Here is a 48,486-nt window from a genome sequence, read left to right as displayed (position 1 = left end):
TGACCGCCACAGATGGCGCAGGCAATACAGAAACTTGTACTTTCAGTGTCATTCCAGCTGACAACACGAAACCTACGATCGCATGTCCTTCGGATCAGAATGTGAGTTTCGATACGAGCTGTGAGTACACATTGTTGGATTACACGACTATGGCAACCGCCGCTGACAATTGCGGAACTGCTACGATCACACAATCCCCAGCCGTTGGGACAGTGATCACTGCGAGCCAAGTCATTACACTGACCGCCACAGATGGCGCAGGCAACACAGAGACTTGTACCTTCAACGTGCTCCCAGCCGACAACACGAAACCTACGATCACATGTCCTTCGGATCAAAACGTGAGTTTCGACACGAACTGTGAGTATACGCTGCTCGATTACACGACTATGGCAACTGCCACTGACAATTGCGGAACTGCTACGATCACACAATCCCCAGCAGTAGGTACAGTGATTACTGCGAACCAGGTGGTCACACTGACGGCTACAGATGGCGCAGGCAACACAGAGACTTGCACGTTTAGTGTGATCCCAGCTGATAACACCAAACCTACGATCACATGTCCTTCGGATGTGGAAAGTTGTGAGGAGATTATAACTTTCGAGGAGCCTACTGCTACTGATAATTGTCAAGTGTTATCGGTTACTCAAACGGCTGGTATAGCGAGTGGGGAGGTTTTTCCTGTAGGAGTGACGACCAATGAGTATATCGTTACCGATGCGAGTGGAAACACTTCTACTTGTGCTTTCACTGTCACAAGGCATCCTGTTGTCAAGGTAGATGCAGGAGCTGATGTTACGATTAATGCTGGTTTCTTTCACCGCCTAGTCTCTAGTGCAGCTGAAGCGACGCTATTCGAATGGTCACCTTCCGAAGGCTTGGATGATCCTTTTGATTTGACCACTGTCGCTCAACCTACGCGAACGACTACTTACACGCTATTGGCGACCAGTGACACAGGGTGCTCGGCTAGCGATGAGATCACCATCACGGTGAATGAACAAATAGAAGTCAATAATTTCATGAGTCCGAACTCAGATGGGAAGAATGATTTTTGGGAGATCAAAGGCAATTGGCTACTAGACGGTTGTTATGTAACGATCTATAACAGTAGGGGGGTGGTGCTATTTGAATCCTCTGGTTACAACAACGACTGGGATGGAACGGATCATGGTAAGTCCTTGCCACAGGGCGTCTACTACTATACGATCTCTTGCCCTGATAAAAACACGCAAAAAGGGAAGATAACATTGATGAAATAAATAGGTGATGAATAGAAGTAAACCTTAAGTGCCTAGTCTTTTATGATGGACTAGGTGCTGAGGTCTACCTCTTTTAGCCATTTTAAAAACGGCGTGTTTGAATTTTGTTACAGTGCTATTTTGAGAGGAGGCAACTGACAGCTTAGAAAAGCAATACTCCATACTTGTTCTTATCTTTTATGTCTGAACTAATCCGTATTGAATTCCAGTTAAGTTGTGCTATGTCGGGGACACTGTATAAATTTGGAGTCTCATTTTAGAAAAACACAGAGAATGACTGGAGATCAATTGAAGGAATTAACGGCCCGAGTGACAGCACTTCGGGGCTATCTTTGACTATGATGTCAAAGTAAAAGAAGTAGAGGAAGAAGAGACGATTACTATGCAGGCGGATTTTTGGAATGATCCCAAAGAAGCCGAAGGGATCCTCAAACAAATCAAAGCTAAAAAAGTCTGGACAGATGGATATGAAAGCGTCAATACACTGAAAGAAGATGTAGAGACGCTTTATGAGTTTTATGAAGCCGATGAGGTAGAGATGTCCGAAGTAGACGCGGCGTACAAAAAGGCAATCACTGCATTAGAGGATCTCGAATTTAAGCGTATGCTGAGTGGAGAGGAAGATCAACTCGGGGCAGTGATGGAGATTAACCCAGGTGCTGGCGGAACTGAGAGTCAAGATTGGGCAGAGATTATCCATAGGATGTATATCATGTGGGGAGAGAAAAATGGGTTCAAAGTCCGACAACTCAACTACCAAGCCGGTGAAACGGCTGGGCTTAAATCGGCGACCATCGAGTTTGATGGGCAGTTTGGCTATGGCTATTTGAAATCTGAAATTGGCGTACATCGTCTGGTGCGAATCTCACCTTTTGATTCGGGGGGGAGACGTCATACTTCTTTCGTATCGGTGTATGTGTATCCTATCGTTGATGACTCTATCGAGATAGAAATCAACCCAGGAGATATAGAGTTTCATACCTCACGATCAGGTGGGGCTGGTGGTCAGAATGTCAACAAAGTCGAGACGAAAGTACAGCTGACGCATAAGCCGTCAGGAATCGTGATCGTCTGTCAAATCGAACGTTCGCAACTGGCCAACAAGGAGCACGCAATGCGTATGCTCAAGTCACAGCTTTATCAAAAAGAGGTTGAGAAGCGAAACGCCAAGAGAGACGAGATAGAAAGTACCAAGATGAAGATCGATTTTGGTAGTCAGATCCGAAACTACGTTCTACATCCCTACAAACTGATCAAAGATGCACGAACGGGCGTAGAAAGAACAGACGTGCAAAACGTGCTAGATGGGGATTTAAATGACTATATTAAAGCTTTCTTAATGGAACAAACTGCTAGTTCGGAGGCAGAGTAAAACTTCAGTATATGAAATTTGCAGCAATAGATATCGGATCCAATGGTGTGCGTTTTCAGGTGACCAATGTGATTCGGTATGGTGACGAGACCACATTCAAGCGTTTACATTTTATGCGTTTCCCACTCAGGTTGGGAGCGGATGTGTTCGAGGGACATCATACGCTCAGTGAGGAGACGATGGAGCGTTTTGTGAAGTTGATGACCGCATATAAAGCTATCGTAGATTTATATAACGTTGATGAGTGTTTTGCCTGTGCGACTTCTGCGATGCGGGAGGCAAAAAATGGCAAGGAACTCATCCAGCGTGTGAAGGATGCCTGTGGTTTGGAGATTAAAATTATCTCTGGTGCCATGGAAGCGGACATGATCAACAAGGTCATCGCGTTTCACCTCACCGACAAAAATAACGTGCATATCGATGTGGGTGGAGGTAGTACCGAACTGATCCTTTACCAGAAAAAGGAAAAAGTTGCTGCAAAATCATTTAACCTCGGGTCTGTTCGATCACTCAAGACTGCTGAGAAGAAGGATATGTGGGACAAGATGAACAAGTGGGTCAAAGATCACTTGCCAGATCATGAAGATATCGTCGCGCTAGGTACAGGAGGTAACATTAAAAAGCTCTCCGAACTGATCAATGGCGTCAAGGGGGGAGTCGTACAGCTCGATCAACTCATCGCCATGCGAACCAAACTCCTAAATATGGACTATGAGGAGCGAATGAATAAATTGAAGTTGAATGCCGATAGAGCGGATGTGATTATTCCTGCGTCGAGCATTTATATCAATGCCATGCAGCAGGCAGGGGCCACCGAAATCATCGTACCCAATGTGGGACTAAAGGATGGGATCATGACTTATTTATATGAGAAGAATGTCTCTAAAATGGGTAAGTTCCAATACAACAACTAATCATGAAAAGGCTTAAAGTTCAACTGCAACGATCGCGGGACTTTATGAATACGGACATCTGGAAGTCTACTGATGAGGTAGGATTCGTCGCGTTTAGAAATAAGGTACTACGCATCATCATGATCGTGATAGCCGAAATCAAAAAGGACAACATTGCGATTAAGGCGTCTGCCACGACTTATCTCAGTCTGTTGTCTATCGTTCCCTTGATGGCGATTGTACTCGGTGTGTCCAAAGGCTTTGGGCTGGAGGGCGTGATCGAGGAGGAGTTGGATCGTTTGTTCCTCGGGCAGGATGTGGTCAAGGAGGCCATATTAGGTTTTGCACAGGAGATGCTCAACAATACCAAAGGAGGCGTGATCGTCGGCGTTTCCGTCATCGTTTTGTTCTTTACGGTCATGAGACTGCTGCATAACCTAGAGGAGGTGTTTAATGATATATGGGGCAAGCAGCGATCTAGAAATTTGATTCGGAAGTTTACGGACTATCTGGCTCTACTGATTTTTGCTCCGATACTGGTGATTCTTTCTGGTGGCGTTACCATTTTTATAGAGAATAAAATTAGGTCTTTTAGTCGAATCAGTGAGTTGGAGGATCTGCTCACGCCAGTTGCAGCATTCTTTGTGCAGTTGTCTCCATTTGTGTTGATATGGCTATTGTTTACACTGATCTATATCATCATGCCCAATGTCAAGGTAACCTTCAAGAGTGGGGTCATAGCAGGTATGATTGCAGGGACACTGTTCCAGTTAGCGCAGTGGGGTTTTATCAATTTCTCTTTCTTGATGGGTGGTTATGGTGCAGTGTACGGAGGTTTGGCCGTATTGCCCGTCTTTTTCTTTTTTACGCAGCTTAGTTGGACGATTGTCTTTATAGGAGGAGAGTTATCTTATGCGATACAAAATGAGAAGGAGTTTATTCCAGAGGAAAGAAAGATACAGTTTAGCTATTCGGAAAAAAGAAAAATAGCCATTACCGTCATGATGGCCATTGTTAAGGCATTTGAGTCGGGTGAACCACCCTATACCAAAATGCTATTATGTAAGAAATTAGAAATTCCACACCGCTTTATCTCCAATGCCGTCAACCGACTGGTCAACGCTGGGATGCTAACCAAAAGCCTACATGACGAGGAGTCTCATCATGTGTACTTGCCTTCTAGAGATATCAATAAGATCGATATCGACTATGTCATCAATCGACTGGAGAATGTAGGAGTCGAAGGGCTCTACGATCAGAAGATCAGCGAAGTAGGAGTGGTCGAGGAGTACATGAAGAAACTCAAAGAAGAACAACGTAAATCCAAAAATAATAAGCTGCTCAAGGATCTGTAACAGTCTAAAAGTCGCAACCTGTCTGTCATTTCTAGTAGGATATGTGTGGCTTTTGAATCTAAGTACTAACTTTGCGCCGCAATCAATAAAACTAAATTTTATGGCAAACCCCTGGCATGATGTCCGAATAGGACAAGGAGCACCAGAAGTGGTAACAGGTATCGTAGAAATACCAACGAATACTAGAGCAAAATACGAATTAGATAAGGAGAGTGGTCTGTTGATGTTAGATAGAGTATTGTACTCTTCGATCAACTATCCGGCCAATTATGGGTTCATCCCACGTACATACTGTGACGATGGTGATCCACTAGATATCTTGATCATGTCTCAGATCGAAGTGGTGCCGATGTGTATCGTACAGGCCAATGTGATCGGTGTGATGAGAATGCTCGACGAAGGAGAGGCTGATGACAAGATCATCGCAGTAGCGTCTAATGACATGAGTGTCAATCACTACAGTGATATTTCAGAGTTGCCCCCACACTTTGTGAAAGAGCTAAGAAGCTTCTTCGAAGATTATAAAAAACTGGAAAATAAATCGGTACAAGTGGAAGAGTTCCAAAACAAGGAAGTAGCGATGCAAATCGTCAATCAAAGTATCGAGGATTATCAGGCAAAGTTTGGCTGAACTTAATCTAGCCTTTTGAAATTCCAAGAAAAGTGGAACACTGATACCAGTGTTCCACTTTTTGTTTTCCCCTCTACACGAGCAGATACCGTCACGGATTCTGTGCTTTTTTTGGCTTGTTCTACTCCTGCGAGCATTTTTTGTGCATCGGCACAGGTGAAGTAGATTCTTTCTTTGGCCTGTTTTAGGAACTCCGCCTTATTCTCCACAATGATAGTTAGTATTTTAGGCTTTACACCTTGTGTAGCGGTCAGTGCGAGTACACCTGTCGACAGTTCTGCTGCCATTCCTTGTACTGCAAAATACATAGATCCAAATGGGTTTTGGTTGAGCCAGCGGTGCTTGACTGTGGTCACCGCTTGGTCTTCGTTGATTTCGATGACTTTCATGCCGCTGAGCCAGCCCATGGGGAGTTTGGCGATGAGGAATAGCCTGAGTTTCCAAGAACTCGTAAACTGCCTGCTAAACTTTCGCTGGCGATCTGTGAATGAGAGTCGGGGCGTGTTGTTCATAGGATCAATATAAGCAAATCAGAGGATACTCCTGTAGCCCTGATATGGCTTTAGTCATTGGTTTTGTCAAACATGCCTGCATGGACCTTTCCTTGTAGGATTTTGTGAGAGCCTTGTCCCAGTTTTTTGGATATTTTCATGGCGTTGGCTTCTGAGATATTGATTTTTTTGAGTCGTTCGTTTTTAACGAGCATCACTTCTCCAGATAGTGGGCTAGGTGCTCCGGGTAAAAACACGGCGCTAAGGTCATCATCGATTCGATCCATCAAAAAACCAATCTGCCAAGCCTCTTCCATGTCGACGAGTACTACTTCGTTTCGTTTGTCAGATTCTAGCCCTGCGAGGGTTTCGGTCATGCCTTTGATCAATGAATAGCCCGGTATGACGGACTGGAGTTTTTGTTCTAGCCAGTTTTTTCGTTTGTTGATGCGTCGAGATTTGGCTAGCAGTCCTGCCAAGAAGCAAAGCAATAGGAGCAGAAAGAAAGCCAGTATGCGGTTGAGCGTGATGCCTCCGATGTGTTCTATAGGGATGAAGTCCGAGATAGGGGAGACCAATGTGCGGAAGATGACTAGTGCTTTTTCGAATAAGAAGATCAGGACACCAAAGGGAACGATCAACAAGAAACCACCGATCACTGTGGTTTTTACAAATTCTAAAATGTCTTTGATGAGTTGTTTCATTTTTAAAGGCTAGCTACTTTTTTTCTATAGGTTTGTACTATGTGTCAAAGTTTCCTTTGATGTTTATTGGTGAAGATAATGTTTCGGGTTCTAAATAGCCAAAACTACCCTGTGACCTATGAGGATGGGAGGGAGTGCCATTCGGAGATTGAAGACTAACGTGTTAGTAGAGGAGTTTATGACTACTATCCAATCGACTAGATTTTGTTTTATATGGTGACATAGCTTGGGTGTTTACCATTATCTGTAGCGAAAGAATGGTGCAGAATATTGCATATGCTGTTGCCGATCATAAAATGAGTTGGCTACTTGTCTGTTTTTGTTGCAAATTCAGACCTATGACGGTCGAGTAATCCTATTGATCAAACGGCTAAAATAAGCTACACTCAGACGCAGACGACTCCCATACCAGCTAAACATCTCACCGTCCACGAGTAGCACTTGGCTATCTGGCAACAAGGTTTGAATACGCTCAGCATGCTGGTCGCCAAAAGGAAAAGGCTCAGAAGAGAGCATCACTACTTCAGGTCTCAACGCAACGATCTCCTCGTCCGTCAAGATAGGGTAGCGATTAGCGGTCACGACATTCTCGTATCCACAGCGCTGCAACATATCATCTATAAAAGTATCACGGCCAACAGTCATCCATGGATTTTGCCAGATGAGGTAGAGTACACGCTGTAACTTGGTCTGAGGGAGAGACTGGAAAGAGGTTTGAATCTCATCTGCCAACGATACTGCACGTGACAGACTCCCTGTAGCTTCGCCAACAGTTCGAATCATCTCAAGCGCCTCCGACAGATCATTGATATCACTCACCCAGACAGGGTAGTGTGGTATCAAGGTTTCCACATCTTCTCTCGTATTTTCTTCCTTATTGGCTAAGATGAGATCAGGGGCTAGTGACGCAATTACATCATGCTTGAGCTGTTTTGTACCTCCTATTCGCGTTTTGGTCTTCCTCCACGATTCAGGGTGTATACAAAATTTCGTAATTCCCACCACCCGATCTCCCACCCCGAGATCATATAGCAACTCCGTCAGCGAAGGTACTAGGCTGATAATCCGCTGAGGCAATTCAGGAAGGGTTACAGTTCGATCTAATTGATCTTTGTATTGAGGCATGGAGAAGTTAAGTATATTTTGTGCTCTATAAGTTATCACTTGACGTAAGTGAAATAGACAAGCATAAATAGAGAAATCACCTTTTTCAATACAAAACATACTGTCAGAACAGTCCTTAATTTTATATCATCCTAAGAAACCACTCAAGGTAAAGCTTAAATCTTCTTGAAAAACGAATCGACGAATTCAACTTTGTTGAAGACCTGGAGGTCATCGATTCCTTCACCTACTCCTATGTATTTAACAGGGATTTTGAATTGATCTGAGATTCCGATAACTACTCCACCTTTGGCAGTGCCATCGAGTTTTGTGATCGCTAGCGCGCTCACATCAGTAGCTTTAGTAAACTCCTGAGCCTGTATAAAAGCATTTTGGCCTGTACTCCCATCTAATACAAGCATGATTTCATGTGGTGCTTCTGGTACGAACTTCTGAATCACCTTTTTAATCTTTGTCAGCTCATTCATCAGATTGACTTTGGTATGTAGCCTACCCGCTGTATCGATGATCACGATATCCACCTGCTCATCCACAGCACGCTTCACTGCGTCGAATGCTACTGCAGATGGGTCTGTATTCATCCCATGAGACACGACTGGCACGCCAACTCGATCACCCCACAGGATCAACTGATCGACAGCTGCTGCACGAAAAGTATCCGCAGCACCTAGGATCACACTTTTACCCGCTTTCTTAAATTGAGCCGAGAGCTTTCCTATCGTCGTAGTTTTTCCCACACCATTGACCCCTACCACTAGAAGTACATAAGGCTTCTTGTCCGTAGGTAGCGAAAAGTCTGTGCCATCCGTAGTATTATTTTCTTCAAGTAACCCTGCGATCTCCTCCCTCAAAATCACATTGAGCTGATCCGTATTCAGATATTTATCTTTGGCTACACGTGCTTCGATACGTTCGATGATTTTGACTGTAGTATCCACACCTACATCTGAGGTGATGAGCACCTCTTCTAGTTCATCTAATACGTCATCATCGACGCTTGATCGCCCTGCGACAGCTTTTCCAAGTTTGTTAAAGAAACTTTCCTTTGATTTCTCCAAGCCCTTGTCTAGGCTTTCCTTTTTGTCCTTAGAAAATATTTTGAATAAACTCATGATGGATATATTAATCGGGTCTGATCAAAAATAAACGGAATATTGCAAACAAAGGTCATGACGAGATACATCAAACTCACATTTGAAGCAAATACATGATTTTTCATCAAAAATCCGAAAACAAAAAAAGTCTCCTGAATCAACAGGAGACTTCCATTCTAATATTTTAGAATCGTTTATTTAGAAGAGAGTACTTCTTTTACTCTATCTTCTGTCACGATCTCTTCACGGAAAGAATAAGCACCAGTCTTAGTCTTTACAGCTTTGATCACTTTGGCGAATTTTACTCCGTCCTTTTTCTTCAGCGTTGCAACTACCTTCTTAGCCATCGTTATTTAATTTCCTTGTGAACAGTATATTTCTTCAAAACAGCGTTGAATTTTTTCAACTCCATTCTATCAGGAGTGTTCTTCCTGTTTTTCGTAGTGATGTACCTAGAAGTACCCGGCTGACCACTTTGTTTGTGCTCCGTGCATTCTAATATTACTTGTACTCTATTACCTTTCTTAGCCATCTTAATCTAATATTATAGTACGATGTTACCTTTATCTTGGGCCTTTTTCAATACAGCAGATATTCCGTGCTTATTGATGGTCTTCAATGCAGTAGAAGATACTTTCAAAGTTACCCACTTATCCTCTTCAGGGATATAAAATCTCTTCTTGAAAAGATTTGGAAGGAACTTTCTCTTCGTTCTGTTATTCGCATGGGAAACGTTGTTTCCTGTTCTTGGCCTCTTACCAGTTATTTGACAAACTCTTGACATGATTTCTCGTCTTTTATCGATCCTGAAAAAAATCGGAGTGCAAATATAGGTTTCTTTTTAGAAAAACCATAGTCATAACGTAAAAAGTCACGGGTTTTTGCACCTAATTTCAATTCTAAATTTTCCTTGCTTTATATCCTTCTTTCTCCAAGATTTGAACCACCTTGTCTCGGAGATCGCCTTGGATGATGATCTCTCGATCTTTCACATTGCCTCCTACCCCACATTTTGACTTGACCAGTTTGCCCAGTTCTTTGAGATCTCCAGTCATCCCCACGAATCCTGTAACTAAGGTCACTTGCTTTCCCCCCCTGTTCTTTTTGTCCAACAGGACTCTCAATTGTTGATCTTGCTTGGCCAATGTCTCTTCCTCTAGTTCTTCGTTTTCAGTATAATCAAAGCTATCCTCGGTAGAATAAACAACGCCGATTCGATTCTTGAAATTATTTTTCTTCGCCATATTAGATTGTATTGAAGAGTGCAAAGAAAACAATAATGAACCGAGTGTACGCCTTGCCCTCGGAAAAATGCGCTTAATTCGTGAATAAAATGTGATTCATCGTATATACCACGTACGACTATTCTTTTATGACTCCACATGGTTAAAAGGTTATCTCTGATAAATACCTGAGCATCCTTTTCAACTAAAAAGGTGAAAATACTTGATACTAAACTACAGCTAGTAGTGCTTTCATTTTACAACAATACTTCCTCGTCAGAGCATAAAAGTGTCGTTAAAATGCAGGGTTTGCACTGGACTGGTTACGGTAGTAGCATTGTGTAAAAGATATTGGATCAGATGTTTCGATTCACGAGGGATCAATCATATCTTGTATGGATAAAGCAGTGGTGATATATCATTTGCTATCTATGAGAAAATAAAGACTAGCGTACATCTTCTATGAAAAAAGAAATTGGTTTAGTAGCAGACGATGGGTGGCTCAAGCCCTACGAAGCAGATATTATACAAAGATATGACTTTTATCGCAATCGTCTAGAGAAGATAGAGAAAGGCCATGGTTCACTAGAGTCTTTTGCATCGGGCGATAGCTACTATGGGTTCAATTATGACAAGAAGGCCAAAGGCTGGTGGTATCGCGAGTGGGCACCAGCTGCAGATGGGCTTGCGCTGATCGGTGATTTCAACGACTGGGATGCTGAACTCCACCCATTGACGCAAGATGAACATGGTACTTGGGGGGTGTTTGTAGCGGATCATTCCGAACACCCACTGATGCATGAATCCCTGCTCAAGGTCAAGGTGCAAAATGGTTTTCAAGACCGAGACAGACTGCCTGCATATATCAAGCGGGCAGTGCAAGATGAGAAAACCTATGATTTCAAAGGGCAGATATGGGCTCCCAAGAAAAAATTTAAATGGTCCGACAAGAAATTTAGCCCAAAGGCTATTACTAACCCTGTCATCTACGAATGTCATATCGGAATGGCGCAAGAGAAAGAAGGCGTAGGAACTTACGTCGAGTTTGCCGATGAAGTGCTCCCACGTGTCGCCAAGCTCGGGTACAACTGTCTGCAAATGATGGCGATCCAAGAGCATCCATATTATGGGTCATTTGGGTATCACGTGTCCAATTTCTTTGCTCCTACGTCACGTTTTGGGACTCCAGAAGATCTAAAATACCTGATAGATAAAGCACACGGTCTAGGAATAGCAGTTATCATGGATGCTGTCTATTCACATGCAGTGAAGAACATTGCTGAGGGACTCAATGATTTCGACGGGTCGGATAACCAGTATTTCCATAAGGGAGGTAGAGGTTACCATACGGGGTGGGACTCCAAGCTCTTTGACTATTCTCGCACCGAAGTATTACAGTTTTTACTATCCAGTGTACGGTATTGGATCGAAGAGTTTCATTTTGATGGTTTTCGATTCGACGGAGTGACGTCTATGCTTTATCATCACCATGGAGAGGGAGTGGCTTTTGATCACTATGACAAGTACTTCAAGGATATGGTGGATTGGGACGCTATCTGTTTTTTGCAACTCGCCAATACGCTAACCCATGAGCTGAAACCAGGCGCGATCAATATCGCTGAGGACATGAGTGGCATGCCAGGTATGTGTCGATCTGTAGAAGATGGTGGAATAGGTTTTGACTACAGACTGGGAATGGGTATTCCTGACTATTGGATCAAAACCCTGAAACACAAAGCAGACGAGGAGTGGGATATATACGAGATGTGGGATGTGCTCAACAATCGCCGCTACAAAGAAAAAACAATCGCCTATGCCGAGTCGCATGACCAGGCTTTGGTAGGAGACAAGACTTTAGCTTTTTGGCTGATGGATAAGGAGATGTACTGGCACATGTCCAAGGGAGATGCGAATCCCGTGATAGATCGTGGGATGGCACTGCACAAGATGCTTAGGCTTTTTACAGGAGCATTAGGTGGCGAAGGGTATTTGACCTTTATAGGGAATGAATTTGGCCATCCCGAGTGGATAGATTTTCCTCGTGAAGGTAATGGCTGGAGTTATAAATATGCTCGTAGACAGTGGTCTCTGGTCGATAATGAACAATTGAAATATCAACAGCTCAATGATTTTGATGGAGCTATGATTCATTTGCTCAAAAGGTATCAAGTATTGTCCGCTCAGCCTGCACAGCAGCTCAATATGGATGGAACCAATCAGGTCATCGTTTTTGAACGCAATAATTTGATCTTCGTTTTCAATTTTAGCACGTCTAGTTCTGTGGCTGACTATCAATTTTTTATCAATCAGACAGGGACTTTTCAGATCGTACTGGATAGTGATGACACTGCGTTTGGTGGACATGCGAGGTGTGATGCCAGTGTGTTTCATACTACTGTAGAAGTGGAAGGGAGGCCGCAGCTGAGTCTGTACACTCCATGTAGATCCGTGCAGGTATATGCTAAGTCAGATCAATAGTTAAATCGTGGAGTTAAGTTTTTTGAAAACAACTAGAACATCTATAACATGGCAAACAATAAGCTTTTAGTCGATGAGCGTCAGGCCGATTTGGGGAAATTCATGGTTGGGCGATTGCTGCCCTTTCGTAAAAAAAGACAAGTAGGCCCATTTACTTTTATAGATCACATGGGACCCGCCCAAATGGGCAATGGTATTTATATAGATGTAGACCAGCATCCGCATATTGGGCTGAGTACATTGACCTATCTTTTCGAAGGATCGATAGAGCATAGTGATAGCGTAGGTAGTAAGCAGATAATTGGCCCAGGGGATGTGGGATTCATGACAGCTGGACGTGGCGTGACGCATACCGAACGGACACCTCAGAGTGAAAGAGGTACAGGTATAATAACAATGCACGGTTATCAGATTTGGGTCGCCTTACCTAAGGATAAGGAGGAAATGGAACCACGTTTCGATTTCTACCCTAGTACAGAACTACCAAAGTGGAAATCTGGAGGACTTACTTTTAAATTAGCTGCAGGCAACGCTTTTGGGAAATCCGCTCCCCTGCAAGGCTATTCGCCGTTATTTATGGTGGACATATATGCAGAGGAGGCTACTAAGCTAGACCTACGAGATCAACTGGTCGGTGAAGTAGCGTTTGTGATTGTAAAAGGATCAATCACAGACCAAGATGAAAAAGTGGAGGCAGGCCAAATGCTGATCAGCAAGACCAACGAGGCATGCGAGATAAGTCTAGAAAAAGACACTCAACTTTTGTTGTTTGGTGGAGAGCCCTTGCCAGAAGAACGCTACCTATTATGGAATTTTGTATCTCATAGTAAAGAAAGATTGCATCAAGCGAAGGCGGATTGGAAGAGTATGGTATTTCCTAAAGTAGCGAATGATGATAGCTACATTCCATTCCCTGGAGAATAAGCGGTACTGCTAGATCATCAGGGCTGGCACGGATCATAAACTACAGCTAGCAGGGGATGGCGTTCAGTGGAAGGTAAAAGTATTTTTACTTCATGGGTATATCTTCTTACTTAGGATTTTCTAATCCTTCGATTCGTGTTTATTTAGTAGACGACCACCTTATGATGTTGGATGGTGTGTCCAAATTGATAGGTGAACTTGATGGTTATGAGGTGGTAGGTAGAGCCACGGAGATGGTAGCAGCGATTGTTGATCTCCGCGTGACGGATGTGGATTTGCTGGTTACAGATTTTCAATTGCCCGACGGAGACGGCTTGGCACTGATCCGACGTGTCAAAAAGCATAAGCCCAACCTTAAAGTGATTATGCTAAGTATGTACGATGAAGCACATCTGGTCAAGGAAATCTTAAAAGAAGGAGTAGATGCCTATGTGCTCAAACGCGACTCACATCATGAGTTGGTTCATGCGCTTTCGGAAGTCAGAGCAGGTAAGAAATATATGAGCGACGATATCAATCGTATGATATTGCTTTCGCTCCACGAAGATAGGGAGCCCAAAAGCCTGACAGACCGAGAACGTGAGATTCTACGGTTGGTAGCGCAGGAGTACACCAACAAGATGATAGCAGAAGCCTTATTCATCAGTGAACGAACAGTCGAGACCCATCGCAAAAATATCTTCCGAAAGACCCGAACAAGTTCTTTGGTAGGGCTGATCAAATACGCTTATTCCAATAATCTTATTTAGTTCATTATCGATTCAGAAAGCAGTTTGATGAAATAAATAGCTACGCAATTCGGGAAGAAAGCCCCTGCTAATCGTCTCCCCAAAACGGCTGTTCAGCGATTTTTTTTTATCGTTCGGATTAAATTGAGTTTTTTCATCATATAAACTTATATCTCATGCCGTTAGTTGTTGCCTTGATAGGGATCGCTGTATTGCTCCTGTTGATTATTGTTTTTCGTCTCAATGCTTTTATATCCTTTGTGATTGTCTCCCTCGTCGTAGGGTTAGGGCAAGGTATGCCACTCGATCAAGTCGCCTCTTCCATTCAGGCTGGGATAGGAAATACGCTCGGGTTTTTAATTATCATTTTGGGATTTGGAGCCATGCTGGGCAAACTGGTAGCTGATAGTGGTGCAGCACAGCGTATTACGACTTCTTTGGTTGACTTGTTTGGTGTCAAAAATATCCAATGGGCGCTTGTACTGACAGGGTTTATCGTCGGGATTCCGATGTTTTATTCTGTTGGTTTTGTGATTTTGGTACCGTTGGTATTTGCTGTAGCGCAGACCACTCGTTTGCCATTATTGTATGTAGGGCTGCCGATGTTGGCCTCACTCTCTGTGACCCATGGCTACCTGCCACCGCACCCTGCACCTTCTGCTATTGCGGTTATGTTTGATGCTGATTTGGGGCTGACATTGATCTATGGAGTGGTCGCAGCTATCCCAGCCATCATCTTGGCTGGCCCTTTGTTCTCTCGTACCTTGAAGCGTATCAACCCTACACCTCCCAAAGATATTTTTGACCTGACACCTATTCCAGAAGAAGAACTACCAAGTCTATGGATCAGTATTGTGACGGCACTTTTTCCTTTGGTTTTGATTGGCTCATCAGCTGTACTTCAGCTTTTGTTACCTGAAGGCAATACGCTTCGATTGATCTCCTCCTACTGGGGCAATCCACTGTTAGCGATGTTGCTGTCTGTCCTAGTAGCAATCTATACGCTAGGGATACAGAGAGGGAAATCAATGGATGATGTAATGAAATCCCTCGTTCAAGCGGTCTCTGGTATCACGATGATCCTGTTGATCATCGGGGGAGCAGGTGCATTGAAGCAGACATTGACCGATAGTGGTGTGAGCGAGTATATCGGTGAAATTCTCAAAGGCTCCTCTTTGTCTCCATTACTACTGGCGTGGTGTATCGCTGCGGCGATTCGGGTGAGCGTAGGTTCGGCTACAGTGGCAGGACTGACCACTGCTGGGATCATTCTACCTATACTGAGTACTACTACGGTCTCGGGAGAGCTGATGGTGCTCGCCATCGGGTCTGGCAGCTTAATGTTTTCGCATGTCAATGACAGTGGCTTTTGGATGTTCAAAGAATATTTTAACCTCACGATGAAAGAAACCCTCTCAACCTGGACTGTAATGGAGACGATTGTTTCTGTGACGGGGTTGGTTAGTGTCTTGATTTTACAGAATTTTATATAGATGGATTTAAAACAAAGAATAGAAGAGATGGGCTTGGTTTTGCCTCCCGCTCCACCACCTGGTGGTGTATATGTCCCACTAGTGATCGTAGACAAAATGCTCTATGTGTCGGGTCACGGCCCTTGTCTGACAGACGGGACGTTGATCAAAGGAAAAGTAGGGAGTGCGCTGGATAAAGATGCAGCCAAAGAAGCGGCACGGCAAGTAGGACTCACGATGTTGGCTACCTTGATCGAACATCTCGACCCTGCCTATCGCATCAAGCGTACGATCAAGGTATTGGGGATGGTCAACAGCGAACCGGATTTCTTTGACCAACCTTATGTGATGAACGGCTTTAGCGAACTCATGGCAGAGGTATTTGGTCGTGCCAATGGGCTGGGTGCGCGAAGTGCAGTGGGTATGATTTTGCCCGGTAATATCCCCGTAGAGGTAGAGGCGATTTTTGAATTAGAATGAACGAAAATATGCAGTGGTATCAGATCACCAATGAAGAGGCGTGTAGCTCCCCTGCACTGGTAGTGTATCTCGATCGGATCAAAGCCAATATAGCGAAGATGATTCAGATCGCTGGAGGTACGCACCGACTGAGACCTCATGTCAAAACCCACAAAATGGCTGAAGTAGTGAAACTTCAGCTCGATATGGAGATTACCCAATTCAAGTGCGCGACTTTGTCAGAACTAGAGATGTGTCTAGGGGCAGGTACTCCGGATGTCTTACTAGCTTACTCGCTGACAGGACCTAATGTCAGCCGTTATTTTGACTTAGTGGATCAATACCCAGAGGCAAGTCTCTCTACCATTGTTGACAATGAGACTAGCTTCAAAGGGCTTGCCGAAGAGGCTGCTCTTCGCCAGAGTCCAATCAGACTTTATTTAGATATCAACAATGGAATGAACCGAACGGGTATTGTGCCTGGTCCTGGCGCAGAGGCACTGTATCAATTGATGTATGATCATTCATTTGTAGAGCCGATGGGGTTTCATGTGTATGATGGGCACATCCACGAGACCGAGCTGGGATTACGGACGGATGCATGTCATCGAGATTTTGAACCTGTCTTGCAGATGAAACAAGCACTAGAGCGGTCGGGGTATTTGGTTCCGAACATCGTTGCTGGTGGTACTCCCACTTTTCCTATTCATGCTGTTCATACAGATCGCATACTTAGCCCTGGGACACCTTTGCTGTGGGATGGGGGCTATGACAAGGCCTTTCCTGATTTAGATTTTTTACCTGCTGCGGTTTTGTTGTCTAGGGTAGTGAGTCGACCGCTTGTCGATCGGTGCTGTTTGGATTTGGGACACAAAGCAGTTGCCTCTGAAATGGTGCACCCACGTATTTACTTATTAGGGCAAACTCCTCATGAGACACTCATGCACAGCGAAGAGCATTTGGTATTGACAGATCCAGAATGTAGTATGACTATAGGGCAAGCTGTCTATGCGATCCCAACGCATATCTGCCCTACGGTGGCATTACATGATCAGGTTTATATAGTAGAGAACAATAGCGTCATCGGACAGTGGGCTGTGACTGCTCGGTCGAGATGGAATACGTTATAGCTATTTGATTCCTCACATTAGAAATACAGATAAGTAACTGGCTCAAACAAAAAAACAATCTCAGATGAAGAAGCAATCTTTAATATTTGATGCACATCTAGACCTATCGATGAACGCCATGGAGTGGAATCGTGATCTTCGATGGACGGTAGAGGAGATCAGAAAAAGCGAGCATGGAATGACCGATAAGCCCGACCGTGGGCGAGGAACTGTTTCTTTTCCAGAGATGAGAAAAGGAAATGTGGGACTCTGTGTGGCTACTCAGATCGCTCGCTATGTCAAACCAAAAAGTACCCTGCCAGGGTGGAACTCGTCAGAACAAGCCTGGTCACAAACTCAGGGACAACTGGCATGGTACAAAGCTATGGAAGAATCAGGCGAGATGGTACAAATCAAAGACTTGGCAGGGCTAGAGGCTCATCTGAACCTGTGGGAAGCGCCTGATGATAGAACTCCCATTGGTTATATTCTAAGTTTAGAAGGAGCAGATTCTATTTGCACCATAGACCACTTGGAGCGCGCCTATGCTCAGGGTCTCCGTGCTATTGGACCAGCGCATTATGGCCCAGGTACCTATGCACAAGGTACAGATGCTACGGGAGGATTAGGAGAGAAAGGCCGTGCTTTGATCAAAGAAATCGATCGTCTAGGGATGATATTGGATGCGACACATCTTTGTGATGACAGCTTTTGGGAGGTCATGGATAACTTTAGTGGCCATGTATGGGCGAGTCATAACAACTGCCGTTCGCTCGTTCCTCACAATCGCCAGTTCTCGGATGAGCAACTCAAGGAACTCATCAGCCGTGGAGCTGTCATCGGCGCAGCATTGGATGCTTGGATGATGGTGCCTGACTGGAAACGTGGAGTCTCCACCCCTGTGGAAATGAATGTTAGTTTGGAAACGATGGTGGATCACATCGATCATATCTGTCAGTTGGCAGGGAGTGCTCAGCATGTAGCTATAGGGACTGATCTGGACGGTGCCTTCGGTACAGAGCAAGGGCCAAAGGATCTTGACACCATAGCCGATCTGCAAAAAATGCCTAGCATTTTGCAGTCTAGAGGGTATACGGAGACGGATATTAATGGCATCCTGAGCCAAAATTGGATTGATTTTCTAAGGAAAGCATGGGCTTAGTGCTGCTCCGTTTCATATCAGCTATGAGTTGATAGCATAGGGTGATTCGGACAAATCTTCTGTAGAGATGAAATACCACCGAGGTATGGCTACAGTAAAGGTATTGCCCCTACGCCCAGACTGCGTGTCTAAGTCTAGAGACCCGATGATGAAGGCTACCCTAGATTGGATGTTTTTCCACCCATAACCTTTTCCACTAATGAGTAATTTTTGGTCAAACCCCATTCCGTTATCTTCTATCATGAGGAGGACTTCTTCTTCATCTTGGATGATCTGTAGGGTGATGTTTTTTGCATCCGAGTATTTGATGATGTTGTTGATCCACTCTTGTGCAATGCGGTAGAGTGCGACCGATTTTTCATGAGCGGGAAAGTTCTCTCCACCGTGTATTAGGACTTCTATTTGCAAATCACCAATGGAGTTGACACGCAGAGCGAACTCCTGTAGTGCATTGACCAAACCATGTGCTGTGAGAGACTGAGGCATGAGGTCGAAGCAAATATTTTTAAGCTCCTTGTACATGTCTCCAAGAATATCGTTGCACAGTTCATAGGTTTTGGTGCGCTCGGAGTATTCAATATTGGGAGCTTTTTGTAATCGATCTATAGACAAGTTCATGACCGATATGAGTTGCCCCATGTTGTCATGCAGGTCTTTGGCAAAGCGACTTCTTTCTTGCTCTTGGCTATTGAGTGCTGCGGTGATTTGATCTTTTTTGGCTTTGTTTTCCGTTTCAGACAGCCTCGCTTGTTCTTTTAGTTTGGACTTCTTTTTTTGTTGCCAGACAATGAATAGGATGAGGAGGGTTCCTCCGGTCAGTATGATCAGTAAATAGCGGTTGGTTTTGAGCTGAGCATTTTTGATTTCAAGTTCTGCCTTTTGTAGTGCGATCTCTTGTTCCTTTTCTTTCACTTTAAACTTGGTCTCCAGTGCTGCAATTTGGTTCGACTTTTCGGAGTTGAGGAGGCTGTCTGATAGCGCCATGATTTGTTTCATGGTTTGTAGCGCAGCACTTGGATTGTTTAGGTTCTCTTGGGCTATTGCTAAAAGCTCAAGAGCATCTTTCATCGTCGGCCGTAGCTGAAATCTCTCGGTGATCTCGATGGCTTCACGAGCATATGCCGCTGCGGTGCGGTAGTCTCCTAGATCTACAGATACACTGGAGAGATTGACCAAAGCACTCGTCAGTCCCTCATCATCCTCGACCTGTTTACTAAGCTTCGCTGATTCGTGAAAGTAGTCTTTAGCCCTTTCGTAGTTCTTTAGCGCTTGATAGGTCATCCCTAGATTAGAATAGGAAATCGATAGCGAACTCCAATCCTGATGCTTTTCAAATATGGCGATCGATTGATTCAGTTCCGCGATAGATTGGTCATAGTGCTGTAGGTGGTAGCTCAGTCCTCCTATGGTTTGCAGCGACTGACCGATCAACGTACTGTCTCCGATTTGGTAGCGGATAGCAAATGCCTTTTGGGCATATTCCATGCTGGTCTTGTATTCGTGCATATCGAGGTAGACCAGAGCAATGTTGTGAATGGGGTTGGACTGGGCATACAGATTGTCACCGAATTCAGCTTCTGAGAGGGATCGATGAAATGCATGAACCGCATCGTCGTAGTTGCCGATGCGTTGGTTGATGAGTCCGAGCAGGTTGTAGATGCTTGCTTGTCCATAGTGGTTTTCGACGGACTCATATTTGGCTAATGCTTGTTGGCTTTGATCTATGGCTAAGGGGTAGTCATTGATCAGATAGTTGATCATGGCTTTGTAGTAGATCACATCAGCTGTGATTTTAGGGGATACATTTTGGGCCAGTATCGCGGCAGAGTCGAGATACAGCATGCTTTTTCTCGGATCTGAGTATTTCAATTGCCATGCTTCACCTTGCAGAGATTTGATGGTAATGGAATCCTGTTGTTGTGTGGGAGAGAGTGATTTGGGTTGTGCGAATACAAGCTGCGGTGCAAGTGAGACACATGTCAGTAGTAGTATCGTTAGGTTTTTCATCTGAATGCGAATAGAAACTTAATGATAGTAAGAATCTATTAAAACGGGCATTGTCTCTACCAGAATGAATAAGGGATCCTAAAAGCAAGCCCCCCGAAACAACGGATGCTTCAGGGGGCTATAGTCAGTCACTAACTAGACTGATAAACCTAAACCATTTTCAATTGCTTTTTCGCCGTACACTTTAGGTCTAAAATGTACGGCGAAATGCTGGTTTCAGATCTATCAGCATTATGCGAGAATTGGTTAATTAGATAGGTAATTAGTGAAGTCTATGTTGCCATAGTTACAGTTTGAGTTGTTTTCTGGTCGGAGTACCATGAGGAATACGTGATCTTCATATACACTATTGTCGACAAATAGATATTCTCCTCCGTCTTCGTTGAGCTCCATACCGTCATTAGACTCTTCGTTGTTCATCGGGTGCCATGTGCTGCGGATTCTGTCTGAGTGATCTTCTAGGCTAATTGCAGGTCCTAAAACTTCAATATTAGGAAAGTACAGTTCTAGGCAGTTATTGCCACCTGCCTCTGTCAGAAAAGTTAGGAATGAACATTTGAGTTGTGCAGTGGCGAGGTGAGGGAATACATCCTCTGCTGGATCTGGATTGGCGACAGGTGGAACCACTCGAATCGAGATCACTTCCTCTTTCTCTATATATGTGGTGTCATAGATGACTTCATAATTGTACGTTTTGAATTGCTCATAGAGCTCTTCCTGAAAAGGGTTCATATTGTTTGTACTCACGGAGATGAGGTCTGTCAGATCAAAGTGATCAGATTCAGAGGTTATCATGACTTCTTTGAAATAGTCTCTGGCAGGTTCATCGTCGATGATACTGCGTGTGATCAGAAAGCTGGTCATGTACATGAACTCTTGTGAAATTTCATTGAGTTCTGTTTCGCTAGTGTACTCTTCTAGTGACGGACTATTGATGGTTTGGTTGAGTACAGGATCGATCAATTGATCTCCGCATGAGAATTGCATCCCTGCGGCGATTAGTAGGATAAATGGGTATATTTTCATGGTTTTTGATTTTAAGTCAGGCTAAGGTAGGCGATGACGATTTATTAAAGTCTGTAGATTCATATATGAAGCGAATGGATTCAAATTCGCTAAGAGTCGACTAGAAAAGTCTTTTTAGTATAGCATCTTTTCGCCTAGATGCTACGGGTACTTCCTCTCCATTTTTTAAGACTAGGCATCCTTCGTTGGTGTATTTGGTCACGTAAGAAGTGTTGACGACATAGGATTGATGACATCTTAAGAAAACTGCCTTATTGAGCAGGGACTCTACTAGTTTTAGTGGTTTGGAGATCATGATTTTCTCCTTTGTGGTGTTGAAAGTCGTATAGTTTCCATCCGATTTGCAAAAGATAATGTCCTCTAAATACACTACGTGATGTGCCTCTAGTGTTCTCAGTACGATTTTGTTTTGATGGTTGCCATTGTAGAACTGATTGGCGACATCTACAGCGTCGTGGATACTATCATCATTTTTGAAAGCTTTGATGGCGCGGTTGACGGCATTGCTAAACTCCTCGTCATCGATGGGTTTGAGCAAGTAATCCAACGCACCTATACGTATCGCCTTGATGGCTTGGTCATTGAACCCTGTGATGAAAATAAGTTGAAAATTCACCTCTTCTAATCGCTCTATCACTTCGAATCCCGTACCACCTATGATATCAATATCCAAAAACACCAGATCAGGCTCATGGATATTAATCTTAGTAAGCGCCTCTGCAACACTGGGCGCCTCGTCTATTACATGGATGTCTTGCGAAAATTGATCTGCGAGTCTATCTTTTATTTGATCACGGACATGCTTCTCGTCATCTATAATAAGGGCTTTGATCATGCTGTCAACAGTTTAAAAGGAATCTTTAATTTAATGATTGTTCCATGGTCATCTGGATTGCCTTCCTGCTTGTTGAGGATGGAAACACCATGACCTGTCATTTTTCTCAAAAAAGTATCAATTAGCTGGACTGAAGAATCGGGACGGAGGGCTTTGATATCAAACCCATGACCATTGTCCTCTATCGTACATTGTACTGATTGCTCTTCTAACGTTAGCATCACGGAAATCATACCTTTTTCTTCTATTTCTTTGAAGGCATGCGCAATGGCATTCTCGACGAAGGGCTGGAGCAACATCGGTGGGATAGTGATTTCGGCATCTTCGGGTATGTCATTGATGATCTCATACTCGAACCGATCCGCAAATCTAAACTGCTGCATGTCGAGGTAATCTTCGAGCAACTGCACCTCATCTTCTATTAAGACATAGTCTTTGGTCGAGTTCTCGAACAGTGCACGTAGAATTCGCGAAAACTTGACGATGTAACGGGAAGATACCTCTGCGTTTTTGTTGATTTCGCTTTTGATGAGGTTGAGACTGTTGAAAGCGAAATGTGGATTCATCTGCGAACGGAGCAGTCGCTGGTGGAGGAGAAAGTTTTGTTTTTCCATCCTGAACCTTCGCTGTCTGTAGTAGAATACGATCAATGTAGTGGCTAGGATAGCACCGAGCAATAGTGTCAGTAGGAGGTATTGGTTGCGTTGAAAACTGATGTTCTCAATCTCCACAATTCTTTTGGCAGCTTCTAACTCTTTTTCTTTGGCAAATGAGTTTTTGAGTTCGATCAGTTCGCTATTGATGCGGTTTTCATAATTGCCCTCCTGGTAGCTAAAGATGGAGTCCAACTGGCTAGAGACCTGCTGGGGTGATTCTCCTTTCCTAATAGCGATTTCCAGCCTTTTCTTGAGTGCCTCTTTTTGATTTTGGTAGTGGGCGTCATCTATACCATACCAAAACACCGAATCGATGTAGAGACTACTCAGGTCCAGCTGATCCAGCTCGTAGTAGGCGTGGGATAGGTTGAGATAGTTGTTGATCAAGGCTGAGGTTTTAACATTGGCAGGTAGTAGATCGATGTAGTAGGCTGCTTTGTGAAACGTCTGTAGCGCGTCGCTATATAGGTGATTTTCAAACTGTATAGCGCCTAAATTGCCATAGTACTGATAGTTGATGTTAGGACTCAGTTGCGTTAAGTCTATGTTGATTTCGCTCAGGGTATTGAGTGCTAGGTCGAGATCCTGCTGTCCAAAGTAGATGCTAGCCCTGCTGATTTTGCTCACCATCATGTTAGCTGTATCATGCGCCTGCTCGAACATGTCATAGGCAAGGGCATTGGCGGACAGGGATTGGTCATGCTTTTCCATGCTCGTGTACACGCGCTGGATATAGTTGTAGGCGAGGGCTTTGCTTTTGTAATCCTGCTCCCCGAGCATACTGATCATTTTCTCCGCAGTACCTAGCCCGTTGAGGAAGTCGTTTTGAAGATAGTAGGCATTCATAAGTGCCCGATAGTAGAAGGCACTTCTCTCGGATAGGTGAGGTTCCTCTGCATAATCTGTCGCTCTGCGTAGCTCGTGGATCGCAGAATCTACCTCGCCCAGACGGTACAAGTATCGAAACTGGACATAGCGATATTGACGTTTGAGCGAATCAGGGATGTCCATCTCGATGATGCTGGACAGCTGTAGCGCAAAGTACTGCAAGGAATCATGTTCTAGCCCTGTTTTGAGCTTGTTATTGTAATGGGTTGGTAGGTCGCTGACTTGGGCAGTGTTCTCTACAGTCTTGTGATGAGAGCAGCTCACGAAAGTGACGAATAGGGTTAGGTAAAACCAATTTGTCATAAGTAATAAATGCTGACTCGAAAATAACGAATACCTACCACAAAAGTCGGAGGAAGCGCAAATACCTCTGGGGAAAGAAAGTGAATGAAGTAGCTTAGCGCTAAGCAACCGTACTGCATAGCAACTGGGCGCATTGTCTTCACTACATAGAGGGCAGAGCCATCTTGATGCTTTTATAGTTTTCTATCAGCCTGAGTTAGATTTTGAATACCCCTTCAAGGGCTTTTTTGAAGGATTTAGTATGTGATTCGTTTTGTCTATGACTTGAAAAGAGAATCTTTGAGGATCACCCTGTATATCTGGGGGAGAGATAGTAGATCACTTCGTGATTCAAGATTCATTGTTCGAAATTCGTTATTGTTTTTTTTATAAAATAATCACCTATCGAAGCTCAAGAGCCTTCTTTATGAATCGAACTCAGGTTGTCACTATTCCATCTCTCTCAGGATTTGTTTGATCTGATCGAGCTTTTCGAGAGGCATCTTGCGCAGCTCCGCCACTGTCAGCCCATTCTCACTGGGTCGGTCTAGCTCCGTTATTGGATGATTAGGCGCAAGAGATGTCTCCGCACTATCCCAAGCCATCAGATCGTTCGGTGTGCAGTGCAGCGCTATACATAACTGCTGGAGCTGATACATCTTGATACCCACGGCCTTGTCGGCGAGCATGCGGTGCACCACATTGTGACTCAGTCCTAGCTTTCTCAAATAATTATATGGTTTCGGGATGCCACGGATGTGCATCAATCGTGATATCTGAAGTGTCAGCATCGTTGTGTTGGTTTGGTCTTACAATAAAGTTAAGTAGAAATTACAGAATACTCAAAATTGGAAACGAATCATTGTCAGTTAGTTAACTAGTAGTGAGCTTATATTATTTATATATGACACTAAATGATTTTTTGCTGAGACAGACTTATTTTATACTGGTATTGAATCATTTGATAATGGGGATATGTCATTTTGTATGTGGTAGATGTTATATTCTATTGAGATAATGTTATTTACTATTACTCTTATATTAATAACTGATTGGTGTTTGTCTAATTATTATGCGCTTATGAGATTATTTCAGTACCTTTTGAAGACTATTTAGCATCGGTAAAAGGCTACTAGTTCCATTTCGTCTAGATCGATAGTGACCTGAGAACCATCTGTTATGGATAATGTTATTTTGTAGAGGATGTCGTTTTGCTCATGTATTCAAACTTATCGGGAGGTAGATTGCTTTGTTTCTTGAAGGAGAAATCTTAAGTTGTGTCGTGAACTGCAATTGTCTACTTCCCCCCTGATATGAGAATATCAATCACCTGTGTTTTCTTATCTGGCAGGCATACTCTCAAGAGGAAGATGTACTGGTAGCAGACAGTCTTCGGGCACAAAGAGATGTCCTTGATTTCGTTTTTAAGAAGAATCGAGATAGCCTCAATGCATCAGGAAGTCAGGATAGCAAGCGTGTTTTCTTTTCGTTGATGCCCTTGTCATCAGGTAGTGGTGGGCCTAATATTTCGATTTCGGTGGTCAATGCTTCTTTTCATTTAGGGGATCCCGAGACGACTAATTTTTCTAATATAACGCTCTACCCTAGCACGAATTTTAGTTCCTATTTTCATATCAAAGTCACTTCTAACCTTTGGCTAGAGGGCAACATTTGGAACATTCCTGGAAAACTAGAGTTGATCCAAGAGGCTCAAGATAATTATGTGCTGGGAGGAGGCACAGATGAGGATAGTTTGTTTGTAATAAAATATAAGCTAAGTCGGGCGTATATGTCTTTGGGCAAGCGTCTGGTCAAGTATGTATATGTTGGAGGTGGGTATGCGCTGGACTACTATTATGACATCTATGAGGACAGTGGGGATGTTGTCCGGCAGACGGATTTTGGACGCTATCAGTATGGGACGGGTTCGACGAGTATAGCATCTGGGCTTACATTCGATGTATTCGTAGATAGTCGCATTAATCCTATCAACTCGTTCAATGGTGTGTTTTCGAAAGGGACCTTGCGAATCAATCCCACCTGGTTAGGCAGTGATGACCTGTCTTATTCAGTTTATATGGATACACGGAGGTACATCAATTTTAGTGAGGAGAAACATCGTGTATTGGCACTTTGGGGGTTGTACTGGGCGTCTTGGGGTAATGTGCCTTACCTTGATATGCCGGCTAGTGGGTTAGACTTATATGGCTGGACGGGGCGTGGCTATCCACGGGCTCGTTTTAGGGGGCGACAACTGCTCTATACTGAGGCGGAGTTTAGGTTTGATATTACCAAGGATGGGTTGCTGGGGGGCGTAGTGTTTACCAATTGTCAAAGTGTAATGGAGCAAGAGAGTAGGCGGTTTGAGTACCTCAACCCAGCTGTGGGTACGGGTTTACGCTTAAAATTCAACAAATTCTCTGACTCGAACTTGACATTTGATGTAGCCTACGGTGAAGGCTTCAACTGGTATATGGGATTGAATGAGGTTTTTTAGCAACAGTAACAGTACTAGGTCAGGAGGTCTACACCTCCTGACCTAGTACTGTTTAGTTGATCTTCTGAAAATCTTTGACACCTGAAAATTTAGGTTCGATGACCCATTCTCCTTTTGTGTTGATATAGCCCCAGAGATCTCCTTTTTTGACTGCTGCGAAACCATTGTAGAAAGAACGTGCTCCATCGTACTGCGGTTCGATAGCCCATTGACCTGAGACATCAAAGAAACCAAATTTGTCATTTTTCCTACCGAGTGCTAATCCATCACTGAAGTCTTCCCATTTTTCTGTATCGTTGATTCTGATGATTTCTCCAGACTTATTGGTGTATCCCCATTGGTCGTTGCGTTTGATTCTGGCTAGTCCACTCGATGGATCAAATTCTTTGGCACTTTGGAACTGAGGCTCGATGACCCATTGGCCTGATGTATCGATAAAACCTATGAGGCCACTGGTTCCTCTGGCCCATGCGAGTCCATCGCTAAAGTAACCTACACTGCCGAACTGAGCCTTGATGGCTACAGTGCCGTCTGCGTTGATAAATCCCCAAGTTTTGTCTTCTAACCTGTATGGAGCCAAGCCATCTCCTTCGAAAGGGTCGAGATCGATTAGGCCGGGAATGTCAACTTTGGTTTCGCTGCCCGATATGTCTAGGATAAAGAACTTGTCATCTTTTCTGGCTATGGCTTTATCGTTGGTGAACACCGATACTTTGTCGTACTGTGGAGTGATTACGGTTTTGCCCTCTGTGTCTAGATATCCCCATTTTCCATCGTCGTTGATTGCCAATAGTCCATTTGAATAGCCTTTCATACCGAACCCAAAAAGTTCAACTACTCTGTACTCTTTGATTTCAGAAGGAATAATTTCTCCTTGGATATTAATGATTTTGAAATTGGGCTTCTCGTAGTACAGTGCCAGACCCTCTTCGGAGAATTCGACGCAGCGTTTCGAGATGGGTTTAATAATCATTTCGCCATTACTGGTGGTGTAGCCCCATGTTTTAGAACCGTCGGGTTTGACGAGTGCGATATAGGTTTGAGCAAAGGACTGGACTGCCAGTAAGAGGACGATACTCAGAGATAATACTCGTTTCATTGTAGGTGGTATTTAGGTTTTTGTTTGTGAGAATGGTACAATTTAATAGTTGTATCATCCATTTTGTACTGACAAGAATAAGAAATAATTGCTAAGTCGCAAAATCCTATGGATGCGTGTCTGCTTCTTTTCTTAATGCCTCCATATCTGCCATGATCTCATCTAGTTTTTGGAGCAGTCGTCCGTAGACGATCTTGAGGTCCAAGGTATAGATTTTGCCACCTAGAACGAACATAACAGCACATATCACAGCGAGACCTGCCCAGAAAACTGTAGGGATACCATAGGTTAGGTGTAGAGTAGGAAAGGAGTCTAGTAGCTTTTGGGTGAGTTTTATCCCCATGGTCTGCCCATTAAAATCCAAGAACCACATGCCAGCGATCATCGATAGGAAGATCATGGGATAGAGTATGCGGGACAGTTGCGCATTGATATGGATTTGCTTTTGCATCCAGTTGTGAAACGAAAGGAGGTATTCGTAACTGTTGGTACTCTTGTCCAGATCACCGAGCGATTGGCTCAGGCGGTAGTTGATGAATACCGTGAGGTTGATTATAATGAAAAATGGGACGCCCATATAGGGCATGTGCAAGGCAAAACTCACCGGTAGCATAATCGCCGATAGGATGACTAGACCCCATAGGTTGAGCTTGAACATGCGCTTAAATTTTTCTACAATGTCTTGAGACTTTTGGTTGTAGAGATTGTTGAGCTTGGGAGCGATGAGTGCTTGGCTATCCACAAAACCATTTTTCCAGATTGTTTCAATTGACTTTTCCATCTAATAAGATTTTTAAACGTTCTTTGATTCGATTGATTCGTACGCCTATGTTGTTGGCGTTGGTGCCGATGATGTCGGCGATTTCTTGGTAGGATTTTTCCTCCAAGTAGAGTAAGATCACCGCTCGATCTACTTCTGAGAGTTGGCGTATGGCATCATAGAGCGCATTGAGAGACTCGTCTGCAAAAGCCCGACTGTCCTCTGTGACAATGTCTGGCAGCGTATCTGATGCGAAGTATTGCCCATTCTTCTTTTTTTTCTTGAGTAGGGTGAGGCACACATTGAGCGAAATGCGATAGACCCAAGTCGACCATTCAGACTGTGCTTTGAAGTTGTCCCTGCTGCGCCAAATCTGTAGAGAGACTTCTTGGTAATAGTCTTCGAAATCTTCTTGCGTATTGGTATAAGCTCGACATATCTTAATGATGATCGCCGCAAAGGGTAAAATGGACGAAGTGTAAAAATCGCTACTCATTCAAGTTTTTCTTGTTTAGTGGCTATGTCAATGGAAACTTACAGCTATGCTCAAAAAATATATAGTCATCGTTAGGATTAGTTTTAAAGGGGTGGGGTGAAATGTTGTACTTTGGGATAGTTTTAATAAACTGTGGTAATATCAGAGAGCTGGAGTAAATACGATAAATGAGGTGGAATATCTACATAGGGCTTGTGGCCAGTATGGTGTTTTCGTTCAATAGTCTGGGACAATCAATAGATGTCATGATTGAGCGAGCGGATTCTTGTGCTAGGCTTGCTGACTATGATTGTGCGGTTAGTCAGTATGAAGAGGTACTGTCATATCACGATGATGTCTCAGGTACTGTTTTCGTCCAAATCAATAATAAAATAGCCGATTTGCTCTATAAGCAAGGGGACTTCCAAAAGGCATACACGACCTATCAGACAGCCTTAAGGCGAGCTGAGGAAGATAGCATGATGCACGAAAAAGCTACTGCTCTAGAGGGGATGTCACATATCCTGTGGCGCTATGGAGACAATGTGAAATCTATCCATTCGGCCATGGAGAGCATAGGGATTTATAAAGCCTTGATAGATACAGCATCATTGATTAGTTCGTCTCACATACTAGCAGGCATCTATGTCAGTATTGGCGAATTGGACAAGGCAGAGGATATTTATCAATCCACATTGCATATGGCGAAAGCTAGCTATGATTCGGTTGGGCTAGCAAGTTGTTATGAGTATATAGGTATTGTGCGTTTTTTTGAGGAGCGATATGACCAGGCCATACATTTTTATATGAAGTCACTTTCTATGAATCTTCAGATCGGAAATGAATTGGATGCGGGTGTTACCTATGCCAATATAGGAGAGGTTTATAACTACATGGAATCCTATGATAAGGCGCTGACGTATTTTGAGAAGTCAGAAGAAATCCTTCAGGCACATCAATTTAATTCAGGGCTCATATTTGTCCATTATAGTGCGGGAGTGAGCTATACCCAGTTGGGCGAATATGAGCAGGCGATGGATCATTTTCAAAAAAGTTTAGACCTGGTTAGGTTCACGCATGAGACACGTGAAAAGCCTGAAATTCTGAGACTGATAGCGGAATGCTATGCGAAACAGGGTAAGTATGCGCTGGCTTATCAATATCACGAACGGTATGCAGAGACTGATGACTCGTTGGCTCAGGTCAATCGAAACCTAGAATTACTGGATGTGATGGGGCGCTATGATTTGGAGGAAAAAGAAAAACTCAATGAAGTACTGACACAGGAAAATGTATTGAGAGGGCGAGAACTGGCCGATAAGGAAACCATCATCGCACAGCAGTATCTTTTTGGTGCTGTATTGATGGCGTTATTGTTGGTTGCGTTTGTGTTGGCATACAAGCTGTACAGAAATAAGGAGCTATTGGCAGAGGCTGATAGAACCAAGAATAAGTTGTTTGGATTCGTAGCGCATGACCTGAAAGCACCAGTGGCCAATATTCAGATGCTAGTCGATATGTTGCAGGACGAATTAGAAGAGGATAGCAAGGAAGCGCACGGTCTGGTTGTAGATATAAATAACGCGTCACATTCGGTGAGTATGCTACTCAATGATTTGTTGTCTTGGTCGATCGCACAGCAGCGCGGGTTTGCTTTCAACCCTAAGTCCGTCCAGCTCAAAGGTGCTGTGGAGCATTGTGTAGACCTTTTTAATAATCAGCTAGCATATAAATCGCTGAAAGTAGACAATCAGGTGCAGGAGGATGTTTTGGTATGGATGGACGAAAATGCACTTTTAGCCATTATACGCAATTTGATATCCAATGCAGTCAAATTTTCATCCACAGGTGGTTGTATCACGATAGCAGGAGCAGTGTCGGATCAGTCAGGTCATGTACTTTTTAGTATTCAAGATGACGGGGTAGGAATGACTCCCGAGCAACTCAATAAAATCTTATTTACGTCGACATTCACGACGCAACGAGGGACAGCCAATGAGAAGGGGAGCGGAATGGGGCTCAATCTCGTCAAGGAATTTGTCGAGAAATCTAATGGCGAACTGAATATTGCTAGTCAAGTAGAGGTAGGGACTAAAATAACGATCGTATTGAAGGCTGGAGAATAATGAATCGACGAGATGTCGATTCATTATTTATAGTATTTCTTATTTCCCTAAATCCCGGAGCATACCAAAGTGTCCTGCTACTGCCGAGCGGAAACTTGGAAAGCTATAGTAGGGCAGATCATATTCGCTGGTGGTCTGTTGCACGATTTTAGCAATAGCGGGATAGTGTACATGACACACATCAGGGAAGAGATGATGCTCGATTTGGAAGTTTAGCCCCCCTACGAACCAAGTCAGAATTTTGTTTTTCATCCCATAGTTAGAGGTCGTCAGGATCTGATGTGATGCCCAGCAGGTATCTAGGTTTTCACTTTCAGCCTTGACGAAGCTGGCGTTAGGAACCACATGTGCGGTCTGAAAAATCAGTGCTAACATGATGCCTGTCACCGCATGAGATACGATGATCATCACGATAGTAGTTCCTACAGGGATATCAATCATAAGGACGGGAAGTACTAGAAACACGACATAGTACATGAGTTTTCGGAAGAAAATTCCTGCAAACTCCTTTCTGAATTCAGCTCCTTTTTTGATGAGTCCCATTTGGCGATATTCAAAAGCCTTCACGAAATCTTTGGTTGTGATCCACTCCAGTAGTGGTACACAGTAGAATATCGGCGCATAGATGTGCTGAAATCTGTGAAACCACCGCTTGGGCTGATGCTCAGAGAACCTGAAGAAGAACCTAGGTAGAATGTCCTCATCGGTATCCTCAATGTTGGTATAGGTGTGGTGTATGACGTTGTGCTGGATCTTCCAGATCAATCTATCTACACCAACCAAAGCAGCCGAGAAGGCGACAATGCTATTGTAACTTTTATTCTTAGAATAGGCGCCGTGTATAGAATCGTGCATCACAGCCGTACCTATAAAGGCCTTGCCTAACCCCATGATCACCCAGAGAGACATCAGGATGTATAGGTTCGTAATGCCTGCGAATATGAGGATAAAGAATGGCGTGAGATAGAGCGAGAACAATGCGATCGATTTGATCACCATGTGTCTGTTTGCATCTTTTTCTAGATTGTTTTCTTTGAAGTAGGTATTTACTCTTTTTCTAAGAACACTCCAGAAATCGTTTTCTTCTTTGCTTTTAAATTTATAATTAATCATATGATTTTGGCACATTCAGTAGGTTAGTGAACTGATGTGATTTTAGTATTAAAACGTTAGAGAATAGGGTGGGAGGCTGGCGTTTTTTCGTTTCCCTATACTTAGCAACGCAAGAATACTGAATTAATTTGAAGCCATCAAATGATAAATATTCATAGAGGTTACATAGTTGATTGATATTCAGTAGTTAAAGCGTGATTTAACACACTTTAACTGCTCAAAATCATGAAAATAGCTGCTACAGTGGTCATCAGAATGACGAACCATCTGAAATACTGATCTGAGATTTTCTTGATGATTTTAATTCCTACAAGGGCTCCTATAGCAATGAATGGAATAAGGATGAGATCTAAAAGAAAGGAATGCCATGTGATGGTCTCCCAGACCCAGATATGAAAAGGAACTTTGAATATGTTGACACAGATAAAGAACCAAGCTGCTGTACCGATGTATTGGTTTTTGGGTAGACGCATGGATAGTAGATATAGTGCCATGGCACTACCTGCCAAGTTACCCACCATCGTGGTGAACCCAGCCACGATCCCCATTAGCGCTGCAAACCATAGATAGTCAGGTATTTTTTCTTTGTTGGTACGCTCCATCCATAGCATGACGATGAGACTGAGGAATATGATCACACCCATGATGATGCGGAAGGTCTTGTCATCTATCTGTTGACCAAAATAGGTGCCTGCCAGCACGCCTATGATTGTCCAAGGCAGAAGTTTCCATAGGTATTTAGTTTCGGCATGTCGGTGGTAGTACTTGACACCTATGAAGTCTGCCATGATGAGTACTGGGAGCATAAGTCCGCTCGATTCTTTACCACCAAAAGCTACGGCTAGTAGTGGTACAGCTAGTTTGCTCACACCAGCGACTCCAGTCTTCGACATCCCAACTAATATACCTACTACACAAAATGAGGCGAGGGCTGAGTAGCTCAGCGTATATCCGAATAGTTCTACCATAGGCTGCAAATCTCTTGAAATCGATGAGATATCAGTGTTTTTTGGACATGAAAAAAGTCCCTATCTAAATGATAGGGACTTTGTACTGTGTTTTGACTTGGTGAGAACACGAAATGTAAACACCATTTCTATTCTACTTTTCTTCCAAAAATGGATAACGGTAGTCATGTGGAGCATCAAAAGTCTCTTTGATTGTACGTGGTGACACCCATCTGAGTAGATTTAGTACAGAGCCTGCTTTGTCATTGGTACCTGATCCTCTAGCGCCACCGAATGGTTGCTGTCCGACTACTGCGCCTGTTGGCTTGTCGTTGATGTAGAAATTACCTGCAGCATTTTGCAGTTTTTTGGTAGCCAGTTCGATAGCATAGCGATCGTCTGAGAAGATTGCTCCTGTCAGTGCATAGTCAGAGGTTTTGTCTACGAGTTCGAGCGCCTCTTCGAAATGCTCAGGATGATAGACGTAGATGGTAATGACTGGACCAAATATTTCCTCACACATCGTCAAGAACATTGGGTCTTTGGTCACGACTACTGTAGGCTCGATGAAGTAGCCTTTGGACTTGTCATAGCCACCGCCTGCGATGATTTCGGCATGATCACTGGCTTTGATTTTGTCGATGTAGCCTGAGATCTTATCAAATGCACGTTCGTCGATCACTGCATTGACGAAATTGGTGAAATCCTCAGGAGAACCTACAGTGATTGTATCTAGATCAGATAGAACCTTAGCTTTCGTCTCATCCCAGATGTTTTGTGGGATGTAGGCGCGTGATGCAGCACTACATTTCTGCCCTTGGAACTCAAATGCTCCTCTGACGATACCCGTCGCAACAGCTTTTGGGTTAGCAGACTTATGTGCAATGATGAAGTCCTTTCCACCTGTTTCTCCGACGATTCTTGGATAGGTTCTGTACTTGGTTACATTTTCTCCTATGGTTTTCCAGAGCTGTTGGAAAACGGCTGTACTGCCTGTAAAGTGTAGCCCCGCAAAATCACGGTGGTTGAATACCACATCGCCAGCCACTGGTCCGTCAGTGTAGATCAAGTTGATGACACCATCAGGTAAGCCAGCTTCTTTGAATACTTCCATGATCACCTGCGCAGAGTAGATTTGCGTGTCAGCAGGTTTCCATACGATGGTATTGCCCATCATCGCTGGCGCTGCGGATAGGTTGCCCGCGATCGCTGTAAAGTTGAATGGTGTGATGGCAAAAATGAACCCTTCGAGCGGACGATACTCTAGCCTATTCCACATCCCTGGAGAGGAAATCGGTTGCTGGCTATATATCTGTGTCATGAAGTGCACGTTGAATCGCAAGAAGTCTATGAGTTCGCATGCAGAGTCGATTTCCGCCTGAAATGCATTTTTGGATTGTCCCAGCATGGTTGCTGCATTGATCTTCGCTCGGTAAGGACCTGCTAACAAGTCCGCTGCTTTTAGGAAAATGCTCGCTCTGTGCTCCCAAGATAGGCTCTGCCAAGCGTCTTTAGCACCCAGTGCGGCATTGATGGCTTGTTCGACGTGATCCGCATCTCCACGGTTGAAGTAGCCCAGGGTGTGCTGATGATCATAGGGAGGAGCCATTCTAACTTTGTCGTCAGTGGTCACTTTTTCTGCACCGATGTACATCGGTACATCTAGCTCTTCGCTCCTCATCTGCGCGACGGCAGCCTTTAGTGCTATTTTTTCGGGACTACCTGCCTTGTAGCTTTTGATGGGTTCATTGACAGGGGTAGGCACGGGATATATTCCTTTGGGCATATCATTTTGTGTTTAATGTTACAATTTTGGATTGCAAATTTAAGAAAGATATCCCTACCCAAAATTTCTAAGAATGATATAATTTTGATTTCCCAAATAAGAGATAGCAAATGAACCTCAAAGACTTTTATGGCAAGTACAAGAAGTATTTTAGGATAGATCTTTTTTTCTATCTCTTTATGCTGTTTTTTCTCCTATTCTTGTTTTTAGTAATAGGGGTCGATTGAGCTTTAGTGAACGTAGCTACCAGCGTTGAGGTCAATCGTACTGCCTGTGGCGTGATCTGCCATACCACTGGCTAAGAAAGTGACCATGGGTGCTATATCTTTTGGTTCGGTGAGGCGTTCCAGTGCTAGGTCTCCTGTCGCATGTTCACTGCCGTATTTTTCCATGGTTTCTTTTCCCATGTCTGTCCGGACGATCCCTGGAGCGATGCTAAATGCTTTGATACCTTGTTTGCCATACGCGCGTGCTATCGTTTTGGTGAGGGAAACTAACCCCGCTTTAGATGCAGCATACGCCATGTACTCGGCGGTATCTCCTCTGAAGGCAGCCCTAGAAGTAATGTTAATGATTCGGCCTGTGGCGTTTCGTTTGATGAAATGCTCCACAATTTTTTTGCACAACACTCCGCAGGAGGTGAGATTGACCTGAATGGTCGTATTCCAAGTCGTCATCCAGTCGGTTTCCTTTGCGTCAATGTTGACAGGCATGGCAACTCCTGCGTTGTTGACGAGGATTTCTATGCTGCCCATCTCTAGGACGACTCGGTCGAAGAGGTTTGCAGCTTCGTCTGGCTGAGATAGGTCTGCTTGGAAAGCACGGGATTCATTACCGAGAACTTGCGCGAGGTTTTCGGCCTCTCTCATGTTTTTGTTGTAATGCACGGCGATGGTAGCGCCCGCTTCGGCGAGTTTCGTCGCGATGGCTTTGCCGATCCCTTTGCTCGCACCTGTGACGAGTATGTTAAGTCCTGATAGATTGATGTACATGCGTCAAAAAATTGTCACCGTTAAATTAACGTGCCGCTGACGAAAAATGGATGAATTGTTTCCTTTTTCAATCCATCGAATAAAAATATCTAAGAAACGAATCTTGAAAAGAAGGGAGTCGTTAGATTTCCGAATCATAAAGTCATTTTAAAAGGAAGAATATGAAGGCATTAATCTTTACCATAGTCATTGGCCTGTCTACGATATTGTATACTCAGGCACAAGATACAGCCATCCAGTGGTACAGTGTAGAAGAGGCGCAGGCGATGCAGTCCAGTGTGGAAAAACCGATTTTTGTTGACTTTACGGCGGTTTGGTGTGGCTGGTGTAAGAAAATGGATCAGACGACCTTCTCGGACGAAGAGGTAGCTGAGAAAATGAATGCAAGTTTCTATCCTGTAAAATTAGATATAGATAGCCCTGAGCAATTTATGTTTGGAGGGAAAAAAGTGACTGCTAAAGAATTAGCGCAAGATGTAGGGATTACTGGGTTGCCAACCATGGTGGTTTTTGATCCCGACTTGAGCTCACACGAACTCATCGTCGGATACCAAAAGAAAAATCAGTTTTTGGGTACTATAGAAGCGCTTTAGCTCACATACATTTGAATAACTCCAAGTGATATACTAGACAAACTCAAGAAGGTACGGAATAGGGGAATCTTCTGATAAGGTAGTGCTGTGGGCTTAAGATGCTGCGATACGGTCAGGTTGAAGGAAGTGATGGCGTCATTAAGAATGAAGCCTCCCAGCGTGACAACTGTCAAATTGGTACCGATACGAAGGAGCAAAAGTGCGTCTAATTGCTCAGTAGACTCTATGGATAGTGTGAGAGATAGAATAGTGTAAAGCCCCACTGCACTAAAAGCCATGCTGACTATAGCCTGTAGCGTATGGAGTGTGGAGTTGTTAGCCTGTAGTAGGTGTTTGACCAATAGAAGGATCAGTGAGAGGGTGCCTAGCCCGATAGATAAATAGCTTTCGATCATGATTGAAAAGATAAAATGACTGGCTCTTTAGAATAAGGCGAGGTTAGTAGGTCAATGAGTGCCGTATCAAAAAAACCAGTCTGTATGTGTAGAGTCCTCAGTTTTGGGGTTAGGCGGAGAAAAACTGAGGACTCGAATAGATTGTTATTATTGGTTGATCTGCTTGTTCAACTCGTCTAGTGTTTTGGCCATTGCTACACCTGGGAGTTTGATAGGTGCTGCTACCTCTGCTAGGAATGTACCGTTGACTTCACCTGTTTTGTATGTCGTGAAACCTACTCTGTATAGACCTACTGTAAGTGCTTTAGTCGGGTTACCTACTTCACTTTTGTATCTCAAGAGTGAGTTGTAGTTGCTACCACTTGGCTGACTAGGCATCTCGCTGCTGTCGTCATTTCTTTCTAGTGTTGTCCATTTAGCACTAGATACAGCGGCTTCATTGATGTCATCCTTAGAGATGATAGTAGATCGCTCTAGTGTGATGTAGGTATCAAAATAGTCTTTGTCACCTGCGTGATCTGCATAGTCTGCCGCTTCTATAGCGTTTTTTACTTTGGTTTTTCCGACTGGAGACATCATTCTCACACCTAGTTCAGGAGCTACTGCGGGTACCCAGATATAGATGTAGTAGAATTTTTTACCATCTACAGTAGCGTCTTCATTGCCAGCAGCTGCATAGCCGAGGTATGATACGACATCTGTATAAGGTACTTTGATGGTTTTTGGGCCAACGGTTTTTTCTGTAAGGCTACCGAAGCTGCCTAGTTTTTGAGCAGAAGTATTTGTTGCGAAAACGACACATAGTGTCATTGCAATAAAACTAATTTTTGATAGTGTGCTTTTCATCTTTATATATGATTTTTTAAATAATACTTTGCAATATTAGATTGTTGGTTATCTCTATGCATCGCTATAAATAGCGAAAAAAAAGAATCACTATTTTTAGTGAGCTCAGTGAGGTGTCATGTTATCTTTGAAAAATGAATAGAGTTTAACCCCTCAAATGCTAGAAATTAACAAACTTATTTTATCTGTTTTACTCCTCTTTATCCTTGTGTTTTCTATATCAGAAGGCCAATTATTTGCACAAATAATTGATCAAAAAGCTGACGTTGACGCTTTAATAGTTCGTGCAGAGGGACTGATTTATGATGTTGATAGTATGGAGGTGTTATTACATAAAAGTGTTGAGCTCAGTAAAATAGCAGGTTATGATTTGGGACTAGCAAAGAGTTATTTCCTCTTAGGGGAGATGTACTATGGTTTGTTAGATAACAAACGGTCTCTAGATTATTTGCAGAGTGCCAAAGAGCTTTTTGAGGTTTCGAGAGATGGGGAATATTTGATGGTCTTGCATAAGACAATGGGCAATGTGTTGCGTAATATGGGTGAGCATAAGACAGGAATGCAACAGTATAAAATAGCCTTAAGATACGCTGAGGAGCTGGAGATTAAAGAGGAAATTCTTAAAATAAAAAATAACATTGGGATTGTACATCAAGAGCAGTCTCACTATGAAGAGGCTATAAGGTATTTTAACGAAGCTCTGGCTATGAATCCTTCGATGAAAGCAAAAGTTACAATTTTGGGGAACATTGGTTTGACAAAACAAAAACAGGGACATTTCGATAGTGCAAGCTATTATTATGAATTTGGATTGAACTTAGCTGAACAGGTGCAGGATAGTGCAAGTGTTTATGTGATTGTTGATTATCTAACCTCATTGTACTGGGAAGAAGGGCGGGCTCAAGAAGCATTGCCTTTTTGTTTGGACTTAGTGAATTACAGTTTGAGTCAGGGCAATGAGATAGCACTTGTTCACCCATATAATATGCTTGGGTTGATCTATAATCAGTTGAAGTCTTATCAATTGGCAGATGACTACTATCAAAAGAGTCTTGAATTAGCGCGAAAATATGAGCTTAGTAATGAGGTGTTTATTCTTGCCAATATGGCTATTAATCAAGCGGCATATGGGAATTATAAACTGGCCTATGATAATATGTTCGTTCATTCCCAAATGAAGGATACTCTGTATTCCCTAGATAAGAATAAGCAGTTAGAGGAAGTTCTTGCTAAGTATGAATCAGAGAAGAAAGAAAAGGAAATAGCAATGTTGCAATCCGAGCAACTTATGCAAAAGGCTAATTTGGAGAAGCACGAGTTAATTAGGAATGTGGCCATAGTAGGCAGTGTGTGTATGTCGATTGTGCTTATTTCTTTCATTTTCGTGTATGCGCAAAAACTAAAGACAAGTCAGTTGTTGGCGCAGAAGAATGACGAGATCAATCAACAAGTAATCAAAGATATTTTAAAGGAAAACGAAATTAAAACCATTAAGGCAAGTTTGGCAGGTCAGGAGCGGGAGAGAGTTCGTATGGCCAAGGAATTACATGATGGAGTAGCGGGTTCTTTGGCTGCTGTCAAATTGAACTTAAGACATGTTGAAGATAGCAAAGGGTTAGGGCTAGATCTGATTATTTCTGCGGTGGGAGATATCTACGAAGAGGTCAGGAGTTTGTCGCACAACCTTACACCGTTCAAGGTTATGAGTGCTCCGTTTGTCGCTTTGATACAGGATTATGTGCATGAGATAGCAGATGCTACGGGGGTAGATTTTCAGCTCGTCACCTCTCAGGAGTTGAATTTGAATGATATGCCAGTTCAGTTCAAAGTGGATCTGTATCGGATTATTCAAGAACTCGTCGCAAATGTAGTGAAACATGCTAGCGCAAAGTCTGCAGAGGTGTCGCTGACGAAAAATGATAGAGAAATCAATCTGATCGTGGAGGATGATGGCCGAGGGTTTGATCGCTCTCAAAAGAATAAAGGGATCGGTTTAGAGAATATCAAACACCGATTGGAAACATTGAAAGGGACAATGCATATCGATTCGAGTGTAGGGAGAGGGACGATTGTTAACATCGACTTGACTGTTCCAGTGGTGGCGTAGATTTGGTAGCGTACAGTTTTTATAGAGATAGGAATGCAAAAAAGTATAAAAGTACTAATCGTAGATGATCATCAAATGTTTTTGGATGGGTTGTCGTCTATACTGGTAGGTGACGAACAGGTAGAGGTGGTAGGTGTTCTAACGGATGCTAGAGCGGTAATCGATACTTTGAAAGACGCACCTGTAGATGTAGTGGTGACAGATGTGAGTATGCCGCATATGGATGGGATACAGTTGAATGCCGAGTTAAAAAAGCGAAATATACAAGCGAAAGTATTGGTACTGACCACTCATAATGATCCTGATATCATTCAGAAGCTCATCAAAGGAGGGGTGGATGGTTATCTGCTAAAAAACGCAGAGAAAAACGAATTGCTAACGGCTATCAAAACAGTAGCTACTGGGGGCAAGCATTTTTCGCAGGAGGTTCAAAAGAAGTATACAGAGAGCCTGTTTTCGTCTGCTACGACTAGCAGTACTGTCCAGACTGCTTTGAGCAAACGGGAAAAGGAAATTTTACATTTGATCGTGGAAGAGTTTACGGCTCAAGAAATCGCAGAAAAGCTTTTTATTAGTCAACACACCGTCAATACGCACCGCAAGAACCTCTTGTCCAAACTTGGAGTGAAAAACACGGCAGGTTTGGTAAAGCAGACGATTCTCAAAGGATTACTAAAATAGAAAAGCCATCTTATCAGATAAGATGGCTTTGTGTAGGAATGCTTTATTTGATTATTTCAACCAAGCTTTGTACATCCAGAGTGTTTTTTCTTGCTCCTCGACGAAGGCTGACATTTGGTCTTCGGTACCACTGTCATCGACGGCACCTGCGGCTTCTTTGATTGCTTTCTCCTTAATGATGATTTTTTCTAGGTTGGAGACGATGGTTTTGACTGCAGTCTCATCATCATGGACATTCTTTACAGGGACTAGCTCTGCAGTATCCAAATAATCTTGGAAGTTGTGAATCGGGGTGCCGCCTATCGTTAAGATTCTCTCTGCGATATCGTCTACTTTGACATTGGTCTCGGTATAGAGTTCTTCGAATTTAACATGGAGTTCAAAGAAGTTTTTTCCTTGGATATTCCAGTGAAACCCTCTCAGGTTTTGATAGAAGATTTGATAATCTGACAGTAACCCGTTTAACTGGTCTATAATATTTTGATTCTTGATCATGATCTATTTGTTTAAGTTCTATTCACTACAAATAACGCAAAGACGGCACCTTAGGATCGGAAAATTGAATCAAATTAGGAGATGGGATGATAAGTATTTTCTATCAGCGGATATACTTTTTGAACAAACTCTTGATTTTCATTTGTATCACCCCGATAACAGCCTCTTTGAATATGCCTCGGCTCATTTTGGAGTGTCCTAGTGTGCGATCTGTGAAAATGATAGGTACTTCGGTGATTTTAAAATTGTACTTCCATGCCTGGAATTTCATTTCGATTTGGAATGCATAGCCCACAAAGTGGATATTGTCTAGGCCGATGGTGTCGAGGACTTCTCGCCGGTAGCACTTGAAACCTGCAGTGGTGTCTTTGACGGGGATGCCAGTGATGAACTGAACGTAGATACTGGCAAAGTAAGACATGAGTACACGATCCATAGGCCAGTTGACGACATTGACTCCTGAGATGTAGCGAGAACCGACGGCCATGTCATAGCCATCTTCTCGGCAGGCAGTTCGGAGACGGATCAGATCGGCAGGGTTATGTGAAAAATCGGCATCCATCTCGAAGATGTAGTCAAAGCCATGATCTATCGCGAATTGGAAGCCAGTGATATAGGCAGTTCCTAAGCCAAGTTTTCCTTCTCGCTCGATGATATGAATCTGCGGGTGCACCTCCATCATTGATTTGACTAGGGTCGCTGTTCCATCGGGTGATCCATCGTCCACAATCAATACATCAAAGCCTTGATCCAAATCGATCACAGTTTGTATGATGGCTTGGATGTTTTCTTTCTCGTTGAAGGTGGGGATTATGACTAGACTATCGTTCAAGGATATGTTTTCTATGGTGTTACTGGCTAAATTAGGACGGTTTTAGGAGTCAACGGTTTCAATAGCCAAGTATCTTTAGCATTTGTTCGCTACTTTGTTCGGGGGCGAACAATCTTGAAACCATGTTTCCGTCAGCATCTTTTTCTATGATCACATGTTTGGCAGCAGGGATCAGACAGTGCTGTATCCCGCCATAGCCTCCGAGTGATTCTTGGTATGCCCCCGTATTGAAGAAGCCAAAGTATAGCGATTGCTCTTTTTTAATTTTAGGGAGGAAAACCTCTGCAATATGTGCCTCTGAGTCATAGTAGTCCATGCTGTCACAGGTCAGCCCACCGATGTTGACACGGTGATAGTCATTGTTCCATAGGTTGATGGGCAGCATGGTAAACTTGGTGTTTAGACCCCACACATCTGGCATGTGTGTGATGAATGAGCCATCCATCATGTACCATAGTTCCTTGTCATTTTGGAGTTTTTGGTCCAAAACAGAGTATATATTCGCACCACTTTCTCCTACGGTATAGCTCCCGAACTCCGTAAAGATGTTAGGGGTAGGGACATCATGCTCCTTGCAGATGCTTTGGATTTGCTCTACGATCTGATCGACCATGTAGGCATAGTCATATTCGAAGTGAAGTGAGTTTTTGATTGGGAATCCACCTCCTATATCAATAGACTCGATTTCTGGACATACTTTTTTGAGTTCACAGTATTTGTTGACAAAGCGACTCAGTTCGTTCCAGTAGTAGGCGGTATCCTTGATCCCTGTATTGATGAAATAATGCAGCATTTTGAGCTGTCCTTTGGTCTTGCCTTTGATACGTTCTTCGTAGAAGTCCACGATCTTGTTGTAGCGTATCCCTAGTCTGGACGTGTAAAAGCTAAAGCTCGGCTCTTCGTCAGAGGCCACTCGCAACCCCATCTGGTAGTTGTCATTGACGTGCTGCTCGTAGTATTCGAGCTCCTTCATATTGTCTAGGATGGGGAGGCAGTTCTTGAAACCATCATTGAGCAGGCCACTGATTTCCTCTACATATAGCGGTCTTTTGAATCCGTTGCAGACGATATAGGTCTCTTTCGTGATTTGTTTTTTGGCGTAGAGACTTTTGATGATGGAGATGTCATAAGCAGACGAAGTTTCTAGATGGATGTCGTTTTTGAGTGCCTCTTCTACCACGAACTGAAAGTGCGAAGACTTGGTGCAGTAGCAGTAGGTGTATTTCCCCTGATAGTTTTTTCTCTCCATTGCCTCTTTGAATAGTTGTTTGGCATTTTGGATTTGTTCGGAGATTTTAGGGAGGTAGGTGAGTTTGAGAGGAGTTCCGTACTCGTTGATGATTGCTTGAAGGTCGACACCATGAAAAAACAAATTATCATCCTTTACTTCAAATTCTTTCGTGGGGAAATAAAAGGTCTGGTCTATCAGGTCTATGTACTTATTCATCTAATCTGGAGTCAACGTTTTGCTTTATTAAATCCTACAAATATCACAAAAAATGAAAAACCACCATCAATTATTTATGTTTTCGGACTTTGAAATGTTTTGTATAAAATACGGTTAAATTTGCAGACCCAAAAAATGACCAATAATGATAAAATTGATGATTAAGGACGAAACTGCACCACTAGAAGCTGTGGTGCTGGGGACGGCCATGAGTTTAGGAGGGACTCCTGACCTGGCACATGTCTACGATCCTAAATCGCGAGAACATATCATCGACGGGACGTTCCCAAAAGAAGAAGATTTAATCCGCGAAAACGAAGCTTTCAAAGCAGTGCTGGAAAAACACCATGTCAAAGTATATCGTCCCGAGACCTTAGCTGATACCAATCAGGTGTATGCCCGCGATATCGGTATGGTGATCGACGAGACTTTCATTATGCCTAATATTATAGAAGACAGAGAGCACGAAAAGGATGGGATAGCCTATCTGATCGATCAGGTGAGCCCAGAGGATATCCTAGTGATGCCCGAAGGGGCGCATGCGGAAGGTGGTGATGTGATGCCCTGGAAAGGTCGCTTATTCGTCGGCTATTCGGAGGAGGAGGACTATCAAGCCTACAAGGTGAGTCGAACCAATCGTGCAGGACTTGAGTTTTTGGAGCAGCATTTTTCCAACTATGAGGTGATAGGTTTCGAATTGAAAAAATCGGATACAGATGCCAAGGCCAATGCATTGCATCTGGATTGTTGTTTTCAGCCTATCGGGCGAGATCAGTGTATTATCTATAAGGGGGGATTCAAAAATCTATCCGATTACGAATGGTTAGTAGCAGAGTTCGGTGCGGACAACTGTATTGAGATCACGCAAGATGAGATGTATCACATGAATTCCAATGTGTTTTCGATATCACCAGAAGTGATCGTGAGTGAAGCAGGTTTTGATCGGCTGAATACCGAGCTCGAACGGCGTGGTTTTACAGTAGAGCGTGTGCCTTATACAGAGATTTCTAAGATGGAAGGATTGTTTCGTTGTTCTACTTTACCACTCAAAAGAAGCTACTAATGGGAATAAATACAACTTCCAGCATACTGATGATACGACCTGTGAGCTTCCGGTTCAACGAGGAGACAGCCGTCAATAATTATTATCAAAACAAACCAGAAGAAGAAGCACAAGAAGATATTCAGACCAAGGCATTGGAGGAGTTCGATGATTTCGTAGATAAGTTGACAACTGCAGGTGTGGAGGTGGTCGTCGTGAATGATACGCTCAAGCCTGAGACACCAGATTCGATTTTCCCGAACAACTGGGTGTCGTTTCATCATGACGGTACGATAGGCGTTTATCCGATGTTTGCAGAGAACAGAAGACTGGAGCGCCGCGAAGAGATATTCGATATCCTAGAAGAGAGAGGGTTTGAGATCACACAGGAGATTCACCTTACGGATTTCGAACATGTAGAGAAATACCTAGAAGGTACGGGGAGTTTAATTCTCGATCGAGAAAATAAGATCGCGTATGCTGCACTTTCAGAGCGAACCAACTCCGATGTGTTGTTGGCGTTCAGAGAACAGTTCGGGTTTCGCATCGCCGATTTTGTGGCGAATCAATCTGTGAATGGCGAGCGGCTTCCCATCTATCATACCAATGTCATGATGTGTCTGGGAGATGAGTTTGCGGTGATATGTCTAGACGCTATAGATGACATGGAGGACAGAGATGCAGTGATCGAAACACTGGAGGAGTCAGACAAGGAAATCATCGAAATCACAGAAGAACAGGTGGGGCAGTTCGCAGGGAATATGCTCCAGGTCGAGAACCAAGAAGGGGAAAAGATGATGGTCATGTCGTCTACAGCCTACAACAGTCTTGACCAAAGTCAAATAGATAGAATTTTAGCGTACAACAAGGAGATCATCCATAGTTCGCTTAATACGATAGAAACATTAGGAGGAGGCAGTGCCCGATGCATGATGGCAGAGATCTTCCTTCCGAAATCATAGATTATGAATATTGCTTTAGATATACAAAAAGCGCTACAGTCTGCGCTACAAGACTTATACAGCCATGAGGTAGAGCAATCTACACTTGGCTTACAACCTACACGCAAGGAGTTCGCAGGAGCTTATACTTTTGTGACTTTCCCGTATGGGAAAATATCCAAGAAAAGCCCTCAAGACACGGCACAGCAGATTGGTGAGTACCTCACTGAGAAGTGTCCAACTGTATCAGGTTTCAATGTAGTCAAAGGCTTTTTGAATATCGAAATTGCAGATCAAGCATGGTTGCAAGTACTCAACGAAGCGATGGCGGATGAGCACTATGGTTTGGGAGAGAAAAAAGAGCAGTCAGTCATGGTGGAGTACTCTTCGCCTAATACCAACAAGCCTCTTCACCTTGGGCACTTGAGAAATATCTTTCTAGGATACTCGGTGGCTAAAATCTACGACGCACTAGGTTATAATGTAGTGAAGGTGCAGATCATCAACGATCGAGGGATACATATCTGTAAATCCATGATCGCCTGGCAAAAGTTCGGAGAAGGAGAGACGCCCGAATCTTCTGGACTGAAGGGTGATAAGCTCGTAGGTAAGTACTATGTGGCGTTTGACAAGGCATACAAAGCAGAGGTAGCTGAGATGGTCGAGTCAGGCAAAACCAAAGAGGAGGCAGAGAAGCAAGCGCCTTTGCTACTCGCAGCGCAAGAGATGCTACGTCAGTGGGAGGCCAAAGATCCAGAAGTGTATGCGCTTTGGGAGACGATGAACGGCTGGGTCTACGATGGGTTTGACAAGACCTATGAGCAGATGGGGGTGGATTTTGATCAGCTATACTATGAGTCTGATACCTATCTGCTAGGCAAGGATGCCGTAGAGGCTGGATTAGCTACTGGTCACTTCTTTGAAAAGGCGGATGGCTCTGTATGGATCGACCTGACGGACGAAGGACTAGACCAAAAAATCGTTCGTCGTAGCGATGGGACAGCGGTCTATATGACGCAAGATATCGGTACCGCCATCCAGCGATTCAAAGAATACCCAGGGCTAGAGCGTTTGGTCTACACCGTAGGCAATGAGCAGGACTATCACTTCAAGGTGCTGTTTCTGATCCTAAAGAAGCTTGGTTATGCGTGGGCGGATGGATGTTTTCATTTGTCATACGGGATGGTGGATTTGCCATCTGGCAAAATGAAATCAAGAGAAGGAACTGTAGTAGATGCGGATGACCTGATGGGAGAGATGATTCAGATCGCGGAGGATCATACCCGTGAGCTAGGAAAGATCGATGGCTTTAGTGATGAGCAGGCTGCGGCACTCTACGACACGATCGGTATGGGAGCGTTGAAGTATTTTCTACTCAAAGTAGACCCAAAGAAACGTATGCTTTTTGATCCCAAAGAATCGATAGAGTTTCAAGGGAATACTGGCCCATTCGTACAGTACACTTTTGCGCGTATCTCAGCGATCCTGAGACGTGCGGCGGAACTGGGAGTGGCAGAAGGAGCCGTTGCAGACAACATCACTTTCACTGCTAATGAAGCCGAGCTGATCTATTTGATCTCCGAGTGCCAAAACAAAATACAGCTCGCCGCTGACGAGTACAGTCCGGCGGTGATCGCGCAGTATGTCTATGATCTAGCCAAGGAATACAACAAGTTCTATGCAGCACAGGCCATCTTTACCGAAGACGAAGCGGAGCAGGTGGCGTTTAGAGTACAGTTATCTGGACAGGTGGCTCGATTGATTAAATTAGGTATGTCGCTACTGGGTATCCACGTACCAGAGAGAATGTAATAGCAGAGAGATGATTAAGCATTGGTTAGAAGCATTTAGACTAAGGACACTGCCTTTGGCTCTGTCTAGTATTATCATGGGAGGCTTTTTGGCTGTCAAAGCCAACGCTTTCTCCTGGGATATTTTTGGTTTATCTATTCTCACCACGGTTTTTTTGCAGGTCCTGTCCAATCTGGCCAATGACTATGGGGATTCGGTACATGGAGCGGATAGTGGAGACCGACAGGGACCACAGCGTGCCGTGCAGACTGGAGCGATTAGCGCCACAGCGATGAAACGAGCGATGGTGCTATTCGCTGGGCTATCTTTGGTCGCGGGTCTGGCATTGCTCTATGTTGCTTTTGCTGATCAGCTGATCTATGTCTCGATCTTTTTGGGCGTTGGTTTATTGTCTATCTATGCGGCGATTACCTACACCTCTGGCAAGAATCCCTATGGCTACATGGGCTTGGGAGATATTTCGGTGTTCTTGTTTTTTGGCTTGGTAGGGGTGCTCGGTTCGTACTTTCTGTATACTCGGTCTTTTGATACGTGGGCTGTTTTGCCTGCGATCAGTTGCGGACTGTTCGCCACCGGCGTACTTAATGTCAATAATATCCGTGATATAGAGTCGGACAAGAAAGCGGGTAAGCGGTCGATCCCTGTGCGGATTGGATGGAAAAGGGCGGTCTATTATCATTGGGTTCTTTTATTAGGAGGTGTGTTAGCTGCATTGTGTTTTGTATTGATAAATTATCAATCTCCTGTTCAATTTTTATGGTGTGGTACTATACCGCTATTTGTTATTAATGCTCGTGCAGTTTTTTTCAAGACAAGTGCTACTGAGTTAGATCCGTATCTAAAACAACTAGCCTTGAGTACTTTAATATTTGTAGTCAGTTTTGGTATCGGTATGCTTTTCTGATTTTGTAGTTTTTATTCATTATCTTTTGTGGAGTAAAACACTTCGTTTTCTGCGTTTTAACCAAGGCTTTGGTGAATGGCGAAATAGTTTTTAAGATCGTTCATACTTCAAAAATAATAACCAGATCAAAGCTATAGGACTGTAGGTTTATTCACTCTCATGGGTGATTTGTGTTGCGTGATTTTAAGTGATGGGTATTCGGTTATTGCGGTTTTTGAAGTTCTTCATTTGCAAAAACAACTATGGAAATCATGATAATAAAAATCACAGAAAGACTGTTTTTAAGCAGTGAAAACCAAATTAGTAGCTATGTTCGAGCCTTGCTCAGGTTTGGAGTATTGCTGTTTCTGAGCATAAGTATTTTTTCTGTCTCACATGCGCAGGAAAGCAGCATGATTGTAGGGACTGTTTTAGACC

47 protein-coding genes (1 of these 47 only partly in view) are annotated in these 48,486 nt (G+C 43.5%); 22 read left to right on the top strand and 25 right to left on the bottom strand.

The window, feature by feature from the left end; genetic code table 11:
• From BUB99_RS06275 to BUB99_RS06255, 5 genes are all read left to right on the top strand, one after another.
• The coding region (locus BUB99_RS06275) for an HYR domain-containing protein (protein WP_139280911.1) at positions 1 to 1,265 on the top strand (1,265 nt) is incomplete at its 5' end.
• Positions 1,266 to 1,538: 273 nt separating this feature from the next.
• Positions 1,539 to 2,637, top strand: a protein-coding gene (gene prfB / locus BUB99_RS06270) for a peptide chain release factor 2 (protein ID WP_139280910.1) whose coding sequence is annotated in 2 segments (ribosomal slippage) — positions 1,539 to 1,598 and positions 1,600 to 2,637 — 1,098 coding nt in all. Because the reading frame shifts where the segments join, the coding sequence is not laid out codon by codon here.
• Between the two features lie 11 nt (positions 2,638 to 2,648).
• Entirely contained in the window at positions 2,649 to 3,551 is a 903-nt protein-coding gene (locus tag BUB99_RS06265; RefSeq protein ID WP_073120464.1) for a Ppx/GppA phosphatase family protein, read from the top strand.
• A gap of 2 nt (positions 3,552 to 3,553) precedes the next feature.
• Positions 3,554 to 4,885 carry a YihY/virulence factor BrkB family protein gene (locus BUB99_RS06260; protein WP_084190383.1) on the top strand — a complete coding sequence of 444 codons (1,332 nt, stop codon included), beginning with the start codon at positions 3,554 to 3,556 and terminating at the stop codon, positions 4,883 to 4,885.
• Between the two features lie 100 nt (positions 4,886 to 4,985).
• Positions 4,986 to 5,516, top strand: coding sequence for an inorganic diphosphatase (locus BUB99_RS06255; RefSeq protein WP_073120461.1), 531 nt, complete (start codon positions 4,986 to 4,988; stop codon positions 5,514 to 5,516).
• 2 nt (positions 5,517 to 5,518) lie between these two features.
• Here the strand turns inward: BUB99_RS06255 and BUB99_RS06250 are convergent, their stop codons facing one another.
• The 8 genes from BUB99_RS06250 to BUB99_RS06215 form a co-directional block, all read right to left on the bottom strand.
• A complete protein-coding gene (locus tag BUB99_RS06250; RefSeq protein ID WP_073120459.1) occupies positions 5,519 to 6,028 on the bottom strand; it encodes a PaaI family thioesterase in 510 nt (169 codons plus the stop codon).
• Positions 6,029 to 6,078: 50 nt separating this feature from the next.
• Positions 6,079 to 6,711, bottom strand: coding sequence for a DUF502 domain-containing protein (locus BUB99_RS06245; RefSeq protein WP_073120457.1), 633 nt, complete (start codon positions 6,709 to 6,711; stop codon positions 6,079 to 6,081).
• A 336-nt stretch (positions 6,712 to 7,047) separates the two neighbouring features.
• Entirely contained in the window at positions 7,048 to 7,836 is a 789-nt protein-coding gene (locus BUB99_RS06240; protein WP_073120455.1) for a helical backbone metal receptor, read from the bottom strand.
• Positions 7,837 to 7,991: 155 nt separating this feature from the next.
• Positions 7,992 to 8,948: a signal recognition particle-docking protein FtsY gene (ftsY, locus tag BUB99_RS06235; protein ID WP_073120453.1), complete on the bottom strand. Its 957-nt coding sequence runs from the start codon at positions 8,946 to 8,948 to the stop codon at positions 7,992 to 7,994.
• A 176-nt stretch (positions 8,949 to 9,124) separates the two neighbouring features.
• Complete coding sequence (locus BUB99_RS06230; RefSeq protein ID WP_073120451.1) at positions 9,125 to 9,277, bottom strand: DUF4295 family protein; 153 nt, start codon at positions 9,275 to 9,277, stop codon at positions 9,125 to 9,127.
• A gap of 2 nt (positions 9,278 to 9,279) precedes the next feature.
• Positions 9,280 to 9,462, bottom strand: coding sequence for a 50S ribosomal protein L33 (gene rpmG / locus BUB99_RS06225; protein ID WP_073120449.1), 183 nt, complete (start codon positions 9,460 to 9,462; stop codon positions 9,280 to 9,282).
• A gap of 12 nt (positions 9,463 to 9,474) precedes the next feature.
• Positions 9,475 to 9,714, bottom strand: coding sequence for a 50S ribosomal protein L28 (gene rpmB, locus BUB99_RS06220; protein WP_073120447.1), 240 nt, complete (start codon positions 9,712 to 9,714; stop codon positions 9,475 to 9,477).
• A gap of 115 nt (positions 9,715 to 9,829) precedes the next feature.
• The gene (locus tag BUB99_RS06215; RefSeq protein WP_073120445.1) at positions 9,830 to 10,174 is read right to left on the bottom strand and encodes a translation initiation factor; all 345 of its coding nucleotides are present in this window, start codon (positions 10,172 to 10,174) and stop codon (positions 9,830 to 9,832) included.
• A 441-nt stretch (positions 10,175 to 10,615) separates the two neighbouring features.
• Between BUB99_RS06215 and BUB99_RS06210 the strand changes: the two genes are divergently transcribed.
• From BUB99_RS06210 to BUB99_RS06180, 7 genes are all read left to right on the top strand, one after another.
• Positions 10,616 to 12,631, top strand: a complete 2,016-nt coding sequence (locus tag BUB99_RS06210) for an alpha amylase C-terminal domain-containing protein (RefSeq protein WP_073120443.1) — start codon at positions 10,616 to 10,618, stop codon at positions 12,629 to 12,631.
• Positions 12,632 to 12,679: 48 nt separating this feature from the next.
• Positions 12,680 to 13,555 carry a pirin family protein gene (locus BUB99_RS06205; protein WP_073120442.1) on the top strand — a complete coding sequence of 292 codons (876 nt, stop codon included), beginning with the start codon at positions 12,680 to 12,682 and terminating at the stop codon, positions 13,553 to 13,555.
• A 92-nt stretch (positions 13,556 to 13,647) separates the two neighbouring features.
• The gene (locus BUB99_RS06200; RefSeq protein WP_073120440.1) at positions 13,648 to 14,304 is read left to right on the top strand and encodes a response regulator; all 657 of its coding nucleotides are present in this window, start codon (positions 13,648 to 13,650) and stop codon (positions 14,302 to 14,304) included.
• 155 nt (positions 14,305 to 14,459) lie between these two features.
• Positions 14,460 to 15,776, top strand: a complete 1,317-nt coding sequence (locus BUB99_RS06195) for a gluconate:H+ symporter (RefSeq protein ID WP_073120438.1) — start codon at positions 14,460 to 14,462, stop codon at positions 15,774 to 15,776.
• The gene (locus tag BUB99_RS06190; protein WP_073120437.1) at positions 15,777 to 16,235 is read left to right on the top strand and encodes a RidA family protein; all 459 of its coding nucleotides are present in this window, start codon (positions 15,777 to 15,779) and stop codon (positions 16,233 to 16,235) included.
• Positions 16,232 to 17,344, top strand: coding sequence for a D-TA family PLP-dependent enzyme (locus BUB99_RS06185; protein ID WP_084190382.1), 1,113 nt, complete (start codon positions 16,232 to 16,234; stop codon positions 17,342 to 17,344). The genes BUB99_RS06190 and BUB99_RS06185 overlap by 4 nt, the downstream gene beginning before the upstream one ends.
• A gap of 64 nt (positions 17,345 to 17,408) precedes the next feature.
• Positions 17,409 to 18,485, top strand: coding sequence for a dipeptidase (locus BUB99_RS06180; RefSeq protein ID WP_073120434.1), 1,077 nt, complete (start codon positions 17,409 to 17,411; stop codon positions 18,483 to 18,485).
• Positions 18,486 to 18,506: 21 nt separating this feature from the next.
• On the opposite strand, the gene BUB99_RS06175 is transcribed toward BUB99_RS06180, so the two are convergent.
• The 5 genes from BUB99_RS06175 to BUB99_RS06155 form a co-directional block, all read right to left on the bottom strand.
• Positions 18,507 to 20,492 carry a tetratricopeptide repeat-containing sensor histidine kinase gene (locus tag BUB99_RS06175; RefSeq protein WP_073120433.1) on the bottom strand — a complete coding sequence of 662 codons (1,986 nt, stop codon included), beginning with the start codon at positions 20,490 to 20,492 and terminating at the stop codon, positions 18,507 to 18,509.
• A 246-nt stretch (positions 20,493 to 20,738) separates the two neighbouring features.
• On the bottom strand, positions 20,739 to 21,518 hold the full coding sequence (locus BUB99_RS06170; RefSeq protein ID WP_073120431.1) for a hypothetical protein: 780 nt from the start codon (positions 21,516 to 21,518) through the stop codon (positions 20,739 to 20,741).
• A 100-nt stretch (positions 21,519 to 21,618) separates the two neighbouring features.
• Positions 21,619 to 22,353, bottom strand: a complete 735-nt coding sequence (locus tag BUB99_RS06165; protein WP_073120429.1) for a LytR/AlgR family response regulator transcription factor — start codon at positions 22,351 to 22,353, stop codon at positions 21,619 to 21,621.
• A complete protein-coding gene (locus tag BUB99_RS06160) occupies positions 22,350 to 24,200 on the bottom strand; it encodes a histidine kinase (protein ID WP_073120428.1) in 1,851 nt (616 codons plus the stop codon). Before BUB99_RS06160 ends, BUB99_RS06165 begins: the two co-directional genes overlap by 4 nt.
• Positions 24,201 to 24,628: 428 nt before the next feature.
• Positions 24,629 to 24,970 (bottom strand): helix-turn-helix domain-containing protein, encoded by a 342-nt coding sequence (locus BUB99_RS06155; RefSeq protein ID WP_073120426.1) that lies wholly within the window; start codon positions 24,968 to 24,970, stop codon positions 24,629 to 24,631.
• A gap of 701 nt (positions 24,971 to 25,671) precedes the next feature.
• Here BUB99_RS06155 and BUB99_RS06150 point away from each other — a divergent pair.
• A complete protein-coding gene (locus tag BUB99_RS06150) occupies positions 25,672 to 26,676 on the top strand; it encodes a BamA/TamA family outer membrane protein (protein WP_073120424.1) in 1,005 nt (334 codons plus the stop codon).
• Positions 26,677 to 26,728: 52 nt separating this feature from the next.
• Here BUB99_RS06150 and BUB99_RS06145 read toward each other — a convergent pair whose 3' ends face one another.
• The 3 genes from BUB99_RS06145 to BUB99_RS06135 all read right to left on the bottom strand — a co-directional run bounded on the left by BUB99_RS06145 (position 26,729) and on the right by BUB99_RS06135 (position 29,031).
• Positions 26,729 to 27,775, bottom strand: coding sequence for a WG repeat-containing protein (locus tag BUB99_RS06145; protein WP_073120422.1), 1,047 nt, complete (start codon positions 27,773 to 27,775; stop codon positions 26,729 to 26,731).
• A 106-nt stretch (positions 27,776 to 27,881) separates the two neighbouring features.
• Complete coding sequence (locus tag BUB99_RS06140) at positions 27,882 to 28,556, bottom strand: hypothetical protein (RefSeq protein WP_073120420.1); 675 nt, start codon at positions 28,554 to 28,556, stop codon at positions 27,882 to 27,884.
• Positions 28,540 to 29,031, bottom strand: coding sequence for an RNA polymerase sigma factor (locus BUB99_RS06135; RefSeq protein ID WP_073120419.1), 492 nt, complete (start codon positions 29,029 to 29,031; stop codon positions 28,540 to 28,542). The genes BUB99_RS06140 and BUB99_RS06135 overlap by 17 nt, the downstream gene beginning before the upstream one ends.
• A gap of 167 nt (positions 29,032 to 29,198) precedes the next feature.
• On the opposite strand from BUB99_RS06135, the gene BUB99_RS06130 reads away from it, so the two are divergent.
• Positions 29,199 to 31,136, top strand: coding sequence for an ATP-binding protein (locus BUB99_RS06130; protein WP_073120417.1), 1,938 nt, complete (start codon positions 29,199 to 29,201; stop codon positions 31,134 to 31,136).
• Positions 31,137 to 31,175: 39 nt separating this feature from the next.
• Here the strand turns inward: BUB99_RS06130 and BUB99_RS06125 are convergent, their stop codons facing one another.
• The 4 genes from BUB99_RS06125 to BUB99_RS06110 all read right to left on the bottom strand — a co-directional run bounded on the left by BUB99_RS06125 (position 31,176) and on the right by BUB99_RS06110 (position 35,974).
• Positions 31,176 to 32,249, bottom strand: a complete 1,074-nt coding sequence (locus BUB99_RS06125) for a fatty acid desaturase family protein (RefSeq protein ID WP_073120654.1) — start codon at positions 32,247 to 32,249, stop codon at positions 31,176 to 31,178.
• A gap of 209 nt (positions 32,250 to 32,458) precedes the next feature.
• Entirely contained in the window at positions 32,459 to 33,217 is a 759-nt protein-coding gene (locus tag BUB99_RS06120) for a sulfite exporter TauE/SafE family protein (protein WP_073120415.1), read from the bottom strand.
• Between the two features lie 133 nt (positions 33,218 to 33,350).
• Entirely contained in the window at positions 33,351 to 34,982 is a 1,632-nt protein-coding gene (pruA, locus tag BUB99_RS06115; protein WP_073120413.1) for an L-glutamate gamma-semialdehyde dehydrogenase, read from the bottom strand.
• Positions 34,983 to 35,212: 230 nt separating this feature from the next.
• Positions 35,213 to 35,974, bottom strand: coding sequence for an SDR family NAD(P)-dependent oxidoreductase (locus tag BUB99_RS06110; protein WP_073120411.1), 762 nt, complete (start codon positions 35,972 to 35,974; stop codon positions 35,213 to 35,215).
• Between the two features lie 161 nt (positions 35,975 to 36,135).
• Between BUB99_RS06110 and BUB99_RS06105 the strand changes: the two genes are divergently transcribed.
• On the top strand, positions 36,136 to 36,567 hold the full coding sequence (locus BUB99_RS06105; protein WP_073120410.1) for a thioredoxin family protein: 432 nt from the start codon (positions 36,136 to 36,138) through the stop codon (positions 36,565 to 36,567).
• On the opposite strand, the gene BUB99_RS06100 is transcribed toward BUB99_RS06105, so the two are convergent.
• Positions 36,564 to 36,962, bottom strand: a complete 399-nt coding sequence (locus BUB99_RS06100; protein WP_073120408.1) for a hypothetical protein — start codon at positions 36,960 to 36,962, stop codon at positions 36,564 to 36,566. The genes BUB99_RS06105 and BUB99_RS06100 overlap by 4 nt on opposite strands.
• A 147-nt stretch (positions 36,963 to 37,109) precedes the next feature.
• Positions 37,110 to 37,808 carry a Lipl32 family lipoprotein gene (locus tag BUB99_RS06095; RefSeq protein WP_084190380.1) on the bottom strand — a complete coding sequence of 233 codons (699 nt, stop codon included), beginning with the start codon at positions 37,806 to 37,808 and terminating at the stop codon, positions 37,110 to 37,112.
• Between the two features lie 157 nt (positions 37,809 to 37,965).
• Here BUB99_RS06095 and BUB99_RS06090 point away from each other — a divergent pair, with 157 nt between their 5' ends.
• A complete protein-coding gene (locus tag BUB99_RS06090) occupies positions 37,966 to 39,915 on the top strand; it encodes a tetratricopeptide repeat-containing sensor histidine kinase (RefSeq protein WP_073120406.1) in 1,950 nt (649 codons plus the stop codon).
• A 33-nt stretch (positions 39,916 to 39,948) separates the two neighbouring features.
• Positions 39,949 to 40,596, top strand: a complete 648-nt coding sequence (locus tag BUB99_RS06085; protein ID WP_073120405.1) for a response regulator transcription factor — start codon at positions 39,949 to 39,951, stop codon at positions 40,594 to 40,596.
• Between the two features lie 51 nt (positions 40,597 to 40,647).
• On the opposite strand, the gene BUB99_RS06080 is transcribed toward BUB99_RS06085, so the two are convergent.
• The 3 genes from BUB99_RS06080 to BUB99_RS06070 all read right to left on the bottom strand — a co-directional run bounded on the left by BUB99_RS06080 (position 40,648) and on the right by BUB99_RS06070 (position 43,370).
• The gene (locus tag BUB99_RS06080) at positions 40,648 to 41,091 is read right to left on the bottom strand and encodes a Dps family protein (protein WP_073120403.1); all 444 of its coding nucleotides are present in this window, start codon (positions 41,089 to 41,091) and stop codon (positions 40,648 to 40,650) included.
• Between the two features lie 103 nt (positions 41,092 to 41,194).
• On the bottom strand, positions 41,195 to 41,923 hold the full coding sequence (locus BUB99_RS06075) for a polyprenol monophosphomannose synthase (protein ID WP_073120401.1): 729 nt from the start codon (positions 41,921 to 41,923) through the stop codon (positions 41,195 to 41,197).
• 58 nt (positions 41,924 to 41,981) lie between these two features.
• Positions 41,982 to 43,370, bottom strand: a complete 1,389-nt coding sequence (locus BUB99_RS06070) for a type III PLP-dependent enzyme domain-containing protein (RefSeq protein ID WP_073120399.1) — start codon at positions 43,368 to 43,370, stop codon at positions 41,982 to 41,984.
• Between the two features lie 145 nt (positions 43,371 to 43,515).
• On the opposite strand from BUB99_RS06070, the gene BUB99_RS06065 reads away from it, so the two are divergent.
• The 5 genes from BUB99_RS06065 to BUB99_RS06045 form a co-directional block, all read left to right on the top strand.
• The gene (locus BUB99_RS06065; RefSeq protein WP_073120398.1) at positions 43,516 to 44,433 is read left to right on the top strand and encodes a dimethylarginine dimethylaminohydrolase family protein; all 918 of its coding nucleotides are present in this window, start codon (positions 43,516 to 43,518) and stop codon (positions 44,431 to 44,433) included.
• Positions 44,433 to 45,374 (top strand): citrulline utilization hydrolase CtlX, encoded by a 942-nt coding sequence (ctlX, locus tag BUB99_RS06060; protein ID WP_221407489.1) that lies wholly within the window; start codon positions 44,433 to 44,435, stop codon positions 45,372 to 45,374. The genes BUB99_RS06065 and ctlX overlap by 1 nt, the downstream gene beginning before the upstream one ends.
• Positions 45,375 to 45,377: 3 nt before the next feature.
• A complete protein-coding gene (gene argS / locus BUB99_RS06055; RefSeq protein ID WP_139280909.1) occupies positions 45,378 to 47,165 on the top strand; it encodes an arginine--tRNA ligase in 1,788 nt (595 codons plus the stop codon).
• 10 nt (positions 47,166 to 47,175) lie between these two features.
• Entirely contained in the window at positions 47,176 to 48,069 is an 894-nt protein-coding gene (locus tag BUB99_RS06050) for a 1,4-dihydroxy-2-naphthoate polyprenyltransferase (protein ID WP_073120396.1), read from the top strand.
• Between the two features lie 251 nt (positions 48,070 to 48,320).
• A protein-coding gene (locus BUB99_RS06045; protein WP_084190405.1) for a TonB-dependent receptor crosses the window boundary here: on the top strand, positions 48,321 to 48,486 show its start. It continues 2,624 nt past the right edge of the window; only the first 166 of its 2,790 coding nucleotides appear in the window; the start codon lies at positions 48,321 to 48,323; its stop codon lies beyond the right edge, outside the window.

This window comes from Reichenbachiella agariperforans (genome assembly GCF_900142205.1).
GTDB classification, from domain to species: domain Bacteria; phylum Bacteroidota; class Bacteroidia; order Cytophagales; family Cyclobacteriaceae; genus Reichenbachiella; species Reichenbachiella agariperforans.
The sequence above is the reverse complement of the archived record's forward strand: the minus strand, read 5'-3'. Positions and strand labels throughout refer to the sequence as shown.

What these genes read in the sequence shown, in the direction of transcription:
- BUB99_RS06205 (WP_073120442.1), top strand. Translation starts at nt 12,680, where the DNA reads ATGGCAAACAATAAGCTTTTAGTCGATGAGCGTCAGGCCGATTTGGGG.
- BUB99_RS06120 (WP_073120415.1), bottom strand. Translation starts at nt 33,217, where the DNA reads ATGGTAGAACTATTCGGATATACGCTGAGCTACTCAGCCCTCGCCTCA.
- BUB99_RS06240 (WP_073120455.1), bottom strand. Translation starts at nt 7,836, where the DNA reads ATGCCTCAATACAAAGATCAATTAGATCGAACTGTAACCCTTCCTGAA.
- BUB99_RS06210 (WP_073120443.1), top strand. Translation starts at nt 10,616, where the DNA reads ATGAAAAAAGAAATTGGTTTAGTAGCAGACGATGGGTGGCTCAAGCCC.
- BUB99_RS06250 (WP_073120459.1), bottom strand. Translation starts at nt 6,028, where the DNA reads ATGAACAACACGCCCCGACTCTCATTCACAGATCGCCAGCGAAAGTTT.
- BUB99_RS06080 (WP_073120403.1), bottom strand. Translation starts at nt 41,091, where the DNA reads ATGATCAAGAATCAAAATATTATAGACCAGTTAAACGGGTTACTGTCA.
- BUB99_RS06070 (WP_073120399.1), bottom strand. Translation starts at nt 43,370, where the DNA reads ATGAATAAGTACATAGACCTGATAGACCAGACCTTTTATTTCCCCACG.
- BUB99_RS06135 (WP_073120419.1), bottom strand. Translation starts at nt 29,031, where the DNA reads ATGAGTAGCGATTTTTACACTTCGTCCATTTTACCCTTTGCGGCGATC.
- BUB99_RS06260 (WP_084190383.1), top strand. Translation starts at nt 3,554, where the DNA reads ATGAAAAGGCTTAAAGTTCAACTGCAACGATCGCGGGACTTTATGAAT.
- BUB99_RS06170 (WP_073120431.1), bottom strand. Translation starts at nt 21,518, where the DNA reads ATGAAAATATACCCATTTATCCTACTAATCGCCGCAGGGATGCAATTC.
- BUB99_RS06150 (WP_073120424.1), top strand. Translation starts at nt 25,672, where the DNA reads ATGCCCTTGTCATCAGGTAGTGGTGGGCCTAATATTTCGATTTCGGTG.
- BUB99_RS06050 (WP_073120396.1), top strand. Translation starts at nt 47,176, where the DNA reads ATGATTAAGCATTGGTTAGAAGCATTTAGACTAAGGACACTGCCTTTG.
- argS (WP_139280909.1), top strand. Translation starts at nt 45,378, where the DNA reads ATGAATATTGCTTTAGATATACAAAAAGCGCTACAGTCTGCGCTACAA.
- BUB99_RS06145 (WP_073120422.1), bottom strand. Translation starts at nt 27,775, where the DNA reads ATGAAACGAGTATTATCTCTGAGTATCGTCCTCTTACTGGCAGTCCAG.
- BUB99_RS06190 (WP_073120437.1), top strand. Translation starts at nt 15,777, where the DNA reads ATGGATTTAAAACAAAGAATAGAAGAGATGGGCTTGGTTTTGCCTCCC.
- BUB99_RS06105 (WP_073120410.1), top strand. Translation starts at nt 36,136, where the DNA reads ATGAAGGCATTAATCTTTACCATAGTCATTGGCCTGTCTACGATATTG.
- BUB99_RS06165 (WP_073120429.1), bottom strand. Translation starts at nt 22,353, where the DNA reads ATGATCAAAGCCCTTATTATAGATGACGAGAAGCATGTCCGTGATCAA.
- rpmB (WP_073120447.1), bottom strand. Translation starts at nt 9,714, where the DNA reads ATGTCAAGAGTTTGTCAAATAACTGGTAAGAGGCCAAGAACAGGAAAC.
- ctlX (WP_221407489.1), top strand. Translation starts at nt 44,433, where the DNA reads ATGGGAATAAATACAACTTCCAGCATACTGATGATACGACCTGTGAGC.
- BUB99_RS06265 (WP_073120464.1), top strand. Translation starts at nt 2,649, where the DNA reads ATGAAATTTGCAGCAATAGATATCGGATCCAATGGTGTGCGTTTTCAG.
- BUB99_RS06090 (WP_073120406.1), top strand. Translation starts at nt 37,966, where the DNA reads ATGCTAGAAATTAACAAACTTATTTTATCTGTTTTACTCCTCTTTATC.
- BUB99_RS06180 (WP_073120434.1), top strand. Translation starts at nt 17,409, where the DNA reads ATGAAGAAGCAATCTTTAATATTTGATGCACATCTAGACCTATCGATG.
- BUB99_RS06085 (WP_073120405.1), top strand. Translation starts at nt 39,949, where the DNA reads ATGCAAAAAAGTATAAAAGTACTAATCGTAGATGATCATCAAATGTTT.
- BUB99_RS06195 (WP_073120438.1), top strand. Translation starts at nt 14,460, where the DNA reads ATGCCGTTAGTTGTTGCCTTGATAGGGATCGCTGTATTGCTCCTGTTG.
- BUB99_RS06155 (WP_073120426.1), bottom strand. Translation starts at nt 24,970, where the DNA reads ATGCTGACACTTCAGATATCACGATTGATGCACATCCGTGGCATCCCG.
- BUB99_RS06255 (WP_073120461.1), top strand. Translation starts at nt 4,986, where the DNA reads ATGGCAAACCCCTGGCATGATGTCCGAATAGGACAAGGAGCACCAGAA.
- BUB99_RS06125 (WP_073120654.1), bottom strand. Translation starts at nt 32,249, where the DNA reads ATGATTAATTATAAATTTAAAAGCAAAGAAGAAAACGATTTCTGGAGT.
- BUB99_RS06100 (WP_073120408.1), bottom strand. Translation starts at nt 36,962, where the DNA reads ATGATCGAAAGCTATTTATCTATCGGGCTAGGCACCCTCTCACTGATC.
- BUB99_RS06140 (WP_073120420.1), bottom strand. Translation starts at nt 28,556, where the DNA reads ATGGAAAAGTCAATTGAAACAATCTGGAAAAATGGTTTTGTGGATAGC.
- BUB99_RS06215 (WP_073120445.1), bottom strand. Translation starts at nt 10,174, where the DNA reads ATGGCGAAGAAAAATAATTTCAAGAATCGAATCGGCGTTGTTTATTCT.
- BUB99_RS06065 (WP_073120398.1), top strand. Translation starts at nt 43,516, where the DNA reads ATGATAAAATTGATGATTAAGGACGAAACTGCACCACTAGAAGCTGTG.
- BUB99_RS06245 (WP_073120457.1), bottom strand. Translation starts at nt 6,711, where the DNA reads ATGAAACAACTCATCAAAGACATTTTAGAATTTGTAAAAACCACAGTG.
- BUB99_RS06175 (WP_073120433.1), bottom strand. Translation starts at nt 20,492, where the DNA reads ATGAAAAACCTAACGATACTACTACTGACATGTGTCTCACTTGCACCG.
- rpmG (WP_073120449.1), bottom strand. Translation starts at nt 9,462, where the DNA reads ATGGCTAAGAAAGGTAATAGAGTACAAGTAATATTAGAATGCACGGAG.
- BUB99_RS06200 (WP_073120440.1), top strand. Translation starts at nt 13,648, where the DNA reads ATGGGTATATCTTCTTACTTAGGATTTTCTAATCCTTCGATTCGTGTT.
- BUB99_RS06230 (WP_073120451.1), bottom strand. Translation starts at nt 9,277, where the DNA reads ATGGCTAAGAAGGTAGTTGCAACGCTGAAGAAAAAGGACGGAGTAAAA.
- BUB99_RS06160 (WP_073120428.1), bottom strand. Translation starts at nt 24,200, where the DNA reads ATGACAAATTGGTTTTACCTAACCCTATTCGTCACTTTCGTGAGCTGC.
- BUB99_RS06185 (WP_084190382.1), top strand. Translation starts at nt 16,232, where the DNA reads ATGAACGAAAATATGCAGTGGTATCAGATCACCAATGAAGAGGCGTGT.
- BUB99_RS06110 (WP_073120411.1), bottom strand. Translation starts at nt 35,974, where the DNA reads ATGTACATCAATCTATCAGGACTTAACATACTCGTCACAGGTGCGAGC.
- BUB99_RS06130 (WP_073120417.1), top strand. Translation starts at nt 29,199, where the DNA reads ATGAGGTGGAATATCTACATAGGGCTTGTGGCCAGTATGGTGTTTTCG.
- ftsY (WP_073120453.1), bottom strand. Translation starts at nt 8,948, where the DNA reads ATGAGTTTATTCAAAATATTTTCTAAGGACAAAAAGGAAAGCCTAGAC.
- BUB99_RS06095 (WP_084190380.1), bottom strand. Translation starts at nt 37,808, where the DNA reads ATGAAAAGCACACTATCAAAAATTAGTTTTATTGCAATGACACTATGT.
- pruA (WP_073120413.1), bottom strand. Translation starts at nt 34,982, where the DNA reads ATGCCCAAAGGAATATATCCCGTGCCTACCCCTGTCAATGAACCCATC.